Below are 41,192 nucleotides of genomic sequence, written 5' to 3'. Positions count from 1 at the left end.
TCATCGCCCGAGAGGCCTACCACGCCCTGACCGACCCACCGGCCGCACCCAACCACCACATCTATCCAGCCGCTTGACATCTATAGGAGCATCAAAAGACAAGGGCGCCTGGACAAGAAGAGATAAACAAGAACAAACCCCAACGAGCAGCCCGAAATGCCCGAGATGGCACCCGCCGCTGCGCATCTCAGGAGTAGAACACGTTCAGGAGGGACATTAGACTGGGGTAAACGGACAAAACCCCGGCTCATGTCCCCCCTCGATGAACAGGCCGGGCCGACACGCTGCGACACGCCGATACCCGACCCCAGGGCCCTCGGTTGGGGTGTCTCGAGTCTTTTCATCTCTTTCTCGTCCAGGCGCCCTTGTCTTTTGCTCTTTATCTCTTGCTCTTTGGGGTTTGGTCCCGGAACGGGACCACAACCTTCCAGCCAGGCTGGAACGAGAGGCGACGGCACCCAATGGGGGAGCTAAAGCCGGGTACGGCAGGCGACGCAACCACGCAATATCCGTATTGCCGTGCGCTTTGGGCACGAGCTTCCCGAGTGGTGTTTCTGACCGGTGCGGTTAGTGAAAGCGATGGCCGAAGGCCGAGCCGGGCGAGGGTTCACCTCACCCCGAGGTCACACCGTTCGACTTGCGTTGGGCGACGGCTGTCAGGACCCCGCCGAGCCACGGGGTGTAGCGGGCAGGTTCGGCGGCGACCTTTTCCGCCAACGTCTCGGGGTCGACCCAGTCGATGTCGGCTACTTCGTCGGGGTCGGGCTGGGGTGCGACCCCGACAAGGTGCCCGATGAGCACATGATCGAACTCGTACTCGACCCGCCCCGTCGCCGGATCGGCGGCCTGATACGTGAACGTCCCGATCTCAGTGAGTTCGGCGGAGATGCCGAGCTCTTCAGTCAGCCGAATACCGGCCGCCTCGGCGACGGACTGCCCCGGCGCCGGGTGACCACAGCAGGTGTTGGTCCACAGCAGCGGAAAGCGGGTTTTCACTGCCGCTCGCTGCTGAAGGAGGACGAGACCGTCCGCGTCGAACAGCAGCACCGAGAACGCGCGGTGCAACTGTCCGGGCGCGGTGTGGGCCGCCGCCACCGGGAGGGAGCCGGACGCGCGCCCCCGCTCGTCCACGAGCTCGACGAGCAGGGTTTCGCGGTCGACCGCCGGGGTGGCGTCGGAAGCGTCGAGAGTGCCGGTCACCTGCCCACCTTATCGGCGGCGATCATGAGGTACTGGAAGCTGCCCTCCTTGTACGAGGTCAGGAAGGGTTTTTCCACACCGGTCGCAAGCTCGGAGTGGGTGCGCAGCTCCCAGTACGGGATGGTTGCCGGGGTGAGGTCGGTGACCGCCACCGGGACCAGGTTATTGGCCGCCAGGGCCTTGAAGTACTCGCTGCGCGGATGGATATTGCAGCCGTAGTGGGCATCGATCCAGCTCACCGAGGCCGAGCGCGCACCGAATACGTCATTGGAGCAACCCGTGATGCAGACGTAGCGCCCGCCCGGCTCCAGCAGTCGCGAGAATTCCGCGAACAGGTCGAAAAGGTCCACGTACATGGTGGTTTCATTGGTCCAGATGCCGCGTCGCGAGCCGGTCTCGAACCCGGTCTCCAGCATGTTCTTGAAATGGAACTTCACCTTCTCGTCGACGCCGCGGTCCTTGGCCTGCTCATTGGCGAAGCCGACCTGATATTCGGAGATGGTGACGCCGTCCACGCTGCAACCGAAGCGCTGATTGGCCATGAAGCTGGTGCCGCCGCGCCCCGAACCGCCGTCCATCAGCCGATCGCCCGGGCGGACATCGCCGAGTTGATCGAGCATGAGGTCGGCCTGGGCGGTTTCGAGCCGGTGCAGTTCCGCGATGATCCGTTCCTGCTGGGTCTCCTCGGGGCCTTCGAGAACGGACAGATCCGGTTCGCCGATGCCGTAATGGTGGTGGTAGAGCCCGTCCACCTCACCGAGTTTGGTGTTGACCCGGTCATCGTTGGGGTTGTTGTTCCAGTATGCGGCCACCGACTTCTGGTAGTCGGTCTTCAGAACGCCATCGGCTGCGGGGTGGAGAGCGGTCATGGCAGATCTTCCTCTCGTTGGCTGATGTCAGTCGTTGTAGCGGCGGCTGTCGGCATGCCAGGCGCGATTTCCGCCCATCCAGGCCCATAGCCCGCCGAGGAAGCGACGCAGTTCGGGGGAGCCGGTCGCGGCCAGCGCACCCGCCTCGGCCTCGAACCGGTGCATGAGTTCGTCATGCACCTCCGCGGTGCGCTGCACGGCTTCCCGTCGTGAGCACTTCTCCTCCGCGGCCAGCACCGTGGGCAGGTTGAATTCCCTTCCGTTGGAAAGGTCTTCGCGTGCCATGGAGTACAGGTCGTTCACCATCTGGGCGGCCAGGGCGGCGGTGGTGGTGACTCGGCGCATGCGCGGATCGGTGTATTCGGCGGCCGACAGCTCATATCCGTCGACGGCGTCGATGGGAGCCATACAGGGCAGGAAACTGTGCGGCTGCCGGTTCAGCAGGTACTCCCACACCGGCGGCATGCGCCCCGCACCCCGCCATCCGGCCTCCGCGCCGAGAGCGATGAACCAGCCCGCGATCTCGGTGCGCAGCCGGGCCAGCTGAGCGGGCGAGGCGTACTTGGCCAAATGCTCGAACGAGGTGCGAAAGGCCCGCAGAATCGGATCGCTCCGCATGGCCTTCTCTACCTGCGCCTGATACCGCGCGGGCAGGTGCACCGGATCCATTGCCGCAGCGCATAATTCGAGCCTCGGCCCCAGCTCCGCCTCCGCGCTGGAATGACTCCCGTCCGGTGCGATATCGCTGGCGTCCTCCTCGCAGTAGTAGTCGTCCACCGACCACTCCGACACCGCGCACTTGGCCGCCGCGAGCAGCCGGTCCGCGTCATCGCAGTTGGGATGTGCCAGCATGATCAAGCGCCCGAAGTTGGCCTTGTGAAGCTCGTCGAGTCGACCCTCATAAAGCCCGATCTCCTTGGCCCACGCGATGATTCCGGTGTTCACCGCCTCCGCCAGCACCGGATCGTCCCGCTGGGGCGGCGGACAGTACAGCGGTGGAATCGCAGACCCGGCGGCCCGCTTCCGCGGTGCCGATGGTCGCCCGAATCCGGCATGCGGAATCTGCCGGGTTGCCGAGGCTGAGCCGACCGCGCCCGACCCCGGTGGAATCCGCTGCGCTGGCGAAGAAGACCCAGGCTCCGTCGGCGCGAGCGGATTCCGCTGCGTTTGCGAGGAAGACTCGAGCCCCGTCGGCCCGAGCGGAATCCGCTGCAACGCTGAGGCCGACCCGAGTCCGGCAGGTCCATTCGGAATCCGCCGCACCCCCGGAATCACCTCCGAACCGGCGGCTCCATTCGTAAGCGGCGGCGCCGCACCGGATTCCGGATCCACCGCTGGCTCCGACACCGGCGGCCCGGTGGTGCCCGCCTGCTCCGCTCCCTGCGGCCGCAACGGTGGCGGGGGTCGTCCCACACCATTGGAGCGCGGCGCGGGCCGAGGCGGTGCGGCCGATTCGGCGAGCACGTCCGGCAGGTCCACCAGAATGCTGGCCGATCCGAGCCCTACCGGTCCGAGTAACCGCTTGGCCGAGACATGCACCTCGGCGGCATCGGATTCGTCGAGTCGTGAATCATCCAGCACACCAGGCTGATTCGAGAACGGCAGGGTGTGTGGCGCATTGGCGTCGAGGTTTTCCAAAAGTGCGGCGACGGCCGCCGCCACCTCGTGGGTGGCGGGCGGCGCGGCGGCGCGGGACAGCACCGACATGGCTGTCTCCGATCAGTCGGATTGCCGGGCGACCAGCACATTGTCGAGAATGCCGAGCGCGTCGGGGACCAGGACAGCGGCGGAGTAGTAGCAGCTCACCAGGTAGGAGATGATCGACTGATCGTCGATGCCCTTGAATCGCACATTCAGGCTGGGCTCGTACTCGTCCGGAATCCCGGTCTGGTGCAAGCCGATCACACCCTGATCCTTCTCGCCGGTGCGCATGGCGAGAATCGAAGTGGTCTGGGTGTCGCTGACCGGAATCTTGCCGCATGGATACAGCGGCACCCCGCGCCAAGCGGGCACGCGGTGGCCGTCGATCTCCACCGGGTCCGGGTAGATGCCGCGCTTATTGCATTCGCGGTAGAACGCGGCGATCGCCTTGGGATGCGCCAGGAACAGTTTGGTGCTGCGCCGCATGCTGAGCAGCTCGTCCATATCGTCCGGGGTCGGCGCTCCGGACTCGGTGTAGATGCGCTGCTTGAGATCGCAATTGTGGAGCAGGCCGAAGTCCGGATTATTGACCAGATCGTATTCGCGCCGCTCATACAGGGCTTCGATGGTCAGGCGCAACTGCTGTTCGATCTGATCCATCGGATCGTTGAACAGATCCGCGACGCGGGTGTGCACCCGCAATACGCTCTGCCCCAGGCTCAATTCGTATTCGCGCGGCCGATCGTCGTAGTCGACGTAGGTGCCGTCGAGCATTGGCTCACCGGAATGACCCGAGGAGATGACGATCTCGGACTCGCCGAATTTGTTCTGCGCCGTGGCGGGAGCCGAAACCAGTTCCGCCAGATGCGCTTGCAGCGAGGGGAGGTTCTCGGCCAGTTGCTGGAAGGTCGGCCGGGTCAGCACCAGCATGGTGGTGGGCGTGACCGTCTTGACGGTGACCGGCCAGATCGCGGCGTCATCGGTGAGCATTTCATCGCCGAAGAAATCGCCGCCGGCCAGCATGCCGAGCTTTGTGGTCTCGCCGTATTCGCCGGTGCCGAGCTTGGACAGCTTGCCGTGCACGATCAGCATGACCTGATCCATGGCATTGCCGAATTCGGCGACCACCGTGCCGGGCGGCAGGTCCCGCTGTTCGAAGCGCTGGGCGACGGACGTGAGCACCTCTTCATCGTCGAATCCGCGCAGCTGGGGGAGTTCTTGCAGTTCGAGCGGGATGACCCGGGCGTTCGGGCCATTGATGATGAATTCCACCTCGCCATTGCCGACGGTGTGCGTGAGCCGTCGATTGACCCGGTAGATACCGCCCTTCACCTGGGTCCACGGCAACGATCGGGTCAGCCAGCGGGAGCTGATGCCCTGCATCTGGGGTTCGGATTTGGTGGTGTGCGCCAGCTGGTGGGCGGCGGAAGTGCTGAGGGATTTGCGAACACCGTTTTCGGTCTGGATGGGCATATCGATGGTCATGCTGCGGTCCTCACCTTGAAGGGCCGCCGCGGATTGGCGGGTGATGAATCCACGGCGATACAGCAGGCCGGTATCGGGGCCTGCAGGAGTAGTCATGTGAGTGAAAAGACAAGCGCGACAGTGCGTTTCCAGCGAGACAAATGGTAGATGCCGTCGTCGGCGGGTCGCAGCGAAACGCATGAAGATGATGACTGGCGCGTTGCTACCGTTCGGAGTGTCGGGATTCGCCGCATTGCATACCGGTCGTCCGAGGTCCGTGCGCGGACGCCTCATCCATTCGCTGACCGGGCGAACGCACGGTGATCGCGGAGCTTCGCAGGTTTACATAGGACCGGTCGGTCTTTCGTCTTCTCGCGAACGCAACGACTGATTTCGTGAGGTCCGGGTAACTCCTTCGAGAGGCGGCGCAGTCCGTTGCGCTGCTCACAGAGCCCACGGGATAGGCTGAGGCTATGGCAAGCTCGACTGACCGCGTTGGGGCGGGTAGCGCAGGTCATGAGCAAGATATGTCTGGGAGCAGAGCCGTGAAATTCAATACGAAGTCCGTTGTGGGGCCGATGCAGCGCCTGGTGGCGACCGCCCAGAACGGGCTCGAAGTGATCCGGTTCGGGGGACTGGTTCACGAGTTCGAGTCGTCGCCGTACGAGGTGCATGAGCGCAAGCGGATGTACCGGCTGCGGCATTACTTTCCCGACGATGTGGCAACGGACCGACCGGTTGTATTGCTGGTGCCGCCGATCATGGTGACCGCCGAGATCTGGGACGTGAATGCCGCCGATGGGGCGGTCGGCATTCTGCACGAGGCCGGAATCGACTGCTGGGTAGTCGATTTCGGCTCACCCGCCACCGAGGAAGGCGGCTGGGACCGCGACCTCGCCGACCATGTGCTGGCCGTGGACAGCGCCATCGACTCGGTCAATGAGGTGACCGGCCGCGCGGTGCACCTGATGGGCTACTCGCAGGGCGGCATGTTCGCCTACCAGACCGCCGCCTACCGCTACGGCAAGGGCGTCGAATCCATCGTCACCTTCGGCAGTCCCGTGGACGCCGTGGCGGGCATGCCGTTCGGGCTGCCGCACGGGCTGGTCTCCGAGGCCGCCGACTTCCTCACCGACCATGTGCTGAACCGGCTGCCCATCACCGATTCCATGGTGCGCCTGGGCTTTCAGGCCCTGGACCCGATCAAGACCGCCAAATCGCGCCTGGACTTCCTGCGCCAGCTGCACGACCGCGAGGCGCTGCTGCCGCGTGAGCGCCAGCGCCGCTTCCTGGAGGCCGACGGCTTCATCGGCTACCCCGGCCCCGCGCTCACCGACCTGCTGCAGCAGTTCGTCAAGCACAATCGAATGATGCTGGGCGGCTTCGTCATCCGCGACCATCCGATTTCACTGGCCGAGATCCGCTGCCCCATCCTGGCTTTCGTCGGCGAGGTCGACGATATCGGCCAGCCCGCCGCCGTCCGCGGCATCGTGCGCGCCGCACCGAATTCCGATGTGTACGAAGCCAGCTTGGTGGCAGGGCATTTCGGCCTCGTCTCCGGCTCCACCGCCACCAAGCAGACCTGGCCGCTGGTGCGCGACTGGGTGAACTGGCTGGCCGGACGCGGCGAACTGCCCGCGCAGATCGAGCGCATGACCGAGCACGTGGCCAAGAAGCGCCCGAGCACCGCCCTCACCCGCGCCGTGCACGCCGTCGGCAGTCTCGCCGAAGCCGGTGCCGGTCTCGGCAAGACCATCGAAGGTGTGGCCGGGCAGACGCTGCGCGGCACCGTGGAACTCTCCGGCGAGGCGGCGCGGGCGCTGCCCCGGCTCACCCGGCTCGGCATGATCCAGCCGCACACCCGAATCTCGCTGGGCCGCTTGCTGTCCGAGCAGGCTCGGCGCGGGCCGCTGCGGGAGGCCTTCCTGTTCGACGATCGGGTGCACACGCATCAGGCCGTCGATGATCGCATCAATAACGTGGTGCGCGGGCTCATCTCGGTGGGCGTGCGACCGGCCAGCCGGGTCGGCGTGGTGATGGAGACCCGGCCCAGCGCCATGGTGGCGATTGCCGCGCTGTCGCGTCTCGGCGCGGTCGCGGTGCTGCTCGCGCCGGGTAGTGAACTGGGCAATGTGGTCGAGCTGACCGGTACGAAACTGCTGATCGCCGATCCGGAGAACTGCCGTGCCGCGGCCGCCACCGGCACCCGTGTGCTGGTGCTGGGCGGTGGAGCGCGGGTGGGCGGAGCGGACCCCGGCGGCTTGAACATTCCGGCCGGTTGCGATGTCACCGATCTCGAGCAGATCGACCCGTCCGAGGTCAGCCTGCCCGCCTGGTATCAGCCCAATCCGGGCCTGGCGCGGGAACTGGCATTCATCCTCGTCACCGGCACCGGGGATCGCTTCGACATCAAGTACGTGACCAACCATCGCTGGGCGCTGTCCGCGTTCGGTACCGCGTCCGCGGCCGACCTGGGCCGTCGCGACACCGTGTACTGCCTTGCGCCGCTGCACCATTCGTCCGGGCTGCTGGTGAGCCTGGGCGGCGCGGTGGCGGGCGGCAGCCGGATCGCGCTGGCGCGCTCGCTGGATCCGGAACGGTTCGCCGAGGAAGTCCACCGCTACGGCGTCACCGTGGTCACCTACACCTGGACCATGCTGCGCGACATCCTCGACGCCGACACCTTCCCGAACGGGCATCCGCATCCCATTCGCCTGTTCCTCGGCTCCGGTATGCCCGCGGGCCTGTGGCGGCGCACGCAGGAGCGTTTCGCGCCCGCCAGCGTCCTCGAGTTCTACGCCTCCATCGAGGGAGATGTGGTGCTGGCCAATGTCTCCGGCGCGAAGATCGGCAGCAAGGGCCGTCCCGTCCCCGGCACCGCGAAGGTCGAGCTCATCGCCTTCGACTCGACCACCGATGAAATCCTCACCGAGGACTCGGGTTTCGCGCGGCGCTGCGTCGACAATGAGGTGGGGCTGCTGATCGGCACCGCCTCCGACACCGTCGACATCTCCGCCGGTGGCCTGCGCGGCGTCTTCGCCCCCGGTGATGCCTGGATGCCCACCGAGAACCTCTTCCGCCGCGACAGCGATGGCGACTACTGGCTGATGGACCGGCGCGACACCGTGATTCACACTCCGCGCGGGCCGGTCTACACCCAGCCCATCGTGGACGTCCTCAATGACATCACGGCCGTGGATATGGAAGCCGCCTACGGCCTGCCGGTCGGTGAGCGCACCCTCGCGGTGGCGGCCGTCAGCATTCGTGAGGGCCTGCGCCTCGAGCCCAAGGACGTCACCGAGGCGCTGCGTGACCTCGCACCCGACCAGCGGCCCGATCTCGTCTACGTGGTGGACGATATTCCCCGCAGCTCCACCTTCCGCCCCTCCACCCGCGCCGTCCAAGCCGCCGGTCGCCCCGAGCCGGGCGACCGAACCTGGTGGTACAACCGGGAATCCGAGGTGTACGAAATCCTCACCGCGGAGCTGGCCCAACGACTCTTCGTCTGAGCGTGCAGTTTTCGGACTTTGGACCCCGTTCATGAAACGGTAATGATCCGGGTGATTAAATTCTCTCAGTGAATCGCCGAGGGGCGCATTCCAGAGGGAGACGAACACAATGTCCATCATGAAGAAGGCTCTCGCCACCACCGCCATCGCACTGGGTGCGGTCGCGGTGGCCACGGGCGCCGCGCACGCCGAAACCCTGACGGTCGAAGGCAACTACGCCACCGCGGCGGCCTGCGACGCCGACGGCTCCGGCGGCTCCTTCACCGCCGGCGGCGTCGAGCTGCGCGGCGAGGACGGCTGGAAGTACACCTGCGACCAGGGCAACGACGGCCTCTGGTACATGACCATCTTCCGCTGATCACTCAGCTGAACGGTCTTCGCCGAATGGGCAGCATCGGCTGAACACTGAACTGCTCGAACGGAAATGGCCCCCGGCACACAGTGCCGGGGGCCATTTCCATGCGGGAGGGACTACTTCTGCGCTTCCAGCGTGCGGACGCGATCGTCCAGGGCATGGATGGCCTGGGTCAGCGCCTTGGCGACGGAGACCATCGTCTCGGTGAAGACCACCTGAAGGTCCAAACGCCGGTTCAGCTCCGCGATCGGGTCGTCGTCGGCGGGAGCCGGTTGCTCGGCCAATTTGTCGAGAATCTCGTTGTGGCGCTTGGCCAGATCGCCGAGGGCCTGCTCGACTTCCGGGCTGAGATTTCGCTCGGACCCATTTTTCATGCCTGTCATATCTTCCCTCCCTCTCACCCCGGCGCGCGACGGTGCGCAGCGCAGAGCGACCGCACCGACGGTGTCCGCGCCGGGTTCTATCCTTGTCGATATGGTTTGGGGCCCGGATCACCCCTCGGATCCGGGCGGGGCTGGAAGCGGTCAGCCGCGCACTGCGCGGGATTCCCGGGTCGGAGACTTCTCCGTCTTCACAGCCGGTTTGGGGGGCTCGGCGAGTTGGCCGATGCGCTGGCGGGATACGTCGAGCAGGAATGCGGCGTCCACATCGGGGATTCCGGAGGCGCGCAGATCGCGGACGAGTGCGCGCTGGCTCGAATCCAGGGTGGCCACAAGGTCATCCAGTCGCGCGCGGAGCTCCAGGACGGTGTCCACGCGGGGCTGTAGATCCTCGGCCTGCTCGGTGTCGCGCACTGTGATCTTGACTTCGACGTGGGACATCGGGACGTCGAGGATCATGGCGACGAGTGCGCGGGCCTCGAACTCGACATCGACCAGATGCTTGGTCTGCCCGGCGGGGCCGTCGGCTCCGGCGACCTCGGGAATGGTGAGCTCCCACCATCGGCCGACACGGTCCACCAGCACGTCGTATGTGGTTGCCTTCGCCATCTTCTCCACCTCTTCCTAGTCCGCCGCCGAGCAATCGCAACCCGCTACCGCCTGGTTGATCTTGCGCATGACACCCGGCGATGCGTACCGATGCCCGGTCGGAACGCTGGCCCCGTGCTTGCTCTGGGCGCAGGTGTACCAGGCGTGGTGTCCTTCACCAGCGCGAGCGAGGGTCCAGCCGTGTGACTTGAGCTGTTTGATCACCCACTTTGTCGGTTGTTCCGCGATCACAATATTACGCTACCTCACTAGGCAAAATGCAAGCCATACAACTAGCAGCCATTTTGGCTAGTGAACTAGCGCGATTCTTCGACAGTGGAAGGGCTGACAATTGGAAAGCAAAGCATCAGTTACCGCATTTATGCAAATCGAGTGCCGCAGATGTGCGGTACTGGATTCTCGGCACTCAGTGCGGTGATCCAAAGAAAGTGCAGTCTGGACATGTTTTAAGGCGGGAGTATGATGCCTCCATGCCCGGCGGATTTCAGGACTGGCTGAAGCAGATCTCCGAGGGGAGGAGTGAACTGGCTATTGCTCAGCACATGGATGTGAACCCGAGCAAAGTCAATAGGCACCTGTTCGATACCTCCAAACCTCCTGTCGCACAGACGGTTATCGATTTCTGCCTCGCGTTCGCCGTCAACCCGGTCGAGGGATTGATCCAGGCCGGGCTCGCACCCGCCGAAGCCTTCCGGCTGCCCATCGTCGGCGATCGACCGGCCGTCAACGACGCCCTGCGCTCGGCCACCAACGGCCAGCTGGTCGAGGAACTCTCCCGCCGCCTCCTCGAAACCGAACAGCCCGCACCCGGACCGGAGCCCACCTCGCCTCGCCGACACACGAAAACCGCAAGGAGGCTGCTGTCATGACGGCTCTGACCCTGCTGCACATCGTCACCGGTGTGCTCTGCGCGGCCGTCGCCGTCGCACGCCTACCCCGCTGGCGGGAACCCACCACCCGCGCCACCACCATCGCCCTGGTGGCATTCGCCGGACTCATGGTCACCACCCTGACCAAGAACTCGGACTGGGAACGCAATGCCCCCGGTGTGACCTGGATGGACATCGTGTCCTACATCTTCGCCATCACCGCATCCGTCGCCATGGTCTACCTGGCCGCCCGCGCCCTGTCCTACACCAAGATCCTCTGGCTCACCCACACGGCCGCCATAGTCTGCGGCGGCTTCATCGGCGCCTACATCTGCGCCAGCATCCACTACGAAGGCCACGCCCAAGGCCGCTTCCTCCTCGTAATCACCGCCTGCATAACCGGATTCGCGGGCCTGTTCCTCTTCGCCGCAACCCTCCCCGCCATCGCCGAACGCGAAGTCCCCCGCTCCGGCCGCCTGACCCTGTTGGTCCTGGCGGCCTCCTCGCTGCTCTGGGCCATCGGAGCCGCCCGCCGCATAGCCGACAACATCCCCGTGACCGGCCCCCTCGTCACCCTGGCCCACCACCTCCCCTGGGAAGCCTCCACCGCCTCCGCCCTCCTCTTCGCCGTAGCGGGCATCCTCAGCCTCTACCTCCACTGGCAAGACGAGGCCCCCCTCAAACCAGACCTGCTGACCCCGGCCAACAGCTGACAGTGCCCTACGGCAGATCGGGCCAAGCTGCTCCCGCGAACCGCGGCTGAGTGCGAATCAGCTCACCCGGTGCGACGTGGATGTTGTTGGCCTGCGCCACCAGTTTCGGAATATCGCCAGGGGGAACGGGCGACCGCACTCCACACACCGGGCACTCCAGATACTGCTCGGTGTTCATCGGAAAGAGCGGCACGAAGAACAGCGTGAACTTCGTGACGAACTTGCGAAGCGCATGCGGGCTGGTATGCCGACATGAGCCGCAATACACCGTGAGCGTGGCCAGCGTGAACAGCTGCCGCCGAAAACCGAAGATGAGCACCGAAACCCCCAGACCCGCAACAAGATAGCCGGAGCATATACCGACGGGTTTCGGGTGATCGCTCGTCGCGCCCACTTCAGATCTTGGACGCGACGGGTAGGTCAGACGGTGAAGGAGGTGACGCCGTCGATTACGCGGGTGAGTTGCTGTTCGGTGAGGCCCGGCCAGAGGGGGAGGCGGACAAGGGTTTCGGAGAATTTCGCGCTGCGGGCGCAGGGGACCGGGGTGCGGCCGAGTTTGAGACCGGCGGGGGAGGAGTCCAGGGGGACGTAGTGGAAGGGGGCCACTATGCCTAGTTGGGACAGGTGGGAGATGAGGGCGTCTCGGCGGTGTTCGGTGGGGACGCGGAGGTAGTAGAGGTGGGCGGTGTGGTCGCGGTCTTCGGGGACCGTCATGAGCTGGACGTCGTTGCGGGCGGCCCACTCCGGTAGTCCGGCGGCGTAGGTATCCCACACGCGGTGACGGTTGGTTTGGATGGTGTCGAACTCGGCCAGCTGGGCGTCGAGGACGGCCGCGTTGAGTTCGCTGGGGAGGTAGCTGGAGCCGATGTCCTGCCAGGAGTATTTGTCGACCGCGCCGCGCAGGAAGCGGGCACGGTCGGTGCCCTTCTCACGAATGATTTCGGCTCGGGCCATGAGGATTTCGTCGGTCAGCAGGACCGCGCCGCCCTCACCGCAGTGCACGTTCTTGGTGTCGTGGAAGCTGAGCGCGCCGATGCTGCCGATGGTGCCCAGGGGGCGGCCACGCCAGCGGCCGCCGAGGCCGTGGGCATTGTCCTCGATCAAGGCGAGGGCGTGAGTGTCCGCAAGTTGTTGCAGGCGTTCCATATCCGCGCCCACGCCGCCGTAATGGATGATCATGATGGCTTTGGTGCGGGGGCTGATGCAGGCGGCCACCGATTCGGGGTCGATATTGCCGGTAGCCAGGTCGATATCGGCGAAAACGACTGTCGCGCCGCGCAATGCCATGGCCGTCGCGGTGGAGGTGAAGGCGAAGCTGGGGACGATCACCTCGTCGTCGGGGCCGAGTTCCAGTAGCAGCCCGGCCATTTCGAGAGCGGAGGTGCACGAGGTGGTGAGCAGCGCGTGCGGCGCTTCGGTGATCTCCCGCAGCTTGGCGGTGGCGGCCGCGGTGAACGGACCGTCGCCGTGGCTGTGATCGGAGGACAGCACGGCCTCCACATTCGGCAGCTCGCGCGCGGCGCGGAACGGGCGGCTGAAGATGATGCGATCAGTGCTCACTCGGGTCGATCCCCCTCGTCGCTGCATTACTGAACTGACTGTCCGAACGGTGCTCACGAGCCTGGTACGGGCGCGGGGTCGGCGAATCCACGGTCAGGTACAGCGGTTTGCCGACCAGCACATGCAATGCCACCCCAAGGTATTCGGCGATCAAGCCCAGCGAGAACAGCACCGCGCCCGAACACAGCAGCAGCACCGTCATGAGCGAGGCCCAGCCCTCGGGATCGGTGCCGCTATTGGTGAGCGCGTGATAAACCACCCACGCCGCCATCCCGCCACCGGCCAGCGCCAGCGTCAGCCCGAGCATGCTCACCAGGCGTAAACCGCGAGTTCCGCTGCACAGCACCATCTTCCAGAACAGCGAGAACAACCGCCGGTAGTTGTACCCCGACTCCTCGCGTCCCTCGGCGCGCAACTGCACCGGCACCTGCGCCACATCGCTCACCACCCAGGTGAGCGCCACATCCAGATACACGCCATTGGACGCGACCTGCGCCAGCTGCCGCGCGATATCGCCGCGAATCAGCCGATAGCTCTCGAACCGGGTGGAATCGGGGAACGCGAACACCGTCGCCAGCACGATCTTCGCGCCGCGTGAGGTGATATTGCGCAGGAACCCGTGCGGCCGGGTATTGACCGGTTTGGAGTACACGAGATCGGCGCGCTCGTTCAGCGCCGCGTCCAGGAAATCACCGATGAAGCCCGGGTCATGCTGCCCGTCCTCGTCCATGGTGACGGTCCAGTCGCCTTCCGCGGCCGCCATGCCCGCGATGGTCGCCGCGTCCTGCCCGAAATTGCGGCTCATCCAGACCACCCGCACCTGCGGATAGGTCTCTTCCAGCTCCTGCAACACCACATCGGACCGATCCGGCCCGTGATCGTGCACCAGGATGATCTCGTGCACCACGAACGCGGTGCCGCCGGGCGTGGTGACCGGACCGCTCAGCTTGTCCAGTTCGGCGACGAGCCCGGCAATGGTCTCCTCACCGCGATACACGGGGACGACGACGGACACGGCGTGCACTCGCGCGCGGCCCGAGGGACCGGGGGTGACGCTCGGCGCGGTCGCGGACCGTGACGTACGTGTGGACGGAATCGGCATCAGCTCAATCGACTTTCGAGGACGGTGCGTGCCGGCGCTCCTCGCCAAAAACCGGAGCCCGAGCCGCGCTGAACTCTAACATGGTGCAGGTCGCGGCCTTCGGCGCAGCAGCTCATCACTCCACCATCATTCCTGCGCCCCGCAATCACGCAACTAGCGGGTCGATGCCATCGCGTGCGACGCCCTGTAGGGTCTGGAACTCGTGGTGGAAAGTGCAATTTCGAAGGTGGCGGAGCCCACCGATTCCGAGCCGCAGGAGCGCTCGGCGAAGCGCGAGGTATACCGCTGGGGGTTCGTCACCGCGATCGGTGTGACGCTCGGCTATATCGCCGTAATCCTGGCGAACGCCCGCCACTTCTATACCGATGACACCGAATCCCAATATTCGGGCCTGTGGGTGTTTTTCGGCCGCGCGTTCCGCGACGGGGAGTTCCCGTTGCTGCGGCCGGATCAGTGGATGTCGGGCAACTACACCAATGAGGAGGCGGGCTTTTTCAACCCGCCGCAGCTGCTGATCGACCTGATCGCGCCCTCGGTGCCGAACCTGGCCGTGTACGCCACCATCGTCAAACTGATCTTCGCCATCATCGCCGGGCTCGGCGTGTACCGGGTGTGCCTGGCCTACAGCGCGCGCCCGGAGTGGGCCGCCGCGGCCGGTGTGGCATTCCCGTTCACGGGCTTCTTCCTGTTCTTCGATTCGGCCAGCTGGTTCACCGCCATGACGGGCACGGCGTGGATGATCCACGCGTGGGCGTCCTCGGTGCGTTACGCACGCGGGCAGAGTGGGCCGATTCCGGTCTTCGTGTACCTCTACCTGGCGATCTCGGTGCAGTACGTGTTCCCGGCGGTCGAAGCGGTGCTCATGCTGATCGCCCTCGGCGTCGGCGAGCTGGTGTACCGCCGCAAGGCTGCCCTCGCGCCGCTGACCAAGCTGGCCGCCGTCGCGGTGTGCGCGGGCCTGGCCGGGCTGATCACCTTCCTGCCGAGCATGCTGTCGGCCAAGGTGAGCTGGCGCGGCACCTCGCAGATCAATAACGACCAGTTCCTGACCGTGCCGTGGTCGGAATCGCTGAATGCCAGCCTGCCGAGCACGCTGCCCGCCTTCAATTCGTGGTGGGGCTATGTGCAGCCGCTGCCCATGGTCTACATCGCCTGGTTCCTGATTCCGGTGCTCGCGTTCGTCGACTGGGCGAAGGCGCGGCAGCACTGGAAGGAACTCGTCTCGATCGCCCTGTTCGCCATGATGGCGCTCATGTGGACGGCCGGGCCGGGCACCGTCGGACCGCTGCGCTGGCCCGCCCGCGTGCTGCCCATGCTGGCGCTGGGGCTGCTGGTGCTGGTGTGCGTGCTGCTGGGCCGCTTCGGCACGGTGCGGGATTGGCGTAATCGCGGGATCGCCGCGGGCGTGCTGATCGTGCTGCTGTTCGTGCGCACCTTCTCCGCCGATCCGCACAATGTGCTCTGGCATGTGCTGTCCGCGATCGTGGTCGCCGCCATCGGCGCGGGCGCGGTGTGGTTGGTGCGCGCCCGCGGGCTGTGGGCGGGCGTCGCGCTGACCATTGTCGCCATGTTCCCGATCGCCTACTTCCAGGTGTGGCGCGCGCAGCCCACGCCGATGTCGTGGAACCTGCCCGCCAATCGTGAAGAGGCCAAGGACGCGTTCCCGAAGTTCAACACCGGCACCACCATTCAGCTCGGCGATCGCGGACTCTTGCAGCCCGGCGACAAGAGCCTGAACGGCGCGTACGGGTCGCTGGTGTGGGGCAACTACGCCAAGGATCTGGAGAAGAACTACGTCAACGGCTATACGCCGAACGGGCACTTCTACTTCGGTGAAATGCTGTGCATGCGATGGGATGGCAGCACCTGCCCCGAGGCGTACCGCAATCTGTTCCTCCCGGAGCCGACCACCGGCCGCCCGCTCGCCGATCTCATGCTGATCGACCGAGTCGTGTTGCAGCGCGCCATGTTCCCCGACGCCGGTAATCAGCCCGCGCCCGATGGCTGGCATTTCGTCGACGTGCCCGGGCACGAGAAGTACATCTGGGCACTGGAACGCGACGGTGGGCTGATCTCGGCGGCCAATGGGCGCATCGCCGACGCGAGCAATGTGTCCGCCAAGTCGCTCTCGGAATCGGATATGTCCAGCCGCGTGCAGGTTTCGTCGGCGACCGGCGGGCGCGTCGTGTTCGCCCGGCTCGGCTGGCCCGGCTACCGCGTCACCCTGAACGGCAAGAGCATCCCGTTCAAGACGGTCGCGAAAGTCTTTGTCGCCGTCGATATCCCGGCGGGCACGAACAATGCCGAACTCGAGGTCACCTGGCGTCCGCCGGGCTGGAAGATCGGCGCGGCCAGCGCCGGAGCCGGACTCGTCGGCCTGGGCATCCTGGAGTGGCTGTACCTGCGCGGCCGCCGCCGCGGCGAGGACGCCGACCCTTTCGAACCGACCACCCCGCAGCCCGATCGCGAACTGGTGGACTCGGTTTCGTGACCGCCGAACGCTCGCTCGCAGAATCGGAGACAGCCGCGCTGCCGAAGGGAAGCGGCACTGTCACCGCGCCCACGGATGGAGCCGAGGCCGCAGCGCCGCATGTCCCCGAGGGTGAAGCGCCGGACGTCTCCAAGGGTGATACGCCGGACGTCTCCAAGGGTGATACGCCGGACGTCTCCAAGGGTGATACGCCGGACGTCTCCGTCAGCGGTCCGGGGCATATCCCTGCGGGCCGAGCACGGGAGGCGGGGTCCACTGGGCCGGAAGCGGCGGATGCCGCGCCCGCGGGACCGCTACTGAAGCTGGTGCAGCGGCAGGAGATCGCCTTTGCGCTAGTGGGCGGGTTCAACACATTGATGGGCATGGTGCTGACCATCGCCTGGCTGACCGTGCTGAACGGCGTGGTGTCGAAGAATGTGGCGGCGGCGCTGTCGGTGGCGCTGGCCTATGCCGTCGGCATGGTGGTCGCCTTCGTACTGCATCGCACGCTGGTTTTCCGCGTGCGTGGGCGCGTGCTGCGCGATTTCCTGGCGTTCGTCGGCGTCAACTCGGTCGGCATGGTGCTGAACATGGTGCTGCTGCAATTCGCCGTCTCGGTCCTGCACGCCCCCGCAAAACCGGCCGCCGTGGTCGTCATGGGCCTGGTCGCGATCGGCAGTTTCTTCGGCCACCGGCACATCTCGTTCCGCCGATCCCCCCACGATTCCCAGCCCGAGACCACGGCCCGGTAGGTTGTCGATCATGTCGGAGGAAATCCTGGACGCCACCCTGCTGAGCCTGCTCGCCTGCCCGCAGGACAAGGGCCCGCTACTGCTGGTCCGCGACGACAATGGCAGCAGCCTGCTCTACAACCCACGCCTGCACCGCGCGTACCCGATCGACGGCGGCATCCCGGTGCTGCTCGTGGACGAGGCTCGCGACGTCTCGGACGAAGAACACACGTCCTTCATCGCCCAGGGCTGAACGTCAAGCGCCGGGAAGGTCGCCGGTGAGGTAGCGCTGGAGGGTGGGGCCTACGGTGGCCACCAGCTCCTCGATCGGGGTGGACGCGATCGGCTCGATCTGCAGGATCTTGCGGGTGACGAGTAGTCCGGCTAGTTGCGAGGCCGCCAGCACCGACCGCTTCGTGCCCGAGCCCGGCGGCGAATCCACGCGGGCGCGAACATCTTTCAGCACGATCTCGAGCATGAAGGCGCGCACCAGCGCCGGATCTCCGCTCGCGATGAGCGTGCGGAAAGCGGCGACCGCCTGCACGCCGATGGGGGTGTCCCACACGGTGAGCACTGCTCGGACAATGGTCTCGCCGAGCTGATCGAGCGGCGCGTCGGCGATCTGCGTGAGCACCACTTGCGGGTCGATCGGGAATTCCAGTGCGGCGGTGAACAATTCCTGCTTGGTGCCGAAATAGTGGTGTACCAGCGCGGGATCCACGCTGGCCGCGGTGGCGATGGACCGGATCGAGGCCTTGTCGAACCCGACCTCGCCGAACCGCACCCGGGCGGCGTCGAGAATCGCCTCCCGGGTGCCGGATCGCCCGGGCCTGCGCCCGCTGCGATTGCCGTTGGTCGCCGTCACGCCGTCCGCCGGCGTAGGGTCGCCGCCCCGAGAATCAATGCCACGGCAGCGAATCCTGCCACGATCGCCAGATCCCGCCACATCTGCCCGGTCACCCCGGTGTGCGTCGACACCTGTTGCAGCGCGTCCACCGCATAACTGAGCGGCAGCACATTACTGATCGCCTCCAGCCAGCCCGGCAACTGCCCGCGCGGCACCAGCAGCCCGCACAGGAAGAACTGCGGCAGCACGATCACCGGCATGAACTGCACGGCCTGAAACTCGGTGCGCGCGAACGCACTTGCCAGCAGCCCGAGTGCCACACCAAGCACGGCGTCGACCACGGCGATCAGAATGACCAGTAACGGGCTCCCGGCGGCGGACAGATCCAGCAACCAGAACGCCACCAGGCAGGCGATGACGGCCTGACCCATCGCCGCGACCGAGAAGGCGGTGCCGTACCCGGCCAGCAGGTCGAGCTTGGACAGCGGCGTGGTCATCAATCGCTCCAAGGTCCCCGAAACCCGTTCGCGCTGCATGGCGATCGCGGTGATCAGGAACATGACCACGAACGGCAGGATGCCCAGCATGGTGATCCCGACCCGGTCGAACAGTCGAGGCGCGCCCGGCATGGTCGGATAGTTCTTGTACACGAAATACAGCAGCGTCATGAGCAGCGCGGGCACCAGCAGAATCATGGCCACGGTGCGGCGGTCGGCGCGCAACTGCTTGAGAATGCGCACGGTGGTGGCGGCATAGCAGCGCAACGGCTTCGGTCCGGCCGGGCGCGAAAGTGTCGCGGTCACAGCTCTTCTCCCTTACGGATGAGTGCGAGAAAGGCGTGCTCCAAGCTGGATTCGCCGGTACTGGAACGCAATTCGTCGGGACTGAGCTGAGCCAGCAGCCGCCCCTCGCGCATGAGCAGCAGCCGATCGCAATGCTCGGCCTCATCCATGACGTGACTGGAGACCAGCAGCGTGCGGCCCTGTCGCGCCAGCGCATGGAACTGCTCCCACAGATCGGCGCGCAGCACCGGATCCAGGCCCACGGTGGGCTCGTCCAGCACCAGCAGCTCCGGATCGGCCACCAGCGCGCACGCCAGTGAGGCCCGGGTCCGCTGCCCGCCGGAAAGCTGATTGCCCCGATTCCCGGCCCGCGCACCGAGACCCACCGCATTGATCGCGATCTCGACCTCATCGGTCGAACAGCCATACAGCGCACCGAAATACGCGACATTGTCGGTGACGGTGAGATCGTCGTAGATGCTCGGTGCCTGCGTCACATATCCGACCCGCCGCCGCAGCGCGGGCGATCCGGCCTCGTCGCCGAGCACCTGAACCGAGCCCTTCTCGATGATCTGCGTGCCCACAATGCTGCGCATGAGCGTGGTCTTACCGCAGCCCGAGGGGCCGAGCAGCCCGGTAATGCTGCCCCGGGGCACGGCGAGCGAAATGTCTTGCAGGACTTGCTGTCCACCGCGCCGCACCTCCAGGTGTTCGATCGCGATGGCGGGGGCCGCGCCGTGAGCCGCGGCTCCCGGGGGCGGGGAGGAACTCGGTGCCGTCATGGGGTCACCCTCAATTCATCGAGTGTTGAATTCACTACGTGATGAATTCTGCACCCGACGGCCGGAAAAGCACAAGACCCCGGCATGCGTGTCGCATGAACACGCCGCCGGGGTCTCGGAAATCGCCAGGTCAGTGCCCGGAATGATGCGACGGACTGCTCGGCTTACCCGCCTGTCCACCCGGCTCGACAACCACGAATTGCCCCATCATCCCCTGGTCCTCATGCCAGAGCAGATGGCAGTGGAACATGTACGGCGTATTCGGATCGGCCGGGCCGTCGAAGCGCATCACCAACTTCACGGTGTCGTCCGGCGCGAGGAATACGGTGTCCTTCGGGCCACTCAATGCCGCGCCCGGCTTCTCCCCATTCACCTCCAGCACCGCGAACTGCACATCGTGGACATGGAAGTTGTGCGGCATGCCGTCATCGTTGTGCACCGTCCAGGTCTCGGTGCTGCCGCGCTCCACCGTGGCGTCGATGCGATCCATGGCCATGGCCTGATCATTGATCTTCCCGAAATCCAGCTCGAAACTGCGCTCCCGCACCGAATCCGCAGCCTTCGCCGTCTGCTGCGCGACCAGCGCGCCCGGCAGTCGCGGCGACGGCCGCAGGGTATCGGCGGCCCGCAGCTCGAGCAGGTCGAAGGTGTCGTCGCCGCCATTGAACCGCTGTCCCCAGAAATCCAGCCCGGCATCCACCCGATCGCTGCGCAGCACCACCCGCTCACCCGGCTGCATCCGCACCACGATCTCGGCCCGCTCGCCCGGCGACAACTGCACATGCTTCATGTCCGCCGGTCGTTCCAGCAGCCCGCCATCGGTGCCGATCAGAGCGAACGCCCGATCGTCGGAGAATTCGAAGTTGTAGATCCGCGCCGTCGAGGCATTGAGCAACCGCAGCCGCACCAGCTCATCGCCCACGGTGCGATACGGCGCGAGCGTGCCATTCACCATGGTCCGATCCCCGAGGAACCCGACATCCGCGAACATCGCACGCCCGGTGCCGAATTGGTTCCCGGAGAACTTCAGATCCTGCACGATCAGCGGCAGATCATCCACGCCGTAGGTATGCGGCAACGGCAACGCGGATGAGGCATTGTCATCGAGCAAGAACATCCCTGCCAGCCCCTTGCGCACGTGAGATTCGGTGGCTCCATGCGGATGCGGGTGATACCAGAGCGTCGCGGCCGGTTGATCCACGGTCCAATCCGGTGTCCAGGTAGCCCCCGCCTCGACCATCTGATGTGGCCCGCCATCCATCGCGGCGGGCACATGCATCCCATGCCAATGCACCGTCGAAGCCTCATCGAGCCCGTTGTGCACCTGCATCCGGACCTTCTCGCCCCGGCTGGCCCGCAGGGTCGGCCCCAGATAGTCCCCATTGAACCCCCAGGTGTCGGTCACCTTCCCCTTCTCGAATTCCCGCTGCCCCGAACGCATATCGAGATCGAATACCCGAGTCCCATCCGCCTCGACCCGTGATTGCGCCAGTGGCGGAATGCTCAACTCTTGATCGAAAGCCATTGTCCCAACCGTGGATACATCCGCCGTCGAGTACAACCACACCGTCGCACCACCCACCGCAAGCGCCACCACTGCCACAAACCCCGTGAGAATCAGAAGAACTCGCCGCAACCGCGACCGTCGCACAACCGCCATGCCGCAAACGGTAGGAAACCCAGGTCACCCGGCACATCCGGAAGCGCCCCCATCTTCCACCCACCCAACCCCGACCTTGCCCCCGACTCGACCCGAGCCAAGTCGCCGCCGCGCTGACAACCGCTACCGGACAGCGATCATGACGAAACACTGACAAACCCGGCATCGACCGCTGATCAGGCCGCCTCGCATCGTTTCCGCGACGACAATCGCACTATGCGAGTACTGCTGACCGGCGCGGCCGGATTCATCGGTTCACACATCCACAGCGCACTGCTGGATGCGGGTCACGAGGTGATCGCTCTCGACTTCATGCTCGCCGCCGCCCACGGCCCGGCGGCCGTCCCGCCCAGTGGCGTAGCGCGAGTCGACGTGCGCGACCCCGACACTCTGGACCGCTATCTGCACGGCGTGGACGCCGTCTGCCACCAGGCCGCGGTCGTCGGCGCGGGTGTCAGCGCCCAGGATGCCCCCGCCTACGCGAGCCACAATGACCTCGGCACCGCCGTCCTGCTCGCCGCCATGGATCGCGCGAAATGCCGCCACCTGGTCCTGGCCTCCTCGATGGTCGTCTACGGCGAAGGCCGCTACCTCGACCCGCAGGGCACCCCCGTCGTCCCCGCGCCCCGCCGCCGCACAGACCTGGATGAGGGCCGCTTCGATCACCGGTCCGCCTCCGGTGAACCCCTGATGTGGTCACCCATAGACGAGGATGCCCGCCTCAACCCCCGCAGCCTCTACGCCGCAAGCAAACTCGCCCAAGAGCATTACGCCGCGGCCTGGGCCACAGCCACTAGCTCCACGGTGACCGCCCTGCGCTACCACAATGTCTATGGCCCCGAAATGCCCAGGGACACACCCTATTCCGGCGTCGCGGCCGTCTTCCGCAGCCAGCTCGAGACAGGCGATTCCCCTCGAGTCTTCGAAGACGGCCGACAAGCCCGAGACTTCATTCACGTCCGAGACATAGCCGTCGCCAATGTCCTCGCCCTGGAGAATCCCGTCGAAACCTTCATCCCCCTCAATGTCGCCTCGGGCCACCCGATCACGATTGCCGAGGTGGCGACCATCCTCGCCACCGCCAATGGCGGCAAGCCTCCCGTGACGACGGGCGACTACCGCTCCGGCGATGTCCGCCACATAGTCGCGAGCCCCGCCCGAGCCCGCGAAACCCTAGGCTTCACAGCCGCAATCACGCCCATTGAGGGCCTCACCGACTTCGCGACAGCCCCCTTGCGCCCCGCCACCGCCTCCGGCGCACCAACCTGGCGTTGACCCGACGCCCCGCCGCCGTGGCCGAACCCGCAGTGGGCCAGGCGCTCTCGCGAACTGTACCCAAGTGTGTGGCTCCAACTCACGTGATCGGGTCAGTGAGGACTGGCGACTGGGTGAAGTCAGTGGTGGTCGGGAGTGAGGAGTGGGAGGCGGACTTCGAATCGGGCACCCTGGTCGCGGTTTTCGGCCGTGATATCGCCGTGGTGGGCTTCGACGAGACCGGCCGCGATCGCGAGGCCCATGCCACTGGAGCTGCCCAGCCCGTCCGCACCGGGGGAGCGGGCGGAAGTGCCTCGGTAGGCGACCTCGAAGATGCGGGGGAGATCGGATTCGGAGATGCCGGGGCCGGTGTCGTCGACGCGGGTCCAGGCTTGGCCATTGTTGGTTCCGGCGGAGATGTCTATGCGGCCGCCGGGCGGGGTATGGGCGATGGCATTGGCGACAAGGTTGGTGAGGACCCGGCTCAGGGCGCGGTCGCTGCCGGAGACGACTATGCGTTTGTCGGGTTGCTCGGCGGCGAGGGTGATTCGGGCGCGCTGGGCGGTGGGTTCATTGGCGGCGAGGACCTCGTCGATGAGCTCGCGCAGGTCCACCGGTTCCAAGGTGAGCCGCAAGGCACCCGAGTTGATCTTCGACATTTCGAACAGGTCGTCGACCATGGTGGAGAGCCGATTCGTCTCCCGACCGATCTGATCCGCGTAGCGGGCCACATCGGCGGGCTGTTCGACCACCCCATCGGACAGGGCCTCGGCCATGGCACGAATCCCAGCGAGCGGGGTGCGCAGGTCATGGCTCACCCAGGCCACCAGCTCGCGCCGGGAGCGTTCGGCGGCGCGCTCCTGTTCCAGCATTTCGCGCTCCCACACCGTGGCTCGGGCCTGCGCCCGGCCGAGCAGAATGGCGGCGGGCACGGTCACGGCGGTCACCACGCCCAGCACCACCGCGGTGCGCTCGAACGCATCGGTGAACATGAGCCCGCTCACCGCGACGACACCACTCAGGGTGGCGAGTGTCGGAATCAGCACCAGCACAGCCATACTCGTGGTCATGGCGCGATTTCGCGTGTAGCGCAACAGCAATGCGCCGATTGCCACCACCGGCAGTGATCCGGCCAATGCGTAGCCGATCAGCCCGGACATATCAGTGGGCATCGCCCGCCTCCTCCTCCGCGACCCCATCCACGGAATCCGCACGCCCCCAGGCATATCCGCGTCCCCACACCGTGTCGACGCGGTGGGCCGCGCCCAGCTTGGCCCGCAGCCGCTTGATATGCACGGTCACCGTCGACAGATCCCCGAAACTCCACCCCCACACCTCCGCCAGCAGTTCGGTGCGGCTGAACACGCGTTGCTGATTCGCGAGCAGGAAGGCGAGCAAATCGAATTCCCGCGCCGTCAGATCGACCGGTATGCCCCCGACCTGCACCGTCCGCGCCGCCCGATGCAATTCCACCGGCCCGCTGCCGAGCACTTCCTCCGCGCTGGGCGCGGGCTTGGCCCGCCGCAGCACCGAGGCCACGCGCAGCGCCAGCTCACGCGGACTGAACGGCTTGGTCACGTAATCGTCTGCCCCCGACTGCAATCCGAGCACCCGATCATCCTCCTCACCGAGCGCGGTCAGCAGAATGATCGGAATCTCCGGATGCGGCCCCGACCGCACCGCCCGGCACAACTCGATCCCATCCGGCGCGGGCATCATCACATCCAGAATCGCCAGATCGATCTCATTGCGCGCCAGCACCTCCGCGCTCGACGGCCCGTCCGCGGTCTCCACCACGGTCATCCCATCCCGCTCCAGATACCGCCGCACCACCTCGCGAACCACCGGATCGTCATCGGCCACCAAAATGCGCATATCACTCACCAATTCGTCAGTATGAGATGGGAAATCAGCAGTGTTCCCGCCGCCTGCACCGCCAGCCAAACCCGCACATCCCGCCGAGGCAGCAGCGCCGTCCCGGCCAGAATCCACACATCGAACGGCAACCAGATCCGCTCCGTCTCGGCTTTGCTCAACCCGCTCAGATCGGCAGCCAACACGGTAAGAATCCCGGCCACGGCCAGCAACGCGGCCGGATCGACCACAGCCCGCCAGGCATTCAGAGCTTCGCGCACCCGCTTCGGCGATAGCACGCCGACCAGCCGTTGTGCCGGAACGGCATTGCTCGCTCGCGCGATGGATGTCTCCCGCTGCGCGATCAGCGATGCTCCGCGTGAATACGCACGCGCGGCGGGGACACTCGTAGCCCTCGAACGATCCCTCCGGGCCCACAGCGCGGCGATATGCAAGCCGGAGATCACCCTGTGCATCGCAGCCGCCGAAGCCAGGCCGATGACGCAGATCGTTGCGGCGAGGTTCCCCCAAACCCAATAGGAGTAGGGCCGCTCGCTCGCGATGCCCTGGTAATACCGTTGCACCACCAGGTGATAGCCGTCCAGCCACCAGAATCCGGCGGCGGCGAAGGCCACAACGACCAGCAGTACGCCGATCGCGACGGGTACGGCGGGGCGGAAACTGCGAGCGACCAGGATGGCCATTGCCGGAATCGCCATCAAGATCAGGCCGTAGCTGAGGAACAGGCCGAAGCCGAACAGCAGGCCGGATGCCAGCGCGACGGCAACCCATCCGCCGCGTTGACGAGTCGCGATGGCCAGCAGCGCCACCGCCCACGCGGTCACCCCTGCGAACAGTGCATCCGCAGACACCGCGATCCAGATCGCCGCCGGTGCGAGCACGAGGAAAGGCATTGCGGCGCGGGCTCTTTCCTCCGAGCCCAGCGCTCGAAGGGTCACCGGCACGGCCGCCGCCATGCTGGATCCGACCAGCAAGCACAGCAACCCGGCCCAGGTTCCGCCACTGAGACCGATGCGATCCAGCAGCACGAACACCAGCAACGCGCCCGGCGGATGTCCCGAGACGTGCGTGGTCCAGGAGTCGGGCTGGAAATCCAGGATGTGCCCGGAGAATCCGCGCAGCATCGCGCCGATATCGTGAACTCCGCCGACCTCGTGCAGGTATTCGTCGCGAGTGGTGAGCCGCCCGGCGAAACCGCGCTGCCATCCGTCGACCATGGCCAGCGCGAAGGCCCAGGCCATCGCGGTGAGCCAGGAGACGACCAGCAGTCGCCGCCAAGGCAGTCGCCGCGCCGCGATCGGCCCGTAGCCGATCACCGCCAGCGCAATAACGAGGGCCGCCCCCGTACCCCAACTCGTGTGCGGCAACCAGTTCCCGAAGATCGGCGCGGCCCCCGCGTACAGCCGGTCCCGCCACGGTTTGCCCATGATTCGCGGCAGCGCGAAAGCGGCGACGACCAGCAAGCCCGCACTCGCCGCGCAGTAGACCTCGGCGCGGCGCGTGAGACTCGGGGATCGGAGAGTGACCGGAGCGTTCCGCACGAATAACACCCTAGGCCGCCACACCGCCCCGACCCGCCGATACGGTCGTCCGTACAGGTCCCGTCATACTTTCGTCACCGCCGTCTTGACCCCGATCCGGGCCCTTCGGTCCTACGGTCATAGCGTGACCGAATCGAACCAGGAATCGGGCGTCACCGTGGTGATCCCGTGCCGAGACGAAGCCGGCGCACTTCCCGGCTTACTGTCCGCTATCCCTGCGGGATATCGAGTGATCGTGGTGGACAACGCATCCACCGATTCCACCGCCGCCGTGGCCAGATCCGGCGGCGCCACCGTCATCCCCGAACCCACCCCCGGCTACGGCAGCGCCGTCCACACCGGCATCCGCGCCGCCCACACCCCCATAGTCGCCGTCCTGGACGGCGACGGCTCCATGGATCCCCGCGAACTCCCTTCCCTGGTAGCCGAACTCACCCCCGACGTGGACATGGTCGTAGGCCGCCGCCGCCCCGTCGACGCCCGCACCTGGCCCTGGCACGCCCGCCTCGGCAACCTCCTGGTGGCGGCCCGCCTGCGCCGCCGCTACCACCTCCCCGTCCACGACATAGCCGCCATGCGAGTAGCCCACCGCGACCGCCTCCTGGCCCTCGGCCCTCTCCACCCCCGCTCGGGATACCCCCTCGCCCTCCTGGTAGCCGCCGCCTCCGCAGGCTGGCACCTGGTCGAACGCGATATCACCTACCGTCCCCGCACCCACGGCGTCTCCAAGGTCTCCGGCTCCCTCCGCGGAACCCTCCGCGCCGCAAAGGATTTCTGGAGCGTCCGATGATGAGCCCCGACCTCCCCGCGGCCCAGCCCACCTCGTGCATCCATCCGCAAGCGCCCGTCGCGCGTCCGGACCTGCCCGCCACCCAGTCCGCTCGCCGCAACCTCGCTGATGCGCCGGTGGCTCGCCGGGGCCTGCCCGTCACTCTGCTCGTAGTCGCCAAGGCTCCGATCGCAGGCTTTGCCAAAACCCGTCTCACGCCACCGTTCTCGCCTCGCGAGGCCGCCCGACTGGCCGCGGCGGCCCTGCTCGACACGCTGGACGCCGTCCGCGCCACCGCTGTCCAGCACCGCATGGTGGCCTGGACCGGCGATCTCGCCGATGCCGAGGAGGCGGATGAAATCGCAGCGGCTCTAGCCGATTTCACCATCTTCCGGCAACGCGGCGACGGCTTCGCCGAGCGGCTGGCCAACGCCCACGCCGACGCTTTCCGGCCCGGCCTGCCGGTCCTCCAAATCGGCATGGACACTCCACAACTCGGCCCGAGCCTGCTGGCCATGTCCGCCTCCCGCCTTCTGAACACCGGCGAAGCCGTACTCGGCCCCGCGGCCGACGGCGGCTGGTGGGCACTGGGCCTGCCCGACCCGCGCCCCGCCCGCCTCCTCACCGAAGTCCCCATGTCCACCTCTCACACCGGCGAGCTGACCCGAGACATGCTGTGCCGCTGCGGTTACCGCCCCCAGCGCCTGCCCATCCTCACGGACGTCGACACCTACGCCGACGCCCTCACTGTCGCCTCCCAATCCACCGGCCGCTTCGCCACCGCCCTCGCCGGAATTCAGGCCGCACAAACCAAGGTGCTGCTATGAGCGCCGCCCGAATCGGTCCGGAGCGCTGCGCCGGACGCGCCGCCCATCATCTCGATGTGCTTGTGACCGAGATCCATAACAGTCGACTGGATTCCGGCCAGGGGCCCGCCGGTACAGCGAGGGGAACTTCGGACCGGCCACTTCGCCAGCGCTCTCGCCGGAATCCAGGGCGCCCAAACCAAGGTGTTGCGATGGGCGTCGACCGAATCGGTCCGGAGCGTCGCATCGGACGCGCCGGAATGGAGAGGGGAACGTCAGGGTGGCCGCTCGAGGAGCCGCGGCGATGACCGACCTGGATGTCTATGATCGGGCGCTGGTCGGCGAGGACTGCTGGGTGCGCGGGCTGGATGGGAAGCGGCATCGGTTGCGGACCCGTCGATGGCTCGGCGGCGGTTGTGCGGCGGCGGCGGAGCATCGCGTGGATGTGGCGCTGACCTGCTGCTGCGACGGTCCGACCGTGGATCTCGGCTGCGGCCCGGGACGATTGGCGGCGCTGCTGGTGCGGCGCGGGGTGTCCGCGCTCGGCGTGGATATCTCTCCCATGGCGGTGGCCATGACCCGTCGGCGCGGCGCACCCGCCCTACGGCGCGACCTGTTCGATCCCCTCCCCGGCACCGGCCGCTGGCCCTACGCCATCCTGGCCGACGGCAATCTCGGCATCGGCGGCGATCCGGCCCGAGTCCTGCGCCGCACCCGAGAACTGCTAGCCCCCAATGGCATCGCCATAGTCGAATTCGCCCGCCTCGGAACAGGTCTGGCCGTCGAGCGAATCCGCCTGGAATGCCCCTCCGGCATCGGCGAATGGTTCCCCTGGGCGCGCGTGGGCATCGAACGCGCCGACACCCTCGCCACAGCCACGGGCCTGCGCGTCCTGACCACCGCGACCGTCTCCGGCCGCCCCATCGCGTGGCTGGCACGCCAATGACCAAGAAGGCCAACGAAATGAACAACCCCGCGGAACCCCGAGAGGCTTCAGCGCCCCACACCGGGGGAGTGGCCGCAGACCAAGCCGGAGCAGCCGCCGACCGTACGGACGCGGGCCCGGGCTCCTCTGCCGTGCCTTCCGAACTGGCCTCTGCCACTGGCGATCTGGCCTCCGGCGCTGCCGCAGCGGCGTCCGACTCCGCTGGAACTGCCATCGACCTTGCCGGAGCGGATTCCGGCCCCGATAACTCGGTTTCCGGCGATGGCGCGATGGTCGAGTCCGATGGCAAGCTGCCGGGAGGTGGCGACGACCGCGCCCTGATTCTGCCGGATGTGCTGGCGCGGCGGATATCGCCCGCGCGGGGACCGGCGGTGGCGGCGCGGGTTGGGATCGTATTGGGTATTGCGATCACGGTGTGCTTCGTTACCGGGCTCATCAGCCATTGGATTCAGCATCCGCCGACGTGGTTCTGGTGGCCCGCGCATCCGGTGTGGCTGTATCGGTTCACGCAAGGCGCGCATGTGATTTCGGGTGTGATCGCCATTCCGCTGTTGCTGGTGAAGCTGTGGTCGGTGTTTCCGCGGTTGTTCGCGCGGCCGAATCTTCGTAATCCGGTGCAACTGCTGGAGCGGGGATCGATTGCGGTGCTGGTGGGTTCGGTGATCTTCCAGTTGGTGACCGGGCTGTTCAATACCGCGCAGAACTATCCGTGGAAGTTCTTCTTCACCACCACTCACTACGCCATGGCCTATGTCGCGGCCGGTGCGCTCGCGGTGCACTTGGCCGTGAAACTCCCCGTGGTGCGAGAAGCGTTGTCCCATCCTCTGATTCGATCGAAGGCCGCTGACGAACCCGCCGCCGCGAACGGAGTGTCGCGTCGCGCGGTGCTCGGTGTGGCCGGGTTCGCCGCCGTCGTCGCGGGGCTGGCGGTTGCCGGGCAGACGGTTCCGTTCTTGCGCTGGGTATCGGTGCTCGCCCCACGCAGTGGAGAAGGGCCGCAAGGTGTTCCGGTCAATCGCACCGCGCACGACGCCGGTGTCGGAGACAAGGCGCTGGCCGCCGATTACGCGCTCGCGGTCACCGTCGGCGACCGGAAACGGGTCTTCACCCGAGCCGAACTCGAAGCCCTCCCACAGACTTCCGCGGACCTTCCGATCGCCTGTGTCGAAGGCTGGAGCGCCGCAGCACACTGGTCGGGAGTACGCCTGCGCGACCTGCTCGCGGCGGTCGGTGAATACCCCAGCGGCGATGTGCGATTCACCTCCCTCGAAGGCGGCGGCCTCTACCACACCTCGGTCCTCCCGCACGAGCACGCCCGCGCCGCCGACACCCTGATAGCCCTCCGCCTCAATGGCGAAGACCTGAACCTGGACCACGGCTACCCCTGCCGCCTGATCGCCCCCAACCGCCCGGGCGTCCTGCAAACCAAATGGCTGTCGACAATCGAGGTGCTGTCATGACCGCGGTCCGTCTGCTCCTCGCCGCATCCGGCATCTGGCTGGCCTACTACGGCATCACCCAACTGCTGCACCAGAACTCGACCGATCTGAAGTCCACGGCCGTCTGGTTCATAGGCGGAATCCTCCTGCACGACGCGGTTTTCGCCCCCGTGTGCGCGCTGCTGGGCTTCACCGCGCACCGCCTGCTTCCCGCACGCTGGTGGGCCCCACTGGCCTGCGGCGCGGTAGCCACCGTCACCCTCTTACTGCTGGCCATACCGGTTTTCGACCGCAGCATCCCCGGCAATCCGACAATCCTGGACCGCCCCTACGGCCTAGGACTCATCGCAGCCCTGGTCACAATCTGGGCCCTCGTCGCCCTCTACACGGCCGAATCGCACCGCAGGACGCGATCGGAGTTGAAGGGTAAAGAGCTATGACTGATTTCGCCGACCTGCGCGCATTGTTCATCAATTGCACCTGTACAGCCTTCAGCACATCGGCTACTCCATTTCGAGAACCCCGAATACCGCTAACCCGGCCGAGTCGAACCGGCATCAACGCCCCGATGCCTTTACGATCTGCCCGTGACCAGCACTTCTCCGAGTACCGCCGAAGACGCGGCCGAGGGTGGCCAGCTACGCGCCTCCACCCTGGAACTGTTCTTCGACCTCGTCTTCGTCTTCACCATCACCCAGTTGACCCACGCCTTCACCCATCACCCGGGCTGGACGGCGGTCGGTCAGATCGCGATCATGTTCGGCGTCATCTGGTGGATGTACAGCGGCTACGTGTACCTCACCAATGAAGTCGCGCCGAACAGTTCGCAGCGCCGCACCTTCCTGCTCATCGGCATGTTCGGATTCTTCGTTCTGGCCCTGTCGATTCCGGATGCCTTCACCGGCTCCGGGCTCGCCTTCGGCCTCGGCTATGTGCTGGTGAATACGGTGCACAGCGCCCTGTTCGCAGTGTCCGGCGGCGCGTCGGTGCGGTCGGCGGTCATGCAGATGGCTCCACTCAATGCCGTGTCGGCGGGCCTCGTGCTTGCCGGTGGCATCATCCACGGCTGGCCGCGTTACCTGCTCTGGTCGCTGGCGCTGGCCGTGCAGGTGGTCACGCCGTACTTGACCGAGCCGGGCGGTTTCGTGGTGCGCGCCAGTCACTTCTGTGAACGGCACGGCTTGGTCGTGATCGTCGCGGTAGGTGAATCCATCGTCGCGATCGGCGCGGGCCTGGCGGGGGAGGAGATCACCGTCGGGTTGATCGCTACCGTCGCGGTCGGCCTGACCCTCGCCTATGTCTTGTGGTGGGCCTACTTCGGTCTCGATGACGAGCGCGGCGAGCATGCGCTGACGGCGCTGTCGGGCGTGGCGCGGGCCCGTCCCGCGGTCCTCGCCTACGGTTACTCGCTCTATCTCGTACTGGTCGGCATCATCCTGACCGCCGCCGGTATTTCGATGATCATCGCGCACGGCAATCAACCGGCGAGCAAGGCCGCGGCCCTGGCGCTTTCCGGCGGCGTCGCCTTGTTCTTCCTGGGGCAGACCGCATTCCGCTGGGTGTTGCATCTGCCGCGCCCGTGGATGCGCCTCGCGGCCGCCGCCGCGGTACTGGCCACCACGCCGATCGGAATCTATTGGGTGGCGTGGGGCCAGATGGTCGTGCTGGTCGTGGTCGGCTACGGCCTCGTCATCGTGGACGACATCATCGGTCTCCGCGCGGGCGACCACAGCCAATACATCGATTTGGACCGGGCGACCATCGCCGGTCACAAGCTCAGTCCCGCGCGGGCAACGCGCACCCGTCGGGACCGCAGGCGTCCGCGCCGCCGATGACCTCGAGCTCGGGCGCGTGGTCACTCCACGCCTGCTCCAAGGCCTGTGCGAACACCTCGGCAGGCTGCGCGCCCGACACCCCGTACTTACGATCCAGCACGAAGAACGGCACACCCCGCGCCCCGAGCCGAGCCGCCTCGGCCTCATCGGCACGCACCGCATCGGCGTACGCAGTCGAATCCGCGAGCACCGCACGCACACTCGCCTCATCGAATCCGGCATTCACCGCGACCTGAACCAGTCGCTCGGTATCACCGAACAATGGCGCATCCTCCGCGAAGTTGGCCGCATACAACGCATCCAGCAAGGTCTCCTGCTTGCCGAGCTCCAGCGCCCAGTGCAGCAGCCGGTGCATATCGAAGCTGCTGCCGAAATCCCGCCCCTCGGTCCGATACTCCAACCCCATCGCCTCGGCCTGCGCCCCGATCCCGCGCTCATTCGCGGCCGCCTGCGCCTCGCTGATCCCATACTTCTCCGCGATATGCGGCACCACGGCATCGCTGTGCCCATGCGGCAGCGTCGGATCCAGCTCGAACGACTTATGCACGACCCGAACGCCGTCCCGATGCGGGAATCCTTCGAGGGCCTCCTCGAACCGCGCCTTGCCCAAATAGCAGAAGGGGCAGTTGATATCGGTCCAGATTTCGACCTCGACGGTCATGACACCTCATTCGACGAAGGGATGTTTACGCAGGCCCGAGGCCTGACTACCGGCTGTTTCAACCGCGAACCGGCCTCGAAGATTCCACGGTGACCCAGGTCACGAGGTCGGGTTGTCACGTTCGGCGGGGCTGTCCTGTCCCATGCTCGACCCCCACGAACGAGCCTTCAGGAGCACGCGATGAACACCACCGTCACCCACGAAATCGTTGTCCTCGGCGCGGGCTACACCGGCATGCTGGCCACCGTCTCGCTCGCCCATCGCACCCGCAAGCTGGATGTGCGGATCACCCTGGTGAACCCGTCGGCCCGCTTCACCGAGCGGCTGCGCATGCATCAGATCGCCGCCGGACATGAACTGGCCGATCACCGCATCGCCGACCTCCTCGAAGGCACCGGCGTGGTCTTCCACCGGGCCGCCGCCACCGCCATCGATGCCGCAAACCGCACGGTCACCCTCGACGACGGCGCGACCCTGCATTACGACAACCTGGTTTACGCCCTCGGCTCCGCGACCGACACCGGTCTCGTCCCCGGCGTCGATGACCATGCCTGGACCCTCAACGATCCCCGTCTGGCCCACAAGTTCTCGACCGAGCTGACCAAGCTGGCCGCGAAGGGCGGCACCGTCACCGTCTGCGGCGGCGGCCTCACCGGCATCGAAGCCGCCACCGAGATCGCCGAAGCGCACCCGGACCTGACCGTGACCCTGATCAGCGCGGGCCGGCCCGGCGCGATGATGGGAGACAAGGCCCGCGCCTACCTGAACAAGGCCCTGGATCGGCTCGGCGTCGTCCGCATGGTCGGCGTGAAGGTGACCAAGGTCCTGCCCGGCGCGGTATGCCTCGAATCCGGTGAACTCGTCGCCTCGGATTTGACCATGTGGACCACCGGCGTCAAGGTCTCCCCGCTCGCCGCACAGGCCGGAATCGCCACGGACGCAAAGGGTCTGATCGTCACCGACCCCACCCTGCGCTCGGTCTCGCACCCGGAGATCCACGCCATCGGCGACGCCGCCGCGGTCCGCATGCCCTGGGGTCAGCTGCACGGCACCTGCCAGACCGGTATGCCCACCGCCGCCTACACAGCCGCCACCCTCACCCGGCTGCTGCGCGGTAAGACGGTGAAGCCGTTCCGGATCGGCTACTTCCACCAACCGGTCAGCTTGGGCCGCAAGGACGCGGTCATCCAGTTCACCAACGCCGACGACACTCCGAAGCGCTGGTACCTCGTCGGCAAGGCGGCCGTCTTCTACAAGCAGACGGTCAGCAATAGCCCCGTGCCGTCCTTCAAACTGAGCAAGCACGTGAACACGCCGACACAGCTGTCCAGCGGTGGTCGCGCCACCCGCAAGACCGCCTGATGCGGCCACCGGTAGCCGGGATATCGGGCAGGTATCCCGGTGCTTCGGTGGAATCGATACGCCAGACCCGGTAGGTATGAGTCTCATGCAGGACCAGATTCGCGAACCCTCGAAGACCACCGAGCCGAACGCCCGGCCGGAGGATTCGAAGCTCGACCCGTTCGTCGAACATCGCAGGCTGCTGTTCGGCACCGCGTATCAAATGCTCGGCAGCGTCGCCGACGCCGAGGACATCCTGCAAGACGCCTGGCTCAAATGGCACGCCGTCGACCACACCACGGTCGAGTACCCCAAGTCCTACCTGGTCCGCACCGTCACCAACCTGTCCCTCAATCGCCTCACCTCGGCCCGGGCCACCCGCGAAACCTATGTCGGCCCTTGGCTTCCCGAACCCTTGCTCACCGCACCGAACGCCGCCGAGGAGACCGAAATGGCCGACACCGTGTCGACCGCCATGCTGGTCGTCCTCGAAACCCTCACCCCCGTCGAGCGCGCCGTCTTCGTGCTGCGCGAGGTCTTCGGCTACTCACATGCCGAGATCGCCGGCTTCCTGGACCGCCCCGAACCCACGATCCGCCAGATCGCGCACCGCGCCCGCTCCCACGTGCAGTCCCGCCGCCCCCGCTTCGACACCGACACCGAAGCCCGCTCCGAGATCACCGAGAAGTTCATGGCCGCCTGCCACGGCGGCGACCTCAATGCCCTCATGGAGCTCCTGGCCCCCGACGTCACCCTCTGGAACGACGGCGGCGGCAAGGTAACCGCCGCCCGCCGCCCCTTGCACGGCCCCGACCACGTCGCCCGCTGGATGCTCGGCGTCATGGCCAAACCGATCTGGGTCCAAGCAGGCATCACCCTCGAATCCGCCCTCATCAACGGCGAACTCGGCATCGTCACCGTGGTCGGTGGCTATCGAGTCGGCGCCTTCACCTACGACGTCCGTGACGGACACCTGGAAAACATTCGCTTCCAGGTCAACCCGGACAAGGTCCGCGGCCTCAACCCGACCGGTGAGGCCACCGCATGACAGCGGTCGTCCCAGCCGTGTGAGTGGGACGGCATTGCTGGACAATGGGACGTCGTGGATGTCGAAGACCTCGTCGTGGAACCGACTGCCGCCGCTCGCCGTCTGCTCGGCGCGACGCTGTGGTCCGGGGATGTGGCCATGCGGATTGTCGAGGTCGAGGCGTATGGCGGCGATCCGGCCGGGCCCTGGCCCGATCCGGCCGCGCATTCCGGCCGGGGGCGGACCGCTAGGAATGCGGTCATGTTCGGGCCGCCCGGGGTGTTGTACGTCTATCTCAGCTATGGCATGCACACCTGTGTGAATGTCACCAGCGGGCCGGATGGAATCGCCAGTGCGGTGCTCATTCGGGCCGGGGAAATCATCGAAGGTGAGGAAGAGGTTCGGGTGCGGCGTCCGGCCGCGCGCACCGACGCCGATCTGGCCAAGGGGCCTGGCAATGTCGGCAGTGCGCTCGGAATCACGCTGGGCGACTACGGAATTCGCCTCTTCGACAAGGAATCGCCGATTCGCCTGGAGCTCGGACCCGAGATTGCCGATCCGTCCGCGATCGCCGTCGGCCCGCGCGTGGGTGTGAGCCTGGCCGCCGAACGGCCGTGGCGGCTGTGGCTGCCGGATTCGCCCGCGGTCTCCGTGTATCGGCGCAGCCCGCGTGCGCCGCGCCTGGATCGCCCGGCCTGAGCGCGCCGAGTCCGCACATCAGCACCGTGTGCGGGCTACCGTGGATGAGACCTGCTCGACCCAGGGGGTTCTCATGTTCGAACGGTTCTCCGACAACGCCCGCCGCGTCGTCGTCCTGTCCCAGGAAGAGGCGTTGCGGCTGCACCACAACTACATTGGCACCGAACACTTGCTGCTCGGCCTGCTCCGCCAGGGCGAAGGCCGGGGCGCCCGCGCGCTCACCGAACTGGGCGTCGATCTGAATACCGTGCGCGAGTCGGTCGAGAAGATCATCGGCCAAGGCTCCGACGACCCCACCGGCCACATTCCGTTCACACCGCGAGCCAAGCACGTGCTGGAGCTGTCACTGCACGAGGCAAAAGTGATGAGCCGCACCGAAATCGATACCGAACACCTACTGCTCGCGCTGGTCGTGGAGAACGAGGGAATAGCCGCCCAGGTCCTGTACAAGCTGGGTGTGGACACCGCCCGGGTCCGCGCGCACCTGCTCGCCCAGGACGCCCCGGCGGGTACGACGGGCACCGAGGCCGAGACCATCCTCCCCGGAACCCTCACGGTGGCAGCGGTTCTGGACGGCTCACCGAACGACGTCGAAAGCCGGGTGGCCGACCTGGAACGCCGCGTGACCGAACTGGAGCGGCGACTCGGCGGCGAATCCGCTTCCGGTGCGGGCGATGCCACGGCGTGAGGCACCGCCCGCACCCGTGATCAGCCGACCTTCACCGGCCCGTACACCTCATTGAACAGCTCCCACAACTGCCGCGCCGACATCTCGCTGCCGGTCCGGTCGGTGTGCCGCTGCACATGTCGCGCGAAGTCGATCTGCTGATCGCGCGACATCTGCACCCCGTACTCCGCCTCCAGCAGATACGCGATCCCGCCCTTGCCCGACTGCGAATTCACCCGGATCACCGCATCGTAGGTGCGCCCCACATCGGCCGGATCGATCGGCAGATACGGTACATCCCAAGCGATTTCGCGCTCGGAGACGCCCAGGCGCGCCGCCCGCTCCCGATGCTCGGCAAACCCCTTCTTGATGGCGTCCTGATGCGTCCCGGAGAACGCCGTGTACACCAGATCGCCCGCATACGGATGCCTTTCGTGCACCGCGATCCGCGTGCAGTACTCCACGGTCCGCCGCACCGCGTCGATATCGGAGAAGTCGACCATCGGATCCACGCCCTGCGCATGCAGATTCAGCGCCAGGGTCGCCAGATCGACATTGCCGGTGCGCTCCCCATTGCCGAATACGCACCCCTCCACTCGCTGCGCCCCGGCCAGTACCGCCAGCTCCGCGCAGGCGATTCCCGTCCCGCGATCATTGTGCGGATGCACCGACAGGATCACGCTCTCGCGCCGCGCCAGATTCCGATGCATGTACTCGATCTGATCGGCATACACATTCGGCGTCGCAACCTCCACCGTCGCAGGCAGATTCAGTGTGACCGGCCGCTCCGGCGTGGCATCCCACAGCGTGGTCATCCGATCGCACAGGTCCAGTACGAAATCGGGTTCGGTCAGCATGAACACCTCGGGCGAGAACTGGAACCGCACATTGGGCAGATCGCCCGCCAGCTCCAGAATGTCGCGCCCGCCACCGGTGATCATCTCGGTTACCCGCTCACGCGAGGCCCCCAGCACCACACCCCGCCAGGTCGGCGCGGTGGCGGTGTACATATGAATGACAACGTCATTGGTGAGGCCGCGAATCGATTCCACGGTCCGCTCGATCAAATCCCGGCGCGCGGGCGTGAACACCACAATGGTGACGTCCTCGGGTGCCAGCCCGGCCGTGCCGATCAGCCGCACGAAATCGAAGTCGGCCTGCGAGGCGCTCGGATACCCGACCTCGATCTCCTTGTACCCCATGGCGACCAGCATTTCGAAGAAGCGCCGCTTGCGTTCCGGATCCATGGGCTCGGCCAGCGCCTGATTGCCGTCGCGCAGATCCACCGGCACCCACAGCGGGGCAGTGGTGATCCGATTCGTAGGCCAGCTGCGTTCGGTCAGGGGCACCGAAACCCGTTGATACACATCGCGATACCGATGCGACGGCATGACGGAGGGCTGCTGGCGATTCCAGTGGGAAGAAGTAGACATGGTTGCTGTGAGCTTTCGCGTCAAGGAGGTGACCGGCGCAGCACAGCAACCCGCGAGCGGGGTGCCGGTCGTTCAGACCCCGCCGCGGCAGCGAAGGAGAAGCGCGCTCTGTCCCATGTGGCATAGACTAGAGGGCAATAACTCCTCAGACAAGTAGAGAGGTCAAACTTTTATGGCCCAGGTCCAAAGGCACCCGCTCGCCGCACAGGCCGCCGAGGTGCTGCTCACCCGGATTCGCTCGGGGGAGTGGGAACTCGGCCACCGGCTACCGGGGGAAACCACCCTCGCCGTCCAGCTCGGCGTCGGCCGCTCCACCCTGCGCGAGGCCATTCGCGAACTCTCTGGCAAGGGCGTGCTCGAAAGCCGCCAGGGCGCAGGCGTTTTCCTCACCGCCCTGGATGTCGCCGAAGACTGGGACACCGTCCTGCGCCGCGCCGACATAGTCACCGTCATAGAGGCCCGCATCGCGATCGAGGCCGAGGCCGCCGCCCTGGCCGCCCGCCGCCGCACCCCCGCGGATCTGCGCACGATGCTGCGCGCCCTCTCCGCGCGCGCCGAAGCCGGAGATTCCGTCGAGGCCCTGGTCGACGCCGATACCGCCTTCCATCGCACGGTCGTGGCCGCCGCTCACAATGACATCCTGCTCGAGATGTTCAATGCCTTCGTCCCGCGCTCACGCCACGCCATGATCGACATGCTCCGCATCCATCCGATGAGCAGTAAGCGCGCCGACCACGATGCGCATGAGGTCCTCTGCGACACCATCCGCTCCCGCAACCCCGAGGCCGCGGCGACCGCGAGCCGAGTCCACCTCACCGCGCTCAAGGCTGCCTTCGACGCCTAGCCGCACCTGCTCTCACCAGCGATTTCAAATTTTCTTCCACCGAGCGATGAGTTCTCGGGACGGGCCCCGTCATAACGGGCAAGCGAGTTCGACAACGAACAGACAAGCCCCGGAAGGAAATTCGACATGACCGCCATCGCCGCCACCCAGACCGCCTTCACCACCACCTCCACCACCCCCGGCAAGACCCGCAACCGCGTCCTGTGGACCCTGCAGATCGTGTTCGGTCTCTTCTTCATCATCGCCTCGGGCCTGCCGAAGCTGGTCGGCCAGCACGACGCCGTCGAGGCCTTCCGCCAGATCGGCTGGGGTGAATGGTTCCGCTACTTCACCGGCGTCGTGGAGGTCTCCGGCGGCATCGGCCTGCTGGTCCCGCGACTGACCGGTCCGGCCGCCGCCGGCCTGTCGATCACCACGGTGCTGGCCGCCGCCACCCAGGTCTTCCTCCTCGGCGCCCCGGCCCTGGCTCCCTTCCCGCTGATCCTGGCCGTCATGTTCGCCTGGATCGCCTGGGAGCGCCGCGACAGCTTCGCCACCTTCACCAAGCTGGTCCGCCACTGATACCGGGTAGATGAATAATCCGCTCGACTGAGAGTCCGCCACCGAACACACTCGGTGGCGGACAAAGTCGTGTGGAGGGGCTGACGAACTCGCTGAAGCCGCCGCCGATTCGTTCGGCGGCGGCTTTCGTCTATCCGGACTTCGCCCGCCCGGGGGCATTGTTTCCGAGGGCAACCGACCTGTCCGTCGGGCCATTACCTACGTGCGGAATGATGGATAGGCGTGAGCGGCGACATCATCGACGAACTGACCTGGCGCGGACTGATCGCGCAGTCCACCGACCTGGACGCGTTGCGCGCGGCCGCGGACGCGGGACCGATCACCCTGTATTCCGGGTTCGACCCGACCGCGCCCAGCCTGCACGCCGGACACTTGGTTCCCCTGCTGGTGCTCAAGCGTTTCCAGATGGCCGGACATCGCCCGGTCGTGCTTGCCGGTGGCGCAACCGGTCTCATCGGCGACCCCCGCGATGTCGGTGAGCGCACCATGAACTCCACAGAGACCACAGCCGACTGGGCGGGACGCATCCGCTCCCAGCTGGAGCGTTTCGTCGATCTCGACGGCGGCCCGAACGCGGCCGTCGTCGCAAACAATATGGACTGGACCGGACCGCTCAGCACGGTCTCGTTCCTGCGCGACATCGGCAAGCACTTCTCGGTGAACGTCATGCTCGCCCGCGAGACGGTAAAGCGCCGCCTGGAGTCGGACGGCATGTCCTACACCGAGTTCAGCTACATGCTGTTGCAGGCCAACGACTTCGTGCAGTTGCGTCGCGAGTACGGCTGCACACTGCAGGTCGGCGGTTCGGATCAGTGGGGCAACATCATCGCCGGTGTGGAGCTCAACCGCCGTGTCGACGGTGAGCACGTGCACGCTCTCACCACCCCGCTGGTGACCTCGGCCGACGGCAAGAAGTTCGGCAAGTCCACCGGTGGCGGCAGCCTCTGGCTCGACCCGGAGATGACCAGCCCGTACGCCTGGTACCAGTACTTCGTGAATACGGCCGATGCCGATGTCGTCCGCTACCTGCGCTGGTTCACCTTCCTCTCCCGCGAGGAATTGGACGAACTCGAGCAGGCCACGGCCGAGCGCCCGCACGCCCGCGAGGCGCAGCGTCGCCTGGCCGCGGAGATGACGACGCTGGTGCACGGCGAGGCCAATACCGCCGCGGTGCAATTGGCGAGCCAGGCCCTGTTCGGTCGCGGCGAACTGCGCGATCTGGACGAGTCCACGATGGCGGCCGCACTCACCGAGGCCGCGGTCGACGGCAAGGTCGCGGAGTCGGACGAGAAGACCACCATTGTGGATCTGCTGGTGGCGTCCGGTTTGTGCGATAGCCGCGGTGCGGCTCGACGTGCTGTCAATGAGGGTGGCGCGGCGGTGAACAACGAGAAGGTCTCCGATCTGGAATGGACCCCCTCGGACGCCGACTACCTGCACGGACGCTGGCTGGTCCTGCGTCGCGGCAAGAAGAACTTCGCCGGCGTCCGCCGTGCTGGAAGTCAATAGGTAAACAAGATCGCCATGACCTGGGTCACGAAATCGGGGCCCAGGTCGGCAATCGCCCCGGTCGCGGGCCCTCTGACCAGCGCAGACGGATCGGTGACCAGCGGATTTGACCCAGCGTTATCCGCCGCGTAACTTAGTCCAGGTCAGAGCGACACGGACACCGACTCGGAGCCGAAAGCCCAGCTCAAAGGCTGGAAATCAGGACCGAGAGACGAGGTTGGACGAGGAGCGCCTGACAGAACAACTGGCCAGAGAAAGTGGTCCTTGACTCTGTGTAGTCGAGCCGCTAGGCTGGAAAAGTTGCCTCGTTGGACATCTGATCAACTTCAGGTGGAGACGTGTGCGCCTGTTCTTTGAGAACTCAATAGTGTGTCGATGAATGTCAGTGCCAATTATTTAAATTGGTTCCGGTCTTCTGCACCCCCGTGTGGGAGGTCGGACA

At 66.4% G+C, this 41,192-nt stretch carries 37 protein-coding genes and 2 pseudogenes; 21 read left to right on the top strand and 18 right to left on the bottom strand.

The features are described from left to right. Window positions 1–612: 612 nt before the first annotated feature. Genes idi through AB0N05_RS38645 form a run of 4 tightly spaced genes read right to left on the bottom strand, consistent with a single transcriptional unit; the run spans window position 613 to window position 5,291 of the window. Complete coding sequence (gene idi, locus AB0N05_RS38660; protein WP_364704189.1) at window positions 613–1,200, bottom strand: isopentenyl-diphosphate Delta-isomerase; 588 nt, start codon at window positions 1,198–1,200, stop codon at window positions 613–615. After that, window positions 1,197–2,069, bottom strand: a complete 873-nt coding sequence (locus tag AB0N05_RS38655; RefSeq protein ID WP_364704186.1) for a geranyl diphosphate 2-C-methyltransferase — start codon at window positions 2,067–2,069, stop codon at window positions 1,197–1,199. The genes idi and AB0N05_RS38655 overlap by 4 nt, the downstream gene beginning before the upstream one ends. Before the next feature lie 27 nt (window positions 2,070–2,096). Continuing rightward, on the bottom strand, window positions 2,097–3,776 hold the full coding sequence (locus AB0N05_RS38650) for a family 2 encapsulin nanocompartment cargo protein terpene cyclase (protein WP_364704183.1): 1,680 nt from the start codon (window positions 3,774–3,776) through the stop codon (window positions 2,097–2,099). Window positions 3,777–3,788: 12 nt separating this feature from the next. Continuing rightward, on the bottom strand, window positions 3,789–5,291 hold the full coding sequence (locus tag AB0N05_RS38645; RefSeq protein WP_364704180.1) for a family 2B encapsulin nanocompartment shell protein: 1,503 nt from the start codon (window positions 5,289–5,291) through the stop codon (window positions 3,789–3,791). Window positions 5,292–5,719: 428 nt separating this feature from the next. Between AB0N05_RS38645 and AB0N05_RS38640 the strand changes: the two genes are divergently transcribed. Together AB0N05_RS38640 and AB0N05_RS38635 are read left to right on the top strand one after the other, a co-directional pair. Further along, window positions 5,720–8,683, top strand: a complete 2,964-nt coding sequence (locus AB0N05_RS38640; RefSeq protein WP_364704177.1) for an AMP-binding protein — start codon at window positions 5,720–5,722, stop codon at window positions 8,681–8,683. Between the two features lie 118 nt (window positions 8,684–8,801). Next, window positions 8,802–9,041 (top strand): hypothetical protein, encoded by a 240-nt coding sequence (locus AB0N05_RS38635; protein WP_364704175.1) that lies wholly within the window; start codon window positions 8,802–8,804, stop codon window positions 9,039–9,041. A gap of 113 nt (window positions 9,042–9,154) precedes the next feature. Here the strand turns inward: AB0N05_RS38635 and AB0N05_RS38630 are convergent, their stop codons facing one another. Beyond that, complete coding sequence (locus AB0N05_RS38630) at window positions 9,155–9,421, bottom strand: hypothetical protein (RefSeq protein ID WP_364704172.1); 267 nt, start codon at window positions 9,419–9,421, stop codon at window positions 9,155–9,157. Window positions 9,422–9,562: 141 nt separating this feature from the next. Next, window positions 9,563–10,027: a hypothetical protein gene (locus AB0N05_RS38625; protein ID WP_364704169.1), complete on the bottom strand. Its 465-nt coding sequence runs from the start codon at window positions 10,025–10,027 to the stop codon at window positions 9,563–9,565. Between the two features lie 470 nt (window positions 10,028–10,497). Here AB0N05_RS38625 and AB0N05_RS38620 point away from each other — a divergent pair, with 470 nt between their 5' ends. After that, entirely contained in the window at window positions 10,498–10,896 is a 399-nt protein-coding gene (locus AB0N05_RS38620; RefSeq protein WP_364704166.1) for a hypothetical protein, read from the top strand. After that, complete coding sequence (locus AB0N05_RS38615; RefSeq protein WP_364704163.1) at window positions 10,893–11,609, top strand: hypothetical protein; 717 nt, start codon at window positions 10,893–10,895, stop codon at window positions 11,607–11,609. The genes AB0N05_RS38620 and AB0N05_RS38615 overlap by 4 nt, the downstream gene beginning before the upstream one ends. Before the next feature lie 7 nt (window positions 11,610–11,616). Here AB0N05_RS38615 and AB0N05_RS38610 read toward each other — a convergent pair whose 3' ends face one another. From AB0N05_RS38610 to AB0N05_RS38600, 3 genes are read right to left on the bottom strand one after another with little or no spacing between them, the layout of a single operon-like run. Beyond that, on the bottom strand, window positions 11,617–12,003 hold the full coding sequence (locus AB0N05_RS38610) for a zinc-ribbon domain-containing protein (protein WP_364704160.1): 387 nt from the start codon (window positions 12,001–12,003) through the stop codon (window positions 11,617–11,619). 26 nt (window positions 12,004–12,029) lie between these two features. Further along, window positions 12,030–13,169 carry a dTDP-4-amino-4,6-dideoxygalactose transaminase gene (rffA, locus tag AB0N05_RS38605; RefSeq protein WP_364704157.1) on the bottom strand — a complete coding sequence of 380 codons (1,140 nt, stop codon included), beginning with the start codon at window positions 13,167–13,169 and terminating at the stop codon, window positions 12,030–12,032. Continuing rightward, window positions 13,159–14,193: a glycosyltransferase gene (locus tag AB0N05_RS38600; protein WP_364704193.1), complete on the bottom strand. Its 1,035-nt coding sequence runs from the start codon at window positions 14,191–14,193 to the stop codon at window positions 13,159–13,161. Before AB0N05_RS38600 ends, rffA begins: the two co-directional genes overlap by 11 nt. A 304-nt stretch (window positions 14,194–14,497) precedes the next feature. Between AB0N05_RS38600 and AB0N05_RS38595 the strand changes: the two genes are divergently transcribed. From AB0N05_RS38595 to AB0N05_RS38585, 3 genes are read left to right on the top strand one after another with little or no spacing between them, the layout of a single operon-like run. Then, the gene (locus tag AB0N05_RS38595; protein ID WP_364704154.1) at window positions 14,498–16,762 is read left to right on the top strand and encodes a hypothetical protein; all 2,265 of its coding nucleotides are present in this window, start codon (window positions 14,498–14,500) and stop codon (window positions 16,760–16,762) included. Next, entirely contained in the window at window positions 16,759–17,493 is a 735-nt protein-coding gene (locus AB0N05_RS38590; protein ID WP_364704152.1) for a GtrA family protein, read from the top strand. Before AB0N05_RS38595 ends, AB0N05_RS38590 begins: the two co-directional genes overlap by 4 nt. 10 nt (window positions 17,494–17,503) lie before the next feature. Continuing rightward, window positions 17,504–17,725 (top strand): Trm112 family protein, encoded by a 222-nt coding sequence (locus tag AB0N05_RS38585; RefSeq protein ID WP_364704149.1) that lies wholly within the window; start codon window positions 17,504–17,506, stop codon window positions 17,723–17,725. 3 nt (window positions 17,726–17,728) lie between these two features. Here AB0N05_RS38585 and AB0N05_RS38580 read toward each other — a convergent pair whose 3' ends face one another. The 4 genes from AB0N05_RS38580 to AB0N05_RS38565 form a co-directional block, all read right to left on the bottom strand. Next, window positions 17,729–18,337 carry a TetR family transcriptional regulator gene (locus AB0N05_RS38580; protein WP_364704146.1) on the bottom strand — a complete coding sequence of 203 codons (609 nt, stop codon included), beginning with the start codon at window positions 18,335–18,337 and terminating at the stop codon, window positions 17,729–17,731. Further along, window positions 18,334–19,122: an ABC transporter permease gene (locus AB0N05_RS38575; protein ID WP_364704143.1), complete on the bottom strand. Its 789-nt coding sequence runs from the start codon at window positions 19,120–19,122 to the stop codon at window positions 18,334–18,336. Before AB0N05_RS38575 ends, AB0N05_RS38580 begins: the two co-directional genes overlap by 4 nt. Next, window positions 19,119–19,883 carry an ABC transporter ATP-binding protein gene (locus tag AB0N05_RS38570; RefSeq protein WP_364704140.1) on the bottom strand — a complete coding sequence of 255 codons (765 nt, stop codon included), beginning with the start codon at window positions 19,881–19,883 and terminating at the stop codon, window positions 19,119–19,121. The genes AB0N05_RS38575 and AB0N05_RS38570 overlap by 4 nt, the downstream gene beginning before the upstream one ends. A 130-nt stretch (window positions 19,884–20,013) precedes the next feature. Further along, window positions 20,014–21,408: a multicopper oxidase domain-containing protein gene (locus AB0N05_RS38565; protein ID WP_364704137.1), complete on the bottom strand. Its 1,395-nt coding sequence runs from the start codon at window positions 21,406–21,408 to the stop codon at window positions 20,014–20,016. A gap of 351 nt (window positions 21,409–21,759) precedes the next feature. Here AB0N05_RS38565 and AB0N05_RS38560 point away from each other — a divergent pair, with 351 nt between their 5' ends. Continuing rightward, complete coding sequence (locus AB0N05_RS38560) at window positions 21,760–22,818, top strand: NAD-dependent epimerase/dehydratase family protein (protein ID WP_364704135.1); 1,059 nt, start codon at window positions 21,760–21,762, stop codon at window positions 22,816–22,818. A 119-nt stretch (window positions 22,819–22,937) separates the two neighbouring features. Here AB0N05_RS38560 and AB0N05_RS38555 read toward each other — a convergent pair whose 3' ends face one another. From AB0N05_RS38555 to AB0N05_RS38545, 3 genes are read right to left on the bottom strand one after another with little or no spacing between them, the layout of a single operon-like run. Next, a complete protein-coding gene (locus tag AB0N05_RS38555; RefSeq protein ID WP_364704133.1) occupies window positions 22,938–23,969 on the bottom strand; it encodes a HAMP domain-containing sensor histidine kinase in 1,032 nt (343 codons plus the stop codon). Then, a complete protein-coding gene (locus AB0N05_RS38550; RefSeq protein WP_364704131.1) occupies window positions 23,959–24,672 on the bottom strand; it encodes a response regulator transcription factor in 714 nt (237 codons plus the stop codon). Before AB0N05_RS38550 ends, AB0N05_RS38555 begins: the two co-directional genes overlap by 11 nt. Window positions 24,673–24,677: 5 nt before the next feature. Next, complete coding sequence (locus AB0N05_RS38545) at window positions 24,678–26,099, bottom strand: hypothetical protein (RefSeq protein WP_364704191.1); 1,422 nt, start codon at window positions 26,097–26,099, stop codon at window positions 24,678–24,680. 238 nt (window positions 26,100–26,337) lie between these two features. On the opposite strand from AB0N05_RS38545, the gene AB0N05_RS38540 reads away from it, so the two are divergent. From AB0N05_RS38540 to AB0N05_RS38515, 6 genes are all read left to right on the top strand, one after another. Next, the gene (locus tag AB0N05_RS38540) at window positions 26,338–27,003 is read left to right on the top strand and encodes a glycosyltransferase family 2 protein (RefSeq protein ID WP_364704129.1); all 666 of its coding nucleotides are present in this window, start codon (window positions 26,338–26,340) and stop codon (window positions 27,001–27,003) included. Further along, entirely contained in the window at window positions 27,000–27,809 is an 810-nt protein-coding gene (locus AB0N05_RS38535) for a DUF2064 domain-containing protein (protein WP_364704127.1), read from the top strand. The genes AB0N05_RS38540 and AB0N05_RS38535 overlap by 4 nt, the downstream gene beginning before the upstream one ends. 283 nt (window positions 27,810–28,092) lie before the next feature. Beyond that, on the top strand, window positions 28,093–28,734 hold the full coding sequence (locus AB0N05_RS38530; protein ID WP_364704125.1) for a class I SAM-dependent methyltransferase: 642 nt from the start codon (window positions 28,093–28,095) through the stop codon (window positions 28,732–28,734). 68 nt (window positions 28,735–28,802) lie between these two features. Next, window positions 28,803–30,194: a molybdopterin-dependent oxidoreductase gene (locus AB0N05_RS38525; protein WP_364704123.1), complete on the top strand. Its 1,392-nt coding sequence runs from the start codon at window positions 28,803–28,805 to the stop codon at window positions 30,192–30,194. Continuing rightward, on the top strand, window positions 30,191–30,613 hold the full coding sequence (locus AB0N05_RS38520) for a hypothetical protein (protein WP_364704120.1): 423 nt from the start codon (window positions 30,191–30,193) through the stop codon (window positions 30,611–30,613). Before AB0N05_RS38525 ends, AB0N05_RS38520 begins: the two co-directional genes overlap by 4 nt. Window positions 30,614–30,760: 147 nt before the next feature. Further along, entirely contained in the window at window positions 30,761–32,008 is a 1,248-nt protein-coding gene (locus AB0N05_RS38515) for a low temperature requirement protein A (protein ID WP_364704118.1), read from the top strand. Here AB0N05_RS38515 and AB0N05_RS38510 read toward each other — a convergent pair. Continuing rightward, a complete protein-coding gene (locus AB0N05_RS38510; protein ID WP_364704115.1) occupies window positions 31,950–32,669 on the bottom strand; it encodes a DsbA family oxidoreductase in 720 nt (239 codons plus the stop codon). The two genes, AB0N05_RS38515 and AB0N05_RS38510, sit on opposite strands and share 59 nt — an antisense overlap. A gap of 180 nt (window positions 32,670–32,849) precedes the next feature. Between AB0N05_RS38510 and AB0N05_RS38505 the strand changes: the two genes are divergently transcribed. The 4 genes and pseudogenes from AB0N05_RS38505 to AB0N05_RS38490 all read left to right on the top strand — a co-directional run. Further along, window positions 32,850–34,031 (top strand): FAD-dependent oxidoreductase, encoded by a 1,182-nt coding sequence (locus tag AB0N05_RS38505; RefSeq protein WP_364704113.1) that lies wholly within the window; start codon window positions 32,850–32,852, stop codon window positions 34,029–34,031. Window positions 34,032–34,116: 85 nt separating this feature from the next. Beyond that, the gene (locus AB0N05_RS38500; RefSeq protein WP_364704110.1) at window positions 34,117–35,058 is read left to right on the top strand and encodes an RNA polymerase sigma-70 factor; all 942 of its coding nucleotides are present in this window, start codon (window positions 34,117–34,119) and stop codon (window positions 35,056–35,058) included. Between the two features lie 54 nt (window positions 35,059–35,112). Next, window positions 35,113–35,736 carry a DNA-3-methyladenine glycosylase gene (locus AB0N05_RS38495; protein ID WP_364704107.1) on the top strand — a complete coding sequence of 208 codons (624 nt, stop codon included), beginning with the start codon at window positions 35,113–35,115 and terminating at the stop codon, window positions 35,734–35,736. 73 nt (window positions 35,737–35,809) lie between these two features. Next, window positions 35,810–36,226: pseudogene (locus tag AB0N05_RS38490) on the top strand (Clp protease N-terminal domain-containing protein); the annotation flags it as partial. A gap of 248 nt (window positions 36,227–36,474) precedes the next feature. On the opposite strand, the pseudogene AB0N05_RS38485 reads toward AB0N05_RS38490, so the two are convergent. Next, window positions 36,475–37,794, bottom strand: a pseudogene (locus AB0N05_RS38485) (2-isopropylmalate synthase); the annotation flags it as partial. Between the two features lie 214 nt (window positions 37,795–38,008). Here AB0N05_RS38485 and AB0N05_RS38480 point away from each other — a divergent pair. The 3 genes from AB0N05_RS38480 to tyrS all read left to right on the top strand — a co-directional run bounded on the left by AB0N05_RS38480 (window position 38,009) and on the right by tyrS (window position 40,750). After that, window positions 38,009–38,680: an FCD domain-containing protein gene (locus tag AB0N05_RS38480; RefSeq protein WP_364704104.1), complete on the top strand. Its 672-nt coding sequence runs from the start codon at window positions 38,009–38,011 to the stop codon at window positions 38,678–38,680. 126 nt (window positions 38,681–38,806) lie between these two features. Further along, the gene (locus AB0N05_RS38475) at window positions 38,807–39,241 is read left to right on the top strand and encodes a DoxX family protein (RefSeq protein ID WP_364704102.1); all 435 of its coding nucleotides are present in this window, start codon (window positions 38,807–38,809) and stop codon (window positions 39,239–39,241) included. A 222-nt stretch (window positions 39,242–39,463) separates the two neighbouring features. Beyond that, window positions 39,464–40,750, top strand: a complete 1,287-nt coding sequence (gene tyrS / locus AB0N05_RS38470) for a tyrosine--tRNA ligase (RefSeq protein WP_364704100.1) — start codon at window positions 39,464–39,466, stop codon at window positions 40,748–40,750. The last annotated feature ends 442 nt before the right edge of the window (window positions 40,751–41,192 follow it).

Origin of the sequence: Nocardia sp. NPDC051030, assembly GCF_040683015.1 — a bacterium.
GTDB lineage: Bacteria > Actinomycetota > Actinomycetes > Mycobacteriales > Mycobacteriaceae > Nocardia.
The sequence above is the reverse complement of the archived record's forward strand: the minus strand, read 5'-3'. Positions and strand labels throughout refer to the sequence as shown.

What these genes read in the sequence shown, in the direction of transcription:
- AB0N05_RS38655 (WP_364704186.1), bottom strand. Translation starts at nt 2,069, where the DNA reads ATGACCGCTCTCCACCCCGCAGCCGATGGCGTTCTGAAGACCGACTAC.
- AB0N05_RS38650 (WP_364704183.1), bottom strand. Translation starts at nt 3,776, where the DNA reads ATGTCGGTGCTGTCCCGCGCCGCCGCGCCGCCCGCCACCCACGAGGTG.
- AB0N05_RS38645 (WP_364704180.1), bottom strand. Translation starts at nt 5,291, where the DNA reads ATGACTACTCCTGCAGGCCCCGATACCGGCCTGCTGTATCGCCGTGGA.
- AB0N05_RS38635 (WP_364704175.1), top strand. Translation starts at nt 8,802, where the DNA reads ATGAAGAAGGCTCTCGCCACCACCGCCATCGCACTGGGTGCGGTCGCG.
- AB0N05_RS38630 (WP_364704172.1), bottom strand. Translation starts at nt 9,421, where the DNA reads ATGACAGGCATGAAAAATGGGTCCGAGCGAAATCTCAGCCCGGAAGTC.
- AB0N05_RS38625 (WP_364704169.1), bottom strand. Translation starts at nt 10,027, where the DNA reads ATGGCGAAGGCAACCACATACGACGTGCTGGTGGACCGTGTCGGCCGA.
- AB0N05_RS38620 (WP_364704166.1), top strand. Translation starts at nt 10,498, where the DNA reads ATGCCCGGCGGATTTCAGGACTGGCTGAAGCAGATCTCCGAGGGGAGG.
- AB0N05_RS38615 (WP_364704163.1), top strand. Translation starts at nt 10,893, where the DNA reads ATGACGGCTCTGACCCTGCTGCACATCGTCACCGGTGTGCTCTGCGCG.
- AB0N05_RS38585 (WP_364704149.1), top strand. Translation starts at nt 17,504, where the DNA reads ATGTCGGAGGAAATCCTGGACGCCACCCTGCTGAGCCTGCTCGCCTGC.
- AB0N05_RS38570 (WP_364704140.1), bottom strand. Translation starts at nt 19,883, where the DNA reads ATGACGGCACCGAGTTCCTCCCCGCCCCCGGGAGCCGCGGCTCACGGC.
- AB0N05_RS38565 (WP_364704137.1), bottom strand. Translation starts at nt 21,408, where the DNA reads ATGGCTTTCGATCAAGAGTTGAGCATTCCGCCACTGGCGCAATCACGG.
- AB0N05_RS38560 (WP_364704135.1), top strand. Translation starts at nt 21,760, where the DNA reads ATGCGAGTACTGCTGACCGGCGCGGCCGGATTCATCGGTTCACACATC.
- AB0N05_RS38555 (WP_364704133.1), bottom strand. Translation starts at nt 23,969, where the DNA reads ATGCCCACTGATATGTCCGGGCTGATCGGCTACGCATTGGCCGGATCA.
- AB0N05_RS38550 (WP_364704131.1), bottom strand. Translation starts at nt 24,672, where the DNA reads ATGCGCATTTTGGTGGCCGATGACGATCCGGTGGTTCGCGAGGTGGTG.
- AB0N05_RS38545 (WP_364704191.1), bottom strand. Translation starts at nt 26,099, where the DNA reads ATGGGCAAACCGTGGCGGGACCGGCTGTACGCGGGGGCCGCGCCGATC.
- AB0N05_RS38535 (WP_364704127.1), top strand. Translation starts at nt 27,000, where the DNA reads ATGATGAGCCCCGACCTCCCCGCGGCCCAGCCCACCTCGTGCATCCAT.
- AB0N05_RS38530 (WP_364704125.1), top strand. Translation starts at nt 28,093, where the DNA reads ATGACCGACCTGGATGTCTATGATCGGGCGCTGGTCGGCGAGGACTGC.
- AB0N05_RS38520 (WP_364704120.1), top strand. Translation starts at nt 30,191, where the DNA reads ATGACCGCGGTCCGTCTGCTCCTCGCCGCATCCGGCATCTGGCTGGCC.
- AB0N05_RS38510 (WP_364704115.1), bottom strand. Translation starts at nt 32,669, where the DNA reads ATGACCGTCGAGGTCGAAATCTGGACCGATATCAACTGCCCCTTCTGC.
- AB0N05_RS38505 (WP_364704113.1), top strand. Translation starts at nt 32,850, where the DNA reads ATGAACACCACCGTCACCCACGAAATCGTTGTCCTCGGCGCGGGCTAC.
- AB0N05_RS38500 (WP_364704110.1), top strand. Translation starts at nt 34,117, where the DNA reads ATGCAGGACCAGATTCGCGAACCCTCGAAGACCACCGAGCCGAACGCC.
- AB0N05_RS38480 (WP_364704104.1), top strand. Translation starts at nt 38,009, where the DNA reads ATGGCCCAGGTCCAAAGGCACCCGCTCGCCGCACAGGCCGCCGAGGTG.
- AB0N05_RS38475 (WP_364704102.1), top strand. Translation starts at nt 38,807, where the DNA reads ATGACCGCCATCGCCGCCACCCAGACCGCCTTCACCACCACCTCCACC.